This is a genomic window from Microbulbifer hainanensis, from assembly GCF_014904735.1.
In the GTDB taxonomy this organism is placed as follows: Bacteria; Pseudomonadota; Gammaproteobacteria; order Pseudomonadales; family Cellvibrionaceae; genus Microbulbifer; species Microbulbifer hainanensis.
The window spans coordinates 1-45,095 of sequence record NZ_JACZCR010000030.1 but is presented as its reverse complement, the minus strand read 5'-3'; the positions used below and the strand labels follow the sequence as shown (position 1 = coordinate 45,095).

The 45,095-nt window shown below is 59.0% G+C and carries 43 protein-coding genes; 27 read left to right on the top strand and 16 right to left on the bottom strand.

Going from position 1 to position 45,095, the window contains the following annotated elements; genetic code table 11:
• From IG168_RS12110 to ybaK, 5 genes are all read left to right on the top strand, one after another.
• A partial coding sequence (locus IG168_RS12110) for a hypothetical protein (RefSeq protein WP_193164664.1) occupies nucleotides 1-302 on the top strand: 302 nt, incomplete at its 5' end.
• Nucleotides 303-483: 181 nt separating this feature from the next.
• Nucleotides 484-864, top strand: a complete 381-nt coding sequence (locus IG168_RS12105; protein WP_193164663.1) for a VOC family protein — start codon at nucleotides 484-486, stop codon at nucleotides 862-864.
• 226 nt (nucleotides 865-1,090) lie between these two features.
• Nucleotides 1,091-3,175, top strand: a complete 2,085-nt coding sequence (locus IG168_RS12100) for a M13 family metallopeptidase (RefSeq protein WP_226876918.1) — start codon at nucleotides 1,091-1,093, stop codon at nucleotides 3,173-3,175.
• Nucleotides 3,176-3,392: 217 nt separating this feature from the next.
• The gene (locus IG168_RS12095; RefSeq protein ID WP_193164662.1) at nucleotides 3,393-3,707 is read left to right on the top strand and encodes a YceK/YidQ family lipoprotein; all 315 of its coding nucleotides are present in this window, start codon (nucleotides 3,393-3,395) and stop codon (nucleotides 3,705-3,707) included.
• A gap of 207 nt (nucleotides 3,708-3,914) precedes the next feature.
• A complete protein-coding gene (gene ybaK, locus IG168_RS12090) occupies nucleotides 3,915-4,388 on the top strand; it encodes a Cys-tRNA(Pro) deacylase (RefSeq protein ID WP_193164661.1) in 474 nt (157 codons plus the stop codon).
• A gap of 102 nt (nucleotides 4,389-4,490) precedes the next feature.
• Here the strand turns inward: ybaK and IG168_RS12085 are convergent, their stop codons facing one another.
• From IG168_RS12085 to IG168_RS12065, 5 genes are all read right to left on the bottom strand, one after another.
• The gene (locus IG168_RS12085) at nucleotides 4,491-4,931 is read right to left on the bottom strand and encodes a DUF805 domain-containing protein (RefSeq protein WP_193164660.1); all 441 of its coding nucleotides are present in this window, start codon (nucleotides 4,929-4,931) and stop codon (nucleotides 4,491-4,493) included.
• 249 nt (nucleotides 4,932-5,180) lie between these two features.
• On the bottom strand, nucleotides 5,181-6,140 hold the full coding sequence (locus IG168_RS12080) for a DUF4340 domain-containing protein (RefSeq protein ID WP_193164659.1): 960 nt from the start codon (nucleotides 6,138-6,140) through the stop codon (nucleotides 5,181-5,183).
• Nucleotides 6,141-6,155: 15 nt separating this feature from the next.
• On the bottom strand, nucleotides 6,156-9,077 hold the full coding sequence (locus IG168_RS12075; RefSeq protein WP_193164658.1) for a Gldg family protein: 2,922 nt from the start codon (nucleotides 9,075-9,077) through the stop codon (nucleotides 6,156-6,158).
• Nucleotides 9,067-10,014, bottom strand: coding sequence for an ABC transporter ATP-binding protein (locus IG168_RS12070; protein ID WP_193164657.1), 948 nt, complete (start codon nucleotides 10,012-10,014; stop codon nucleotides 9,067-9,069). Before IG168_RS12070 ends, IG168_RS12075 begins: the two co-directional genes overlap by 11 nt.
• 474 nt (nucleotides 10,015-10,488) lie before the next feature.
• Nucleotides 10,489-11,511 carry a WD40/YVTN/BNR-like repeat-containing protein gene (locus IG168_RS12065; RefSeq protein WP_193164656.1) on the bottom strand — a complete coding sequence of 341 codons (1,023 nt, stop codon included), beginning with the start codon at nucleotides 11,509-11,511 and terminating at the stop codon, nucleotides 10,489-10,491.
• 262 nt (nucleotides 11,512-11,773) lie between these two features.
• Between IG168_RS12065 and IG168_RS12060 the strand changes: the two genes are divergently transcribed.
• Together IG168_RS12060 and IG168_RS12055 are read left to right on the top strand one after the other, a co-directional pair.
• The gene (locus tag IG168_RS12060; RefSeq protein WP_319024700.1) at nucleotides 11,774-14,131 is read left to right on the top strand and encodes a TonB-dependent receptor domain-containing protein; all 2,358 of its coding nucleotides are present in this window, start codon (nucleotides 11,774-11,776) and stop codon (nucleotides 14,129-14,131) included.
• Nucleotides 14,132-14,194: 63 nt separating this feature from the next.
• On the top strand, nucleotides 14,195-15,322 hold the full coding sequence (locus tag IG168_RS12055; RefSeq protein WP_193164655.1) for an alkaline phosphatase family protein: 1,128 nt from the start codon (nucleotides 14,195-14,197) through the stop codon (nucleotides 15,320-15,322).
• Nucleotides 15,323-15,395: 73 nt separating this feature from the next.
• Here IG168_RS12055 and IG168_RS12050 read toward each other — a convergent pair whose 3' ends face one another.
• Entirely contained in the window at nucleotides 15,396-17,447 is a 2,052-nt protein-coding gene (locus IG168_RS12050; RefSeq protein WP_193164654.1) for a glycoside hydrolase family 97 protein, read from the bottom strand.
• Between the two features lie 178 nt (nucleotides 17,448-17,625).
• Here IG168_RS12050 and IG168_RS12045 point away from each other — a divergent pair, with 178 nt between their 5' ends.
• From IG168_RS12045 to IG168_RS12030, 4 genes are all read left to right on the top strand, one after another.
• Nucleotides 17,626-18,285 (top strand): HAD family hydrolase, encoded by a 660-nt coding sequence (locus IG168_RS12045; protein ID WP_193164653.1) that lies wholly within the window; start codon nucleotides 17,626-17,628, stop codon nucleotides 18,283-18,285.
• Between the two features lie 141 nt (nucleotides 18,286-18,426).
• Nucleotides 18,427-19,419 carry a recombination-associated protein RdgC gene (gene rdgC, locus IG168_RS12040; protein WP_193164652.1) on the top strand — a complete coding sequence of 331 codons (993 nt, stop codon included), beginning with the start codon at nucleotides 18,427-18,429 and terminating at the stop codon, nucleotides 19,417-19,419.
• A gap of 75 nt (nucleotides 19,420-19,494) precedes the next feature.
• On the top strand, nucleotides 19,495-19,959 hold the full coding sequence (locus tag IG168_RS12035; protein WP_193164651.1) for a GNAT family N-acetyltransferase: 465 nt from the start codon (nucleotides 19,495-19,497) through the stop codon (nucleotides 19,957-19,959).
• A 113-nt stretch (nucleotides 19,960-20,072) separates the two neighbouring features.
• Entirely contained in the window at nucleotides 20,073-20,639 is a 567-nt protein-coding gene (locus tag IG168_RS12030; protein ID WP_193164650.1) for a DUF4136 domain-containing protein, read from the top strand.
• Between the two features lie 66 nt (nucleotides 20,640-20,705).
• Here the strand turns inward: IG168_RS12030 and gndA are convergent, their stop codons facing one another.
• Nucleotides 20,706-22,226 (bottom strand): NADP-dependent phosphogluconate dehydrogenase, encoded by a 1,521-nt coding sequence (gene gndA / locus IG168_RS12025; RefSeq protein ID WP_193164649.1) that lies wholly within the window; start codon nucleotides 22,224-22,226, stop codon nucleotides 20,706-20,708.
• A gap of 312 nt (nucleotides 22,227-22,538) precedes the next feature.
• Here gndA and IG168_RS12020 point away from each other — a divergent pair, with 312 nt between their 5' ends.
• The 7 genes from IG168_RS12020 to IG168_RS11990 all read left to right on the top strand — a co-directional run bounded on the left by IG168_RS12020 (nucleotide 22,539) and on the right by IG168_RS11990 (nucleotide 28,739).
• Nucleotides 22,539-23,609 (top strand): alpha/beta fold hydrolase, encoded by a 1,071-nt coding sequence (locus tag IG168_RS12020; RefSeq protein ID WP_193164648.1) that lies wholly within the window; start codon nucleotides 22,539-22,541, stop codon nucleotides 23,607-23,609.
• Nucleotides 23,610-23,663: 54 nt separating this feature from the next.
• On the top strand, nucleotides 23,664-25,139 hold the full coding sequence (locus IG168_RS12015; protein WP_193164647.1) for an alpha/beta hydrolase: 1,476 nt from the start codon (nucleotides 23,664-23,666) through the stop codon (nucleotides 25,137-25,139).
• A complete protein-coding gene (locus tag IG168_RS12010; protein WP_193164646.1) occupies nucleotides 25,139-25,780 on the top strand; it encodes an HAD family hydrolase in 642 nt (213 codons plus the stop codon). Before IG168_RS12015 ends, IG168_RS12010 begins: the two co-directional genes overlap by 1 nt.
• Before the next feature lie 136 nt (nucleotides 25,781-25,916).
• A complete protein-coding gene (locus IG168_RS12005; RefSeq protein WP_193164645.1) occupies nucleotides 25,917-27,011 on the top strand; it encodes a PaaI family thioesterase in 1,095 nt (364 codons plus the stop codon).
• 103 nt (nucleotides 27,012-27,114) lie between these two features.
• On the top strand, nucleotides 27,115-27,651 hold the full coding sequence (locus tag IG168_RS12000; protein WP_193164644.1) for a DUF2058 domain-containing protein: 537 nt from the start codon (nucleotides 27,115-27,117) through the stop codon (nucleotides 27,649-27,651).
• A 14-nt stretch (nucleotides 27,652-27,665) separates the two neighbouring features.
• The gene (locus tag IG168_RS11995) at nucleotides 27,666-28,211 is read left to right on the top strand and encodes a DUF1415 domain-containing protein (RefSeq protein ID WP_193164643.1); all 546 of its coding nucleotides are present in this window, start codon (nucleotides 27,666-27,668) and stop codon (nucleotides 28,209-28,211) included.
• Between the two features lie 102 nt (nucleotides 28,212-28,313).
• Nucleotides 28,314-28,739: an MAPEG family protein gene (locus IG168_RS11990; RefSeq protein WP_193164642.1), complete on the top strand. Its 426-nt coding sequence runs from the start codon at nucleotides 28,314-28,316 to the stop codon at nucleotides 28,737-28,739.
• A 19-nt stretch (nucleotides 28,740-28,758) separates the two neighbouring features.
• Here IG168_RS11990 and IG168_RS11985 read toward each other — a convergent pair whose 3' ends face one another.
• Nucleotides 28,759-29,616, bottom strand: a complete 858-nt coding sequence (locus tag IG168_RS11985; protein ID WP_193164641.1) for a patatin-like phospholipase family protein — start codon at nucleotides 29,614-29,616, stop codon at nucleotides 28,759-28,761.
• A gap of 207 nt (nucleotides 29,617-29,823) precedes the next feature.
• Between IG168_RS11985 and dbpA the strand changes: the two genes are divergently transcribed.
• From dbpA to IG168_RS11955, 6 genes are all read left to right on the top strand, one after another.
• Nucleotides 29,824-31,251: an ATP-dependent RNA helicase DbpA gene (gene dbpA / locus IG168_RS11980; protein ID WP_193164640.1), complete on the top strand. Its 1,428-nt coding sequence runs from the start codon at nucleotides 29,824-29,826 to the stop codon at nucleotides 31,249-31,251.
• A gap of 99 nt (nucleotides 31,252-31,350) precedes the next feature.
• The gene (locus IG168_RS11975; protein ID WP_193164639.1) at nucleotides 31,351-31,854 is read left to right on the top strand and encodes a PH domain-containing protein; all 504 of its coding nucleotides are present in this window, start codon (nucleotides 31,351-31,353) and stop codon (nucleotides 31,852-31,854) included.
• 109 nt (nucleotides 31,855-31,963) lie between these two features.
• The gene (locus IG168_RS11970; RefSeq protein WP_193164638.1) at nucleotides 31,964-32,395 is read left to right on the top strand and encodes a hypothetical protein; all 432 of its coding nucleotides are present in this window, start codon (nucleotides 31,964-31,966) and stop codon (nucleotides 32,393-32,395) included.
• A 105-nt stretch (nucleotides 32,396-32,500) separates the two neighbouring features.
• Nucleotides 32,501-32,968 (top strand): DNA breaking-rejoining protein, encoded by a 468-nt coding sequence (locus IG168_RS11965; protein WP_193164637.1) that lies wholly within the window; start codon nucleotides 32,501-32,503, stop codon nucleotides 32,966-32,968.
• A gap of 6 nt (nucleotides 32,969-32,974) precedes the next feature.
• The gene (locus IG168_RS11960) at nucleotides 32,975-34,303 is read left to right on the top strand and encodes a tetratricopeptide repeat protein (RefSeq protein WP_193164636.1); all 1,329 of its coding nucleotides are present in this window, start codon (nucleotides 32,975-32,977) and stop codon (nucleotides 34,301-34,303) included.
• A 99-nt stretch (nucleotides 34,304-34,402) separates the two neighbouring features.
• Nucleotides 34,403-34,921 (top strand): BLUF domain-containing protein, encoded by a 519-nt coding sequence (locus IG168_RS11955; protein WP_193164635.1) that lies wholly within the window; start codon nucleotides 34,403-34,405, stop codon nucleotides 34,919-34,921.
• A 101-nt stretch (nucleotides 34,922-35,022) separates the two neighbouring features.
• Here IG168_RS11955 and IG168_RS11950 read toward each other — a convergent pair whose 3' ends face one another.
• Entirely contained in the window at nucleotides 35,023-36,339 is a 1,317-nt protein-coding gene (locus tag IG168_RS11950; RefSeq protein WP_193164634.1) for a hypothetical protein, read from the bottom strand.
• A 216-nt stretch (nucleotides 36,340-36,555) separates the two neighbouring features.
• On the opposite strand from IG168_RS11950, the gene IG168_RS11945 reads away from it, so the two are divergent.
• The 3 genes from IG168_RS11945 (at nucleotide 36,556) to IG168_RS11935 (ending at nucleotide 38,931) form a co-directional block, all read left to right on the top strand.
• On the top strand, nucleotides 36,556-37,326 hold the full coding sequence (locus IG168_RS11945) for an esterase/lipase family protein (RefSeq protein WP_226876914.1): 771 nt from the start codon (nucleotides 36,556-36,558) through the stop codon (nucleotides 37,324-37,326).
• Between the two features lie 65 nt (nucleotides 37,327-37,391).
• Entirely contained in the window at nucleotides 37,392-38,387 is a 996-nt protein-coding gene (locus tag IG168_RS11940; protein WP_193164633.1) for a mechanosensitive ion channel family protein, read from the top strand.
• A gap of 73 nt (nucleotides 38,388-38,460) precedes the next feature.
• Entirely contained in the window at nucleotides 38,461-38,931 is a 471-nt protein-coding gene (locus IG168_RS11935) for a GNAT family N-acetyltransferase (RefSeq protein ID WP_193164632.1), read from the top strand.
• Here the strand turns inward: IG168_RS11935 and IG168_RS11930 are convergent.
• The 7 genes from IG168_RS11930 to tsaB all read right to left on the bottom strand — a co-directional run bounded on the left by IG168_RS11930 (nucleotide 38,922) and on the right by tsaB (nucleotide 44,923).
• A complete protein-coding gene (locus tag IG168_RS11930) occupies nucleotides 38,922-39,488 on the bottom strand; it encodes a hypothetical protein (protein ID WP_193164631.1) in 567 nt (188 codons plus the stop codon). The two genes, IG168_RS11935 and IG168_RS11930, sit on opposite strands and share 10 nt — an antisense overlap.
• A gap of 105 nt (nucleotides 39,489-39,593) precedes the next feature.
• A complete protein-coding gene (locus IG168_RS11925; protein ID WP_193164630.1) occupies nucleotides 39,594-39,929 on the bottom strand; it encodes a DMT family transporter in 336 nt (111 codons plus the stop codon).
• Between the two features lie 84 nt (nucleotides 39,930-40,013).
• The gene (locus IG168_RS11920; protein WP_193164629.1) at nucleotides 40,014-41,021 is read right to left on the bottom strand and encodes a tryptophan--tRNA ligase; all 1,008 of its coding nucleotides are present in this window, start codon (nucleotides 41,019-41,021) and stop codon (nucleotides 40,014-40,016) included.
• 211 nt (nucleotides 41,022-41,232) lie between these two features.
• Nucleotides 41,233-42,333 (bottom strand): tRNA-queuosine alpha-mannosyltransferase domain-containing protein, encoded by a 1,101-nt coding sequence (locus IG168_RS11915; protein ID WP_193164628.1) that lies wholly within the window; start codon nucleotides 42,331-42,333, stop codon nucleotides 41,233-41,235.
• 192 nt (nucleotides 42,334-42,525) lie between these two features.
• On the bottom strand, nucleotides 42,526-43,407 hold the full coding sequence (locus IG168_RS11910) for an NAD(P)-dependent oxidoreductase (protein WP_193164627.1): 882 nt from the start codon (nucleotides 43,405-43,407) through the stop codon (nucleotides 42,526-42,528).
• A 6-nt stretch (nucleotides 43,408-43,413) separates the two neighbouring features.
• Nucleotides 43,414-44,214 carry an undecaprenyl-diphosphate phosphatase gene (locus tag IG168_RS11905; protein ID WP_193164626.1) on the bottom strand — a complete coding sequence of 267 codons (801 nt, stop codon included), beginning with the start codon at nucleotides 44,212-44,214 and terminating at the stop codon, nucleotides 43,414-43,416.
• 10 nt (nucleotides 44,215-44,224) lie between these two features.
• The gene (tsaB, locus tag IG168_RS11900) at nucleotides 44,225-44,923 is read right to left on the bottom strand and encodes a tRNA (adenosine(37)-N6)-threonylcarbamoyltransferase complex dimerization subunit type 1 TsaB (RefSeq protein ID WP_193164625.1); all 699 of its coding nucleotides are present in this window, start codon (nucleotides 44,921-44,923) and stop codon (nucleotides 44,225-44,227) included.
• Between the last annotated feature and the right edge of the window lie 172 nt (nucleotides 44,924-45,095).

Sequence of the window (45,095 nt, the reverse complement as noted above, 5' to 3'; positions counted from 1 at the left end):
CAACCTGCATGAAGAAATATAGAAAGCTGATCCATTCATTCGCCGTATTTATCAGCACGCTTTATGTACTGATCATCGCGGGAGCTACCGGGCATCAGAACCAATTTGAAGCGATGGTGGTACGCAAAATCACCGCGCTTCTCCCGGCCAATAGCCCAATACTCGAATACGAAATCTATATCGCTATACTTCCCCTGCTACTTCTCTGGATCCTCGTATGGCGGCTGACGCATATGAGCAGGGAAGAAAAGGACATCGAATACTACAAGCGCGAAAAGGCCCTTAAAAAGCCACGGCAGTAAGGCTTTCAAATTAGCGAAAGAAATTTCAATATACCGCAATCAGGTACACCATTCGCAATCTGACGATACTGAAAACCCGCAATCACGTTACCTTCGCTAGCGCCTAGAAATTTTCCCATCCGCGCGACACGAGATCGTATCTATCTTATAGTTTCCGCTCGTTTCAACGAGGAGCATATCAATGTTCAGTCACATCATGATCGGCGCGAACGATATTCAGGAATCCAAGGCGTTTTACGATGCCGTACTGGGTGCCATGGGCCACGAGCCAGGTACGATCGATGAAAAAGGCCGCTGCTTTTACTTCACCAAAAGCGGCGTCTTCGCGATCAGCAAACCCATCGACGGCGAGCCGGCGTGTCACGGCAACGGCAGCACTATCGGCTTTGCGGCTGAGAGCCCCGAGATGGCAGACGCCTGGCACGCCGCCGGTCTCGCCAATGGCGGTACTGAATGTGAAGATCCGCCCGGCGTGCGCCAGGGCGCTATAGGCAAGCTCTACCTGGCCTACCTGCGCGATCCGTCCGGCAACAAGATCTGTGCCCTGCACCGGATCGGCTGACCGGAAACCGCCGCCGGGGTCACCAGAATACTCTATTCCCCCGGCGGTATTGGCAACGCAGCCAAGCGGCCCGGCTGGAACCGGGCTCTGTACGATCAGAGCGTCAGCAGAACTTGCTGAGACAACCGTACACCGCGAACACTCTCCCACTCTATTGCCCGCCAATTCCTTTCAGCGTTACAGTGAAGCCGAATATTTTGGCCCCTCACCACTTAAGGTAAGCCCTATGTTGAAACGAATGGCTACCGTCCTCGTTACGGGTGCGACGGTACTGGGAGGCTTGAGTGTCTGCCAGATCAGTGTGGCTGCTGCAGCCAGTGCCACACAGGAAAAAGCGGATATCGGTATCGATGTCAAGGCGATGGACAAATCGGTCAAGCCCGGCGATGACTTCTACGGTTATGCCAATGGCAACTGGATGAAGACCACCAAGATTCCCGACGACCGTTCCTCCACGGGCTCTTTCCTCGAGGCCTTCAACGCGACGGAAAAGCACAGAGCTGAACTGATCGACAAGCTGGTCAGGGAAAAGCATCCCGCCGGCTCGGACGATGCCCGCATCGCGAACTTTTACCACGCTTATATGGACACGGCCGCTATCGATGCCGCTGGCATGAAGCCGATCCAGGCCGACCTTGCCCGCTATGCCGCCATCAAAAATAAAGACCAGCTGTCTGCCGTGCTGGGTGCCAACCTGCGCGCCGACGTCGATCCCCTCAACGCCACCGATTTCTCTACCGAAAACCTGTTCGGTCTCTTCGTGACCCAGGGCCTGGCGACGCCGGGTGAGGTGCTGCCCTACATACTGCAGGGCGGCCTGGGATTGCCGGAGCGCGAGTATTACCTCTCCGACGATCCGAAGATGCAGGAACTCCGCAAAGCCTATCGCGCCTATATCGAGACGCTGCTGAAGAAGGCCGGCATCGACCACGCCGCCGAGCGCGCCGACCGTATCTTTGCCCTGGAGACCAAGATCGCCAAGGCCCATGCCAGCCGCGCCGACAGCGAGGACTTTGCCAAGTCTTCCGGTGTCTGGAACCGCAGCGACTTTGCCAAAAAGGCTCCTGGAATCGACTGGCAGGCCTTTTTCAAAGCCGCCGACCTCGGCCAGCAGCAGCGCTTTGCTGCCTACCATGCCGGCTCTATTCCCGGCCTGGCGGCCCTGGTGGCTTCCGAGCCGCTGCAGTCCTGGAAAGACTGGCTAGTATTTCACCAGATAAACAGCCACGCCGACGTGCTGCCCTCTGCCATCGATCGGGCCCATTTCGCCTTCTACGGCACCACCCTGTCCGGTACTCCCAAACAGCGCAGCCGGGACAAGCGGGCCCTGAGTGCCCTGGATGAGTATCTGGGAGATGCCGTGGGCAAGGCCTATGTAGCCGAGTACTTCCCGGCTTCCGCCAAGGCCAAGGTCCAGAACATGACCGACCAGATCATCGACGCCTTCGGTCGCCGCGTCAAAGCGCTGGACTGGATGGCCCCGTCCACCAAGAAGGAGGCCCTGGCCAAAGTGAACTCCCTGGTGGTGGGTGTCGGCTACCCCGACAAGTGGCGCGACTACAGCAGCTACAAGGTGGATGCCGACAATGCCTATGCCAATGAAGTCAACGGCGAGAAGGTGAAAACGGCCCAGCAGCTGGCCAAGATCGGCAAGCCCCAAGACAAGGGCGAATGGTGGATGAACGCGCAGATCGTCAACGCCGTCAACTTGCCGGTACAGAACGCCCTGAACTTTCCGGCAGGGATACTGCAACCGCCCTTCTTCGACCCGGCGGCCGACGACGCTTACAACTATGGTGCCATCGGTGCCGTCATCGGCCATGAGATCAGCCACAGCTTCGACAACAACGGGGCCGCTTTCGACTCCACCGGCGCCATGCGGAACTGGTGGACCAAGGCCGACTTCGCCCGTTTCGGCAAGCAGGGGGATGCCCTGGCAAAACAGTTCGACCGTTACCAGCCCTTCCCGGACCTGCACGTGAACGGCAAGCTGACCCTGGGCGAGAACATTGCCGACGTGGCCGGCCTGGCCGCTGCCTACGATGCCTACAAAGCTTCCCTGCACGGTAAACAGGCGCCCGTCATCGACGGTCTTACCGGTGATCAGCGTTTCTTTATCGCTTTTGCCCAGACCTGGGCCACCAAGATGCGCGACAAGGCACTGCGCCAGCGTATCGCTACCGACGGCCATGCCCCGGGCATGTATCGCGCTCTGACCGTGCGCAATCTGGACCCCTGGTACAAGGCATTCAACATCAACCCCGGCGACACCCTGTACCTGCCCCCAGAGCAGCGGGTCAAAGTCTGGTAACAGGTCGCGATGATCGAAAAGGCAGCCCTTTGGCTGCCTTTTTTGTGCCCGTATCGATTAACGCATCCCGGCCGTTTGCATTGCGCCCATATGACTAGCCCCCCAAAATCACAACCGGGTGGTAGTATTGTTCCCACTCATCGGGCCGGCCGGATCCGGGGTGGCCAAAAGTAACTGAATGCCACAAAACCCAATTGCACCAAGGAGAATTGCTGATATGAAACTGTTCTGGACCCTGCTAGCGATTTTGCCGCTCACCGCCTGCGGCACTGTGACTACCCTGTCCCACTCGGATCGCGAAATTGCCGACAACCTGAAAAAGGACAAGACCAACTGCCAGGTCATGCCGAGGATTTACAGCGGAGTCTCCTACAACGTGTGCAAACTGAATTCCAACAGCGATTCCATCAACTTCGACTGGCTGCTTGGCTATTACGTGTTCGACGGTGTTGCATCGGCAATAACCGATACCGTCGCACTGCCGGTCACCGTTTACAGCCAAAATAAAAACGGCAACCTGGAAATTAATTAAATCGAAACTCCAGCGGTGATTATGTCGCCACTGGAGCGTTGACTCGAAGCCAGTATCCGCCATTCGTTCACTGCACTGCCTCTGCATTAACCAACTTCCGGATCTGCCCTGCGGACTGCTTATCCCACTGCGAGTTTTCGCCAACCGCGGAATAGCGATGACATAAACCACACCACTGCCAGCCGGCCCCAAACGCGGAAGCTTACAATGACTCCAGGAATCAATGCGGCCAGGCAAGCCAAAATTGCGCACAAGGTCCACGAATACGCCCATGACCCGGCGAGTGATTCGTTCGGTCTGGAAGCCGCGGAAAAACTGGGCATTGCGGAGTCACGGGTTTTTAAGACGCTGGTGGTGCGCCTCGATAGCGGCAACCTCGTCGTTGCTGTAGTCCCGGTTTCATCCATGTTGAGCATGAAACAGGTGGCCAAGGCGGCCGGCGCAAAGAAAGCCACTATGGCTGAACGGGCAGATGTCGAGCGTTCCACCGGCTATGTACTGGGCGGAGTCAGCCCACTCGGGCAGAAAAAACGCCTGAATACCTTTATCGACAGTTCGGCTATAGAGTATGCGACCATATTTGTCAGCGCGGGCCGCCGCGGACTGGAAATTGAACTCGCGCCGGCTGACCTGAAAGCACTGACCAATGGCGCTTATTTTGATTTGAAGCAGGGTCGTTAGGTCCAGGAACCTTCCACCGAAACCACGTCACTGAAATCCCGCAACTGGACTCCGGGTTGTGGTGCCCGTCGATCGGTCAGTAATAAAGCTTGGTGTCCGCCATTATCCTGGACGGCTTCCTTTCGGATCAGGTCCGTACTTGTTCGGGCCTTTATTACCCGGCATGGATATAAAAATCAGCAAAAAAAGAACACCCACATACGGGAAGATACTCAAAAGACAATACCAGCCGCTCTTGCCGAAATCGTGAATACGCTTGATCAGCGTTACGACCGAAATCCAGCCCGCCACTACGGTAAAGACCAAATATAAAATCACCATCTGATCCAGCCTTTCCGGGAAAAACCCTAAAAAGATACCCATCAGAAAATACACTGAAAGCAGCGGCAAAATGATAAACAGAAGATAGACTTTTCTCGACATGCGTCCTCTGGTCGAAAAAAAGATCTGGAACACTGAGCCTCCAGCCTTATTACCCGTGGCGGACTCCGGCGTATCGCCATGCAAGCTAGATTGAGGTGGAGTGTAAGGATTGCCTTCCATAGAAACCCATCATTGTTGTTAGAGTAATGTATTCATTGAATCGTTAAAGCCGCCCAGCCGCGCCCAGGTGGCGCGATATCCTACCAGCAGGATGCAGCGCAACTTACTCTACATTAGTAGAAATTATTCGATCTGCAATTTCGGATTTTTGCACCCAGATTCCAATACCGTTCTCCGGCTATCATCTCCACAAAAAAGGGTGGCCCTGGGGCCGCCCTTCGTATTTTGACAGTGTTACCTGACGAAGTCTCAGCTATGTGCGGAGGCCTTCTCCTTGGTTGCGGTCTCGACTTTCTTGCCAGCAGTCTGTTCCGCATTATCCACGACCTTTCGCACCAGCTGCTGGTTGCGAATAGCGGCAATTCGATCGTACTCCTGCCGCGACACCTCAAACGTCTGCGGCTGGTCGGCACGGCTTACGTAGAAGTGATCCTTGTCCTTGCTGAAAAGGTAGTTTAGATCGCCCTTGTCGCTAGTCACCGCCAGCTTGATGCCCTCGCCTTCCGGCAGTTTATCCGCAGGCTTGATTACCTTCAGGTTGGCCAGCGCACCGGCCAGGTCTGCGGCCTTGGCGCTATCGACACTGGTATCGCCGGAGCCAAATTGCCACTTGCCACCCGCCTTGGACAGCTGGTAGTCCGGCCCTTTGATCGCCTTCACCGGCCCCGCCGCCAGTAGCTGCTTGTCCATCCAGCTATCGGCACCGTCAGGGATCTCAAAACTACTCAAAGTGACGGCATAGATGGCATCCTCGCCGGCACGGCGCAAGTGCACTTTGCGGAAACCCGGTGAGGTACCGATATAGAGTTCCTGCAATGGCTTGCTGTCCTTGCCGGCACCATAGAGCCGCACGCGTTTCTGAAACTTTTCCTCTGCCACGGCAAAGCGCTCCTGCGCCGAACTGGTGGTTGCCACCGGCCAGTTGGCTTTCAAATTTTCTAGCCTGTCGAGCAGGACGTTCAGCTTGGTGACGTCAACCGGCAAGCTGTTCAGGTCTGGCAACAGCCATTTCCCATCACGCTTGACCAAGGTAACGGCTTTATCGCCGCTACTGATTTCCAGCCGCTGCACCTTGTCCGGCGCAACGGTCAGTAGTATCTCACTTTTTTGCTGCGCGGCCCGCTGGTGCAGCTGGCTCCAGAACAGCCCCATAGCCAGCAGTACCTGCAGGGCGAGAAATCCGCTGAGGTATGTTTGCAGTTTCTTCATCAGTCGATTCCTCCCTCAATTGGCCAGCAGCTGCTGGTAGCGACGCTGGCGCGCACGTTTGCGCATTATCTGAACCAGGGCCACCAGACCGAGAGCCAGCAGCGCGCAGATATAGTTCATGTACTCCCAGAACAATTGTGCGCTGTGCTTCATGGCCGGCAGGGTGCGATTGAAGTGGCTGCGTGAGCGGATCGACATCAACCCGGAATCCTCCAGTGCCCAATCCACGCTGTTGGCCGCCAGCTGCAGCGTGTTCAGGTAGTCGCTGCCGGCGGCGGAGCCGCTCATGCGCAGAACCTGGTCATTCAGGAAATCATTGGAGGAGAACAGGATGATCCGCGCCGACTCCGGCGAACGGGTGATTTCCGTGGACAGGGCATCGAGTTTATCCGGGCCCTTATCACCTGACTCGCCACTGCCATCCGCGCCTTTGTTGCCGCCGCTCTTGCCGGCATCGGCGGCCGCGAGCGGTGACGGCTTGCCGGCAAAGTAGGAGTCAAAGCGTCCGGCACTGATCACTCCAAGCAACTGCCTGCCGGTTTGACCTTCCGGCTGGAATGCGCTGACAGATCCATTCTGCATTCGCGGCATCACATCAGTGCTGCTTGACAGCCAGGCGCCCGGCGAACTCTGCAGCAGTGGGGTTAACTTGTGTCCCGAAGACTTTTCTTTGTCGACGACAATAGGCGAAGCCCAGCTCATGGTCGCCTGTGGCAGGTCCGCAGTAATGGGATTGCTCTCATTCAGGCCCTCCCCACGCACATCGACAAAATACGGGTAGTCGAGCATGCGCAGTTCCTGCATCTGGAATCCGCCAATATTGCGGGTCACCGGTACCGGGAAAGCGCTGTTCTGCGGATCGAGTACCAGGCTACCCCCAATCTTCAGGCCCATATGTGCAAGCCACTGGTCGATGCCACTGTGGACCGGCTCGACCGCCAGGTTGCGGTTTTTGACGGAGGCACTGTAAGGGGACGTCGCGATCATCACGGTGCCGCCCTTCATCAGGAACTGGTCAACGGCAAACAGCTGCTTCTGGTCGAGATTGCGCGGCGATGTCAGCACCAGGATATCCGCTTCGCCGGACACGCGCCCATCGCTGAGGTCCTCGTGCTCCACATTCAACTCACCACCCAGCAGCTTTTCCAGCTCGGAAAAGCGCGGGCCGTTGGCGTAGCCCTGGCTGTAATCCATCGGCGGTGTCACCAGGGCAACGGTCTTGGTGAAGCCGCTGGCAAAGCGCTTGATACCGGCCTCGAAATTCCGTTTCAGAGTCGCCTTCTGCAGATCATCCATCGGGATCTGTACTATCTGGTCGCCACTGGAAAGAGTCAGATAAAAATAGAAAGGTCGTCCGACCAGCCCGACCGCCATCGGCTCCAGACCGTAATCTGCGGCAATCTGCTTGGCGACCTTGCCTCCGTTTGCGTCGGGATCGACGAATTCCACCGCGAGGCGGCCGTCGGCGTCTTTCTGCAGATCAGCGGCCACCTGGTGCACAGTCTGTTTGAAGTCCACCAGCTGTTGCGGCAAACGGTTGTCGGCGGATACATAGGCCGTCAGTTTCAGCTTACCTTTCACCGTATCGAAGAGGTTGCCGCCGGCCTGGTAGCTCTGCATCACTTTCTTGATGGCCCGGGTCACGTCGTGCTCGGGGTTGCGCAACTGCACATCCACATCGGTTTCCGTATTGGCCTTCATTTCGATCAGGTCGCGAAACGACAGCACCTTGTATTCATCGCCATATTTCACCAGTACATCAAAATAGGAACTGACGATCGAAGACTGGTAGCGATCTGCCACCTGGAAGGGCACCGGCTCAATGCCATACTTCTTGTTGGCCTCCTCTTCCAGTTTTGGCGCTTTTTCAGGGTCGACAAACTCGACCCGCACATTGCCCTTGCCAGCCACCTGGTATTCCCGCAGCAGGTCACGCATCTGGGGGACCAGCGGCGCCAGCAGCGGGTGCGTCTTGCTGCTGAAATAACCCCGGATCAACAGTGGCTCGCGCAACTGCCCGAGAACATGTTTCGTCGCCGGCGAAATGGAGTAAATGCGCCCTTCCGTCATATCCGCGCGCAGGCTGTGGATCTGGCCGAGCCAAAGGTTAGCCCCGAGTGCATTGAGGACCAGCAGTGCGGTCACGACGCGCCAGCGCTGGCGATTGGTGCCGTCGCCGCCGCTGGCCCAGCGCTCGCGCTCGAGCACCAGCGTGTTCAGGGCGAGGAAAACGGCCACCAGGCTCAGGTAGTAATAGAGGTCACGCAGATCGATCACCCCCCGGGTAATGGCGTCAAAGCGCGAGCCAGTGCCCAGGTCCCGCAGGATATCGGCGACGCTATTACTGAACAGGTCAGTGAGTATCGGCGCACCGAGCAGGTAGAAGAAACCACACAGCGCACAGGAGACTATCAGGCTGACAATCTGGTTGCTGGCACGCGCAGAGACAAACAGGCCAATACTCAGGTAGGCCGCGCCCAGCAGGAATGTCGCCACATAGCCGGCCACGACCGGCCCCCAGTCCAGGTCGCCGATCATTGACACGGTAATGGGCAACGGCAGGGTAATCGCCAGTGCGATTCCCAACAGTGCCAGGCAAGCCGCGAACTTACCGAGGACAAACTGCCACAGGGGCGCGGGCTGGGTGAGTACATGCTCCAGTGTGCCGTTGCGGCGCTCTTCACTCCACAGGCGCATGGTCAGCGCGCTGCACAGGAAGATCAGCAATAGCGGCATCCATTCAAACAGCGGCCGCACATCGGCGATATTGCGGGCAAAAAAAGCCTCGCCCCAGAAGAATACAAACAAGCTCACCGCCGCGAAGCTGGCGAGGAACAGATAGGCTACCGGCGATGCAAAGAACAGGCTGGTCTCCTTGGCCGCGACACGCCCGATCAGGCTTCTACCGCTGGCATTGTTGAAGGCTTCAGGCTGCATCAGTGATCTCCTCCCCCGCGGTCATGCTGCGTTCGTTTACCTGGCGGAACAGGCTTTCCAGGTCGCGCTGCTCCGGCTGCAAGCGGTAGAGCTGGTCACCGCTCTCCACTATCGACTGTGCTGCCGCCGCAGCGAGAATGCGCAGGTCTGCGCCCTCTTTGACGATCAGGCGATACTGGCCAGACTGTGGCAATACCTCCACGTTGATGACACCGATCAGGGCTTTGAGCCGCGAGGCGGCGCCGGTCGCTGACGTATCCAGTAGCAGGCTGTTGGCGCTGCGCAAGCGGTCGAGCCGCTCATCCACGGCCATCCGGCCGGCATTGATGATCAGCACGCGGTTACACTGCGCATCCACCTCCTGCAGGATGTGGGTGGAAAGAATCACCGTCGCTTCGCGAGCGATCTCGCGGATCAGCCCGCGCATCTGTTGCGTCTGGGTGGGATCCAGCCCGTTGGTGGGTTCATCGAGAATCAGTAGCCGTGGCCGGCCGAGAATCGCCTGGGCAACTCCCACGCGCTGTTTGAATCCGCGGGACAGGGTGTTGATCGGTGAACCGATCTTGTCCGCCAGTTCTGTCGCACCGATCGCGCGGCGGATCTCCGCCGTTTTTTCGTCGCCGTCCAGGCCCTTCAGTTCGGCGGCGTAATCGAGGTAGTCCGCCACCGTCATCTCACCGTATAGCGGGAGGTTTTCCGGCAGGTAACCCAGATGCCGCTGCAGCCGCTTGGTGTGCTCAGCCATATCGACACCGTCGATACGCACACAACCGGCATCCGGTTCCAGATAACCGGATAGCATTTTCATGATGGTGGTTTTACCGGCGCCATTGTGTCCCAACAGCCCGACGATTTCGCCTTTGTCGATGGCAAAGCTGACGTTGTCCACGGCCTTGAAACTGCCATAGCAACGGCTCAGGTGACTGACTTCCAGCACCTTGTCCTCCTTATGTTCACAGAGTTTTGTGTTTGTTTTGGAACAGTAAGGATTAGCGGGGCGGCGGACGCGCGGCCAGACGGCGTTTACAGCGGTGGGGATAAAGTGTGGGCGCAAACAGCACGCCGCCGAGCCGCGGCCGACGAAGCGCAATCCGGGCGATACGGTAGCAGCGAAAAATTTCCGCAGCACCGACATAGAGCCCGTAGAAGGGAAAAAGCCTTGTTCGCGCAGCAGACATAATTGGCGCCCGTCAAGACAAACTGATCGTTAATAGATGGCCGGTTAGATAAATGGGTTTTGTAAAAGTTCACGAACGCGGGAAAAAATTCCCAACGGGAACTGCACTTTCACTGCAGAAAATAAGGGATTTCCGTCGATGCGAAGGTTAAGAATGGTAAAGAGTGTCAGCGGGCCGAAAAGCCCGCCACGAAATTTAACCGACGATCAGGGAATACGGAAGTCGAAAAATAATTAAGGCTGATGCGCCGCCGGAAGAATCATTACACCGACGCGGCCATTGGCGCCAGCACCGAGAATCCGGTCTTTTCCAGCCGCCAGTGTGTAGAACCCCTCCCCCGGCAGTGGCTGCCAGCTGTGCCCGTCATTAAAGGAAATATCGCTGGCGGTTTTGCCGCTGGCGACGCAGACGCGCTCCACACAGGCCATGGCGGTACGCAATCCCCGCTGGCCGTTATCCGCCGCTCTCCAGCGGTCGCCCTGCAGCATGGACAGGTTGTTGTAGCGGCTCGGCCGGTCCTGGAAATCGCCACCCATGACAAAGATCTCTCCACCGCGATTCAGTGCCAGCGCATAGCCACCGGAGGTCTGCGTATCGCGGTGCAGTGGCACTGCGCTGCGCTGCCACGTCCGGCCATAGTCGTCGCTGCTGTAAACCGAGGCGGCAAAGCCACCGGTGGTAAACCAGGCGCGACCCTCCGCACCGGTGATCAGGGTATTGCCACTGGCAGCAAACGCCGCCTCCTTGGGCAGAACGGCCGGCAGTTTGTCCTTACCAATGCGCGACCAGCTGCGGCCGCCGTCCTCAGTCATCATGACCACGTAATAACCATCCACCGGATCGCCCAGCATCAGACCGTGATTCCGGTCCCAGAAAGCGATCGAGTCAAAAAAGCCGGCCGCATCCGGATTTTCATACAGCAACTCCCAGTTGCTGCCGCCATCCTCGGTGAGATACAGGCGAGACTGGGTACCGGTTCCGACGCCCATCACGATGGCTGTTTTATCGTCAAACAGGGCAATGTCGCGAAAGTCGGTAACCGGCTGCTGGTGTACCGAAACATCCTCCCAGCTTTTCCCTCCGTCGGTGCTCTTGAAAACGGTATTGTCTGTGCCGCTCACCCACAGGCTCTTCGGGCCGACGGCGCTGCCGCGGAGGGAAGCCGGCTTGGCTAGCTGCGCAGCTTGCCAGTTCGGCAATTCCGCAGCATGTGCCGTGAAAGCCACGAAGAAAAGACAGTAGAAAAAACGGATCATGGGTAGGCACTCCCGTGCTGCTATTTTTTATATTTTCATCGGCTGGCGGAATTATTTTGGATTAAATCCAGAAAGGAGTTCGTCCGCTAACGGCCCTAACAATTTAGTCATCATAAATTCACCTGAGTGTCAGGAACAAGTCATCACTTACGGTCACTGTACCCGCGCGAAAAGCGAATACGCGCCGCACCTATAAAGGGATCACCCAATTCATCGCAGCGGCGCAGCATAAACATATGACTATCCTATAGGGGACAATGGAGTGAACACACTCAGAAAACCATTGGTTTCGGCCATCTCTCTGACCACAGCAATGATGGCCAGCGGTGTTTCCGCTCAGGAACAGCGCGCAACAGATATTGAAGAAGTCGTCGTCGTGGGATCCGGCGAGACCTATAACAGCAGCGCCGTCACCGACGCCATGCGCAAGCAACAGTCCAGTATCACCAGCGTCAACGCATTGATCGACAACCTCCCCGGTGTGTCCGTTAATGAAGGGGATACCTACGGATTCGATGACTGGTCCACCAACATTACCGTGCGCGGTTTCACCACCAGCCTGGACCAGCAGCAGATCGGTACCACCATCGACGGCATTCCCAACGGGGGCTCCAACTACGGTGGTGGCTCCAAGGCCAACCGTTTTGTCGATCCCGACAATATCGCCGGCGTCGAGGTATCTCAGGGCACGGCGGATATCGCCTCGCGCTCCCACGAGGCCCTCGGCGGCACCATTGACTACCGCACCGACGACCCCACGGATAGTCGCCGCATGCGCGCCTCCCTCGCAGCGGGTGACTTTGATGCACAGCGTGTTTTCCTGCGTTACGACACCGGCACCTTTGCCGGCAACAGCCGGGCCTGGCTGTCCTACTCCAATCAGGAAGCCACGGACTGGATTACCGAAACCGCCCAGAATGAGCGCGAACACTTTGCCGCTAAGCTGGTGACCTCGCTGGAAAATGGTTCGATTAAGGCATATCTTTCCAGTGACGACGTACAGGAAGACAACTACCAGCGCACCTATTCGCAGGCTCAATACGAGCAGTATCCGAACACGGACTTCCTGACCGGTGACTGGACGGGTATTCCCTATATCGACCAGCTCTACCGCCGCAGCTGGTCCACCCTACGCGAAAACCAGCTGGCCTACGCCCAGTTTGATTTTGACCTGACTGAAAGCTTCAACCTCAAAGGCGGTGCCTACTATCACCACAATGAGGGGCGTGGAGACTGGGTTCCTCCCTACCTGGTGGACATCACGCCCGACGGCGACTCGGGTCAGTCGGAATATCTCGGCGGCACTACCGCGGAAGCTGGCGACAGCCTGGGGCTCATTTACTATGTCGATGCCGACGGCACCGCGCTGTCACCCGCTGACGGCTGTGTTTCCGAAATCGTCACCGTTTATGGACAGGCTGCTCCGGCATACGACCCGAGCTGTTACCCGGCCGGCGCCATTCCGGTGATGTCCTACCGCCACACCCACTACGAAAAGGATCGCGCAGGCCTGACTCTGGACTTCACGCTGGAAAACAGCATCGCCGGCCAACAAAACCAGCTGCGCGGCGGCCTCTGGTACGAGGACGGCACACGCGACGAATACCGGGACTGGCATAAGATCAACGACGCCAGTCGCGGACCGGGTTTTGCTTCCACCCCCTACTGGGTGCAGTACAGCCGCAGCTACCCACAGGAGTCCACCAAGTGGTACCTGCAGGACGCGCTCACTATCGACACCCTGACCTTGACTCTGGGAGCGAAACAGTTCCTGGTGGACGTGGAGCGGGAAGACCTGTTCAACGCATCGCCGGATGCCGCCATCAATTCCGACTCCGACATACTGCTGTCGGCCGGACTGGCGTGGCAAACCGGTATCGAAGGTACCGAACTCTTTGCCGGCTACGCGGAGAATTTCAAGGCTATCGGTGACAGTGTCCTGGAGCGACCGGAGTCCGACCTGGACAATCTCGAACCGGAAACTTCCGAATCGACCGAGTTGGGCCTGCGTTACTCTGGCGATACGCTGGCCGCCACCGCTACCTATTTCCGCAATACCTTCGACAACCGCATTATCTTCCTCGACAACAATACCGAGACCGGCCCCTCCTACCTGATCGGCACCAACGGCTCCTACTTCAATGCCGGCGGCATCGATTCAGATGGCCTGGAGCTGCTGTTGAACATTGATCTCAATGACAATTTCGATCTGTACGCATCCTACACATTGATCGACGCCACCTATATCGGCACGGGTGATGCCGCCGTGGATGCCGAACAGGGCCTGGTAGCCGGCAACGATGTAGTCGGCATCGCGGACCAGATGCTAGCGCTGGGTCTGGACTGGCATTCCGGCCCTGTCTATGGCGGCCTTTCCACCAAGTACACCGGAGACCGCCCGGTGGATCCCGCCAACACCTGGACCGCCGATGCCTATCTGGTGACCGATGCCTATCTGGGACTCACGCTGGGTAATACTGGCAACGCCCTGAGCGGAATCGACCTGAAGCTGGTGGTCAACAACCTCTTCGATGAGCAATACCTCGGCACCGTCGTTGCCGGTGGCGCCTGGATCGGTGCCCCGCGCACAGCGTCGCTCGCGGCTACAATGGACTTCTAGGACACGACATAACACTGCGGGTGGGCGGATTCGTTCCGCCCACTGTGCTTTGGGGACCACACAATGCAAAAACTCCTTTCCGGCCTGGCAATGGTGCTGCTGCTCTGCACCAGCTGCCACGCCGCCGACAACCTTGTCCTGATCACGATCGATGGCCTGCGCTGGCAAGATGTCTTCGAGGGCTACGACCAGTCGATCGTGCAGGAAAAGTCACTGACCAGACATCCCGAGAATATTGAAAAAAAATACGGTGGGGACAACGCGACCGACAGGCGCGGTAAACTGATGCCGTTCCTGTGGCAGACCATTGCCAAACAGGGCGCGCTGCTCGGAAATCGCGACAAGGGATCCAGAATGGAAGTCACCAACCCCTGGTGGTTCTCCTACCCCGGTTACAACGAAATTCTCACCGGAAAAGCGGACCCGGCGATCGACTCCAATGACTCCGTGCCCAACCGCAATACCACATTTCTGGAATGGCTGAATGGCAAGGCGGCCTACCGCGGCAAAGTCGCGTCCTTCGGCAGCTGGGACGCTTTCCCGGCCATCATCAACCGGGGCCGCAGCGGTGTCTATGTCAACGCCGGCTTCGAACCCGCAAACTGGCCAGGGCTTTCCGGGCGCGCGCAGCTACTCAACGAACTACTGGGGGAGACACCGACGCCCTGGGACAACGTGCGCTTCGATGCCTATACCTATGATCTCGCCAGGGATTATCTGCAGCAGAACAAGCCCCGGGTGCTCTATATTGCCCTCGGCGAGACCGACGATTTCGCCCACGACAAGAAGTACGGCCAGTATCTGGATGCCGCGCACCGGGCCGACCGGTTTATCGGCAACCTGTGGCGCACGCTGCAGTCCATGGATGGCTACCGGAACAACACCAACCTGATCATCACTGTCGATCATGGCCGCGGCCGCGACGCTGCCACCTGGCCACATCACGCGAGTCCGAAGGCGATCCAGAAAAATCGCCCCGATCAGAAACAGCTGCTGGAAACCGGTATTCCGGGTTCCAACGAAATCTGGCTGGCCGCCCTCGGACCCGACATCAAAGCGCGCGGTGAGTATTCCGGCGGCGACACCGTCTATCAGAACCAGGTCGCGGCAACGGCACTGCTTCTACTCAATGAACAGCCGGGGAATTACGCAGCGGATATCGGCAGCCCACTACGAGTCCTGTTGAAGTAAACCTGCTGAAATTTTCCCGATCATGAAAAAAGGGCGCCGCAGGCGCCCTTTTTTCATCGAGTAATGCGCGGCACTAATCCAACGCACGGAAGCGTATGGCAGCACCGCCACTGCGCGCCAGCTTCAGCGTCAGGGTATCCCCACTGCCGACATTTTTCTGCTCGATTACCATGTTGTAGGGGTTGGTCTGCCAATCCGCCTCAGCGCCGTCACGATAAATCTGCGCTTCGTATTGCCGGCCCGGCTCGAGGAAATCCAGTGGCAGTTCCAGCGTGCGGGGCTTCTCATCGGTCAGGGCGCCGAGATACCAGTCCTTGCCGCCCCGCTCCTGTCGGGCGAAGGCAACGTAGTCGCCCACTTCACCGGCAATCGCACGGCTCTTTTCCCAATCCGTGGGGACATCGACGATAAACTGGAAGGCATCCCTTTTTGCTTCGTAGTTTTTCGGCAGGTCCGCGGCCATCTGGATCGGGCTGTACAGTACTACGTAAAGCGCCAGCTGTTTGGCCAGTGTGGTCCGCGGACGGTTCTGCGCATCCAGGCCATTGAAGCCCAGGTCGAAGATACCGGGAGTGAAATCCATCGGGCCGGACAGCATACGCGTATACGGCAGAATCGCGGTGTGTTCGGGCGGGTTGGGAGGCGAGCCCCAGGCGTTGAATTCCTGCCCCCGCGCCCCTTCACGGGCAATCCAGTTGGGATAGGTGCGGCGCAGGCCGGTATCCTTGATCGGCTCGTGGGTGTTGATACTGATCTTGCGCTTGGCCGCTTCGGTGACACTGCGCAGGTATTCGCCGACCATAAACTGGCCATCGTGCCACTCGTTGCGAACAATGCCGTTTTCATCGACGCGCTTTATCTTGCCACCATCGGCAACGTAGCCCGTCTTTACCTGGGTGACGCCCATTTTCTGGTAGAGGTCATAGGCGTCGTCCATCTGGTTTTTATAGTTGGTCACGCTGCCGGAAGTCTCGTGGTGGCCGATCAGGCGCACACCTTTTTTGCGTCCGTAATCGGTAATCGCCTTGAGATCGAAGTCCGGATAGGGCTGGGTAAAGCTGAAGACATCGCCGTTCGCGGCCCAGTTGCCGTCCCAACCGATATTCCAACCCTCGACCAACACGCCGTCGAAACCGTATTTCGCGGCGAAATCCATATAGCGTTCCGTCTCGGCGGTGGTGGCTCCGTGCTTTTTACCGGATCCCCAGGTTTTGTCTTTGATATGCATCGCCCACCAGATACCCACGTATTTGCCGGGCTTGACCCAGGAAACGTCGCCGAGCTTGTTGGGCTCATTGAGGTTCAGGATCAGGTCAGAATTCAGCAGGCCCACCGCGTTGGGAGTGATCTCCAGCGTGCGCCACGGCGTCTTGAACGGGGCGGTAGTCTTGACCAGGGTGCCATCGTACCAGGGCACCAGCGACGCTTTCAGGGTGCCGAGGCGGCGCTGGTCCAGGGTCATTGAGGCATAGTCCACCAGCGCTGCCTCGTGAATACTTACGTGGGTTCCCGAGGGCATTTTGAAGGTGAAAGGCGTCTGTGCGCGATCCACCTTTTGCAGTGGCGTGGTGTTGTACAGGTATTCGTAGCGGTTCCAGCCACGGGCCGGAATCCACCAGGCTGTGGACTGGCCGCTGTCGGCGATACGGAACTCGGTCAGTTCGTCGACAATCTCCACCTTGTCGAGTCCCGCCTGCTTGGGCACTTCGTAGCGGAAGCCGATACCGTCGTTGAACACGCGGAAACGGACTTTAATGGCACCGGCAGAGCGGTCGGCGCGGGCAAAGTCGACGCTCAGTTCCCGGTGGTTGTCGCGCACCGTGCGGCGCTCTCCCCAGGGCTGTTCCCAGCTGCTGTCGCTGGCGTCGCGCGTGCTGCCGGAAATCACCAGGCCATCGGCGAATGGCTTGCCGTTCCGGAACACCATCCCCAGATGCGACGGTTCGACCACGGTTTCTCCCCGGTACTGGACGCTGTAGCGCGGAATCCCCTTGTAATCGCTTACCGTGACCAGAATGTCGCCGTCCGGAGAAGTGACCTTCACTGCTTTAGCCGCCGCCGGAACTGTAACTACGAGCAGCCAGAGCCCCAAACCGTAAACAAATTGCCTGAGATGCCTATCCATTATTCTCTCTCCCCTTATTGGCCGATCCGCAGACGGGCCCGCTCTTTTAACAGAAAACCGTGTATACCACGGTACAGCCACTCGCCGCCTCCGCCCTCCCCTACGCCCCATCTAAAGGCCCCGCCCGCTCGAATTCGGTAGAATGGATTTTTCAGTATTTGTCCGCGCAGGAGGCCCCATGTCCATCAAAGTCATTCTCTTCGATCACGATGGTACCCTGGTGGATTCGGAGCCCACCCATTTCAGGATCTGGCAAGGTGTGCTCGCGCCCTACGGCGCCGAATTGAGCGAAGCGGTTTACCGGGAGCACCACGCCGGCCTGCCCGCACTGGCCAACGCCGAGGATATGATCGCCAGGTTTTCGCTGGCCGTGGAACCGACGCTTCTCGCCCGCCAGAAGGCCGCGGCCACGCGCGAATTTCTCAGCCAATCGGCTTTCCCCCTGATGCCCGGTGTACTGCAAGTGGTTCGCCACTTTCACACGCTCGGCCTGCGCCAGGCCATTGTCACCGGCTCCGGGCACGCCGTTGTGACCGCGACCGCCCGAACCCATGGTCTCGAGCCGATGCTCGCAACCACTGTCTCCAGCGACGATGTCGAGCGCAACAAGCCGCATCCGGACGGCTACCTGCTGGCGATGCAGCGCCTCGGCGTCTCCGCAGAGGAATGTGTAGCCGTAGAGGACACCGAACACGGCCTGGCAGCTGCGGTCGGAGCGGGGATCACCTGCCTCGCCGTGCCCAACGATATGTCCCAACACCAGGATTTCTCCCGGGCCGCCGACCGTTTCGGGGGGCTTGCGGATATCGTGGAATGGGTCGAGGCCCGACGCCGTTAACTGTCCGGGGACCCGGCCTGGTCATCTGGCATACAGCTGACAGTGCCTACCCTGAATTTTGCGGGCCTATTCCTAGATGTCTCCGCCCACATTCCCCATAATTGCCCACCGCCCCAACCGATAGAACAATGGCCTGCTGTAATGTGGTTTAAAAATCTGCGCGTTTACCGCCTCACCAAAGAATTCGCCCTCACTGCTGAAAAATTGAACGAACTGCTCGAGCCCGCGGCCTTTGTGCCCTGCGGCAGCCAGGACATGGCCCGCTATGGCTGGGTCCCGCCACTCGGGCGCCACGGCAGCGAACTGGTACACAGCACCAACGGCTACCTGATGGTCTGTGCCAAGAAGCAGGAAAAAGTCATTCCCGCGGCCGTCGTCAACGAAATGGTGGAAGAAAAGGCACTGGCCATCTCCGAGAAGGAAGCCCGCACCGTGGGGCGCAAGGAACGCCAGAACCTCAAGGACGAAGTCCTGCTGGAGATGCGCCCGCGGGCCTTCAGCCGCTCGCGTCTGCAGTATGCCTATATCGCCCCTAGGGAGGGCTGGGTCGTGGTCAACGCCTCATCGGCGAAGGCTGCAGAGGAACTGCTGGAAAACCTGCGCGAGGCTATTAGTAGCCTGGCTCTGGTTCCGCTGGCATCCAAAAACCTGCCCCAGCAGACGATGACGCACTGGCTGACGGCTCCGGAAGCGCCGGCGGGCTTTGAATTCGGCCACGAGTGTGAACTGCGCGACCCGAAAGACAGCGGCAGCGTCATTCGTTGCAAGAATCAGGACCTGTACGCCGAGGAAATCCACAACCACCTGGTGGCCGGCCTGCAGGTGCACAAGCTGGGCCTGGTGTGGAAGGAAAGCGTCGAGCTGATGGTGGATGATCAACTCTCCATCAAGAAACTGAAGTTCGGCGATGAAGTGATGGAAAAGGCCGACACCCGCGAGGCGGAAGACGCGGCCCAGCGCTTCGACAACGACTTTGCCGTGATGAGCCTGGAGATTTCCGCGCTGATCCAGGATCTGCTGGCTGCCTTCGGTGGCGCCAACACCGAATCTGCCAGCGTCGAGGAAATCGTCGCTCGCGCGACCCGCGCCGACGCGGCGCAGGAAGCCAGCGAAGTCGACGAAGTCGTCTTCTGACCGGCCCCTCTCGCACTGCTCCCCTCACTGTCAGCGAGGGGAGCGCCGATTACCGATTCCTTGGAAATTTCCCAGGTGCGTGTCGAAAACCTTATTGAACACCCACAGGCGCTCGATCAGCTCGCTCACTGGCACTACGCCGAGTGGCATTACCTCTATCCGGAGCAGAGCCTGCAGGACTTCGCCGACGACCTCGAGCGCTCTCTGCGCGGCGCGCCGGTACCGGCCACCTGGGTGCTGGTCGATGAGGAGGGCATCTGGGGATCCGCTTCTGTCATCGAACAGGATATGTCCACCAATCAGCACCTGGGGCCATGGCTGGCCAGCGTGTACGTGCATCCTGACAAACGCGGTCGCGGCCTCGGCCGACAGCTGATCTCCACCATCGCGCAGCAATGCCGGCAAAGCGGCCTGACCGATCTCTACCTGTTCACGCCAGGTCAGGAAAAGTTCTACCTGGGGCTGGGTTGGAAGCAAATACAACGCGAAACCTATCAGGGCGAGGCGGTCACCATCATGCACTTGGGTTTGCAAGCCTGACAGCTGTCATTTCCACTAAGGCGCAGCGGAGCGATGTGGACTAGGCTCAATAAAAGAGACTGTCGTCAAATTTCACCTGCGGCGACCATCATCTTTGTTGTGGAGCCCAGCCTATGAGCAGTAAGGCCTCTCTCTCCCGGCTAATTGCCACCCTGCTGGCAACAACCCTGCTGCTGGCCTGCGCCGGATCCGGCGCTCCATCCGACAGCCGCACGGCTTCCGGCAGTTCCTGGCAGCAGTACCGGACTTTCGGTTTCGTGCCGGACACCGGCAAAAACAGCAGCGTAAAATCGGCGTTGAAAGCGGAGATTTCCCGGGAACTCACCGCCCGCGGCCTGTCACCCAGCAACAATCCCGACCTCCTGGTCAGCCTGTCGGTGGCAACCGAGCGCAAATTGCAGCCCAGGACCGGATATACGAAAGGGTTCGCGGCGGCGCGCTACCCGTTTCTCGAGGTGTACTACAAGGACCGGCCCGCGAATCAGGACCCGTCGATCGATCGGTACACCGAAGGTTACCTGACCGTCGACGTGCTGGATGTACACCAGCGCAAACTGGTCTGGCGAGGCAAGACCCACGAGCGCGTCACGCAAAAAATGCTGGCGCGACCCGAGCAGACAGCGTCGCAGGCCGTGGATGAAGTGTTCAGGACTTTCCCGCTAACGCAGCGGTACCACTGAAACATCGCTAGAGAGGGAAGCGGAGATCGCGGCCACGCCAAATGACGTGGCCGCGCATTCGCACAATCAGATTTCCACGATGGGGCGCCCCGGCTCGCTCCACTGCACGTGATACTTCTGCTGCTCCGGGCGATCCACCCGCGAGAAAGTGTGCGCGCCGAAGAAGTCGCGCTGGCCCTGCAGCAGGTTTGCCGGCAGGGATTCCATGCGGAAGGCGTCGTAGTAGCTGAGGGCGGAAGACAGCGCCGGAACCGGGATGCCGCTCATCGTGGCATCGGCCACGGCGCGGCGCCAGTTACCCTGGTGCTCGGCAATCTGTTCGACAAAGAAATCGTCCAGCAGCAGGTTGGACAGTTTGACGTCGCGCTCGTAGGCGTCGCTGATCGATTGCAGGAACACGGCGCGGATGATGCAGCCGGCGCGCCAGATACGCGCGATTTCGGCAAAATTCAATTGCCAGCCCTGCTCCCGCGCCGCCAGCTTCATCAGGTCAAAGCCCTGGGCGTAGACACAGATCTTGGCGCAGTAGAGAGCATCGTGCAGCTGGGCAATCGCTTCGGTGCGCTTCGCCGGCTCGATCGGTTCCACCGCCGGCCCCTGCAGCTTTTTCGCCGCGCGGGTGCGCAGAACCTTGCGCGTAGACAATGAGCGCGCGTAAACCGCCTCGGCAATGCTCGGGGCCGGACACCCCACTTCCAGGCTGCTGACTGCGGTCCAGAGGCCGGTGCCCTTCTGGCCAGCGCGGTCGAGAATCACATCCACCAGCGGCTGGTTTGTCTCGGTATCGATAGTCGCCAGCACTTCGGCGCTGATATTGATCAGGTAACTGTTCAGCGGGCCCGTGTTCCATTCGCGGAACACCGCGGCGATCTCCGCCGGGGACATACCCAGCGAACTGCGCATGACATGGTAGGCCTCGCAGATCATCTGCATATCGGCGTACTCGATGCCGTTGTGCACCATCTTCACATAGTGGCCGGAACCGATGGGCCCGATATAGGCGGCACAGGGCTCACCCTCTTTTACCGGATTGCCCGGCTCAAACCGCTCGATCGGCTGCCCCGTAACGGGATCCACCTTCGCGGCAATCGCATGCCAGACCGGTTCGATGCGGTTCCACGCATAGGGGTCGCCGCTGGGCATCAGGGATGGTCCGAAGCGCGCGCCCACTTCACCGCCGGAAACCGCCGTGGTGAAGAAGATCAGCTTGCCCTCGTAGCGCTTGCAGCGCTCGACGGAATCGGTCCAAAGGCTGTTGCCGGTATCCACGACGATATCGTCGGCTTTGAGGCCCGCGTCGAGCAGCTTGGTACAGACGTCGTCCACCGGTGCACCGGCGGGAACGGAGAGAATGATCAGGTGCGGCGCCTTCACTTTGGACAGCAGCTCGGTGTAGGAGCTGCAGGTGATCACGCGTTGCGGCTGGTCGCCGCGCTCTTTCTCGTCCTGTGCCAATAAGGCATTGAGGCGGCTCTGATCCAGGTCAAAGGCGCAGACTTTGTAGCCGTTGTCCGCCAGGTTCAGGATCAGGTTCTTGCCCATCACCCCGGCGCCAATAAAGCCGATATCGCACAGTGAATCTGACATGGATCTCTCCGGAAAATCTTGGTGCTGCTGTTTGGGGGCGCGGAGTATAGCAATTGCGACGCAATGCCGGGAGGGCGGAGATCCATCCTAAGAGCCGCGCCCATCTATTATCACTGAGCACTGCGGCCAACCGGGATAAGATCCCGCAAAATAGATCTCGGACCCTATTTAATCTGGCAGAATTTGCCAACGCCAGTCATCTACCAGCCCCCGGCCCCGCCCTATCCCCGGCAATCAAACTTCGCTAAGCTGGCCATAAATGCGAATCGCCGGTCATATTCAACGCCGCCGGCACTGCAGGAAACAATAACAATGTATAGAAGAGATCTCCTGAAGCTCGCCAGCCTGGCCCTGGCGCCACTGACACTGCCCGCTTTCCCCGGCGCCGTCACGGCACAGGCACCCGGCTTTCCCTCGCCAAAGTTTATCGAGACCAATGGCATCCGCTTGGCAGTCTACGAAAAGGGGCGCGGGATGCCTGTGATCTTCTGTCACGGCTTTCCCGAACTGGCCTACTCCTGGCGCCACCAACTGGACAGCGTGGCCGCCGCCGGTTTCCGCGCCATTGCGCCGGACCTGCGCGGCTTTGGTCTCAGCGACAAACCGCAGGGTATCGGCGCCTATGCGGCCACGGAGATTTGCGACGACCTGATCGGCATGATGGACAGCATGGGGCTGGAGCAAGCAGTGTTCTGTGGCCACGACTGGGGCCAGTTTATTGCCGACACTATGTTGCTGCTCTATCCAGAGCGCTGCGCCGGCCTGGTCGATATTGGTGGGCCGCACAACTACCGCCCCGACGAATTGCCAGCGCCACACTGGCAGGGCGAAGCACTGGCGGACAAGGCGGCCTATAACGCCTTTATGCAGCGGCCCGAGGTGCCGGAAAAGCTCCTGAACAGCCACGTGCGCGGCTTTTTCGCCACTTTTTTCCGGCGCGACTATTTCACTTCGGACAATCTCCGGCAACTGCCCGCGACCTCGCCAGAGCGGCGCCTCGACCTGCCGAGCATGCTACGACGCAGCAACAGCAAAGATCCTCTGTTCGTCTCTGCAAAAGATCTCGGCGTCTATGTCAGCACCTATGAAAAAACCGGGTTCGATGGTGGCATTAACTGGTACCGGGCAATGAACCGGACCTGGGAGGAACTCAACAAGCGCAAACTGCATTGGGGAGTTGACGTACCCTACCTGTATCTCTGGCCAGCACAGGATCCGATCAATACCTTTGGGTTGAAGCTGGGACTCGAGGACTATATCGCCAACCTGGAAATGCATGCACTCAGCGGAAGTGGGCACTTCGCACTGGAGGCATCACCGGAAGCCGTTTCCGGCTACCTCGTCCAATGGCTACATAACAATTTCACGGAAAAAGCGAGCTGACAGATTCAGAATCCCATTTTCACGACATTTACCCACTCAAGGACGAGCACAGCCATGCACACATCAACAAAACTACTGCGCCTCGTAACCATCATCGCAGCCTGCACCCAGTTTGTGACGGCGCAGGCTGCGGATAAGCCACTGCCGGACGAGGAGGCCTTCACCTTCATTACCTGGAGCAAAGAAAAAGCGGAGGGCTACCGCGGTACCTTTACCGTACCGGAGAATCGACAGCGCGAGGATAGCCGGGATATTACCCTGCACTATGTGCGCTTCCCGGCCACCGCTAACCCCGACGGGCCACCCATCGTATACCTGGCCGGGGGTCCGGGGGGCTCCGGCATTAGCGCAGTGAATTATCGCTACGGCATGTTTATGGCGTTGCGCCAATTCGGCGATGTCATCGCCCTCGACCAGCGCGGTACCGGAAAGTCCAATGACCTGCCGGAATGTCAGTCAAAGGAAACCGTCCCTCCGCTGAAGCCCGTATCTGACAGTGATTACATTGCCTATCACCGCCGTGCACTGCGCGAATGCCTTTCGTTCTGGCGCGCGCAGGGCGTAGACCTCGCCGGCTATAACACAGAGGAAAATGCCCGCGATTTGCAGGCCCTGCGCCGGCACCTGGGTGCAGAAAAAATCGCCCTATGGGGAACGTCCTACGGCAGCCACCTCGCGCTGGCAGCGCTGAAGCAAATGCCGAATAACATTGACCGCGTAGTGCTCTCCAGCGTCGAGGGACTCGACCAGACCATCAAGCTTCCCACTCGCACAGACACCTACTTCCAGCGTCTGCAGGCTGCTGTCGATCAACAGCCCACCGCCAAAGCAGCTTATCCGGATATTGATGCGCTGGTACGCAGGGTGCACCGCAAGCTGGAGCAGAATCCCGTGCGAATTCAGATTCCCCAGCGAGATGGCCATATGGCAGAAACCCTGCTGCGGCGGCGGGATATGCAGTTGGTTGCCTCTGGCCTGATTACTGATCCCAAAAGTGCTGCGGGCCTGCTGAAAATCTACCGCGACCTCGACCGCGGCGAGTCTCCCACGCTCGATGCCGTTCCCCGACGCTATTATCCCGATGAGTTCCTTCACCCAGGCTCTCCCATCACTCTGTACCCCATGCCGACGGCCATGGATATTGCATCCGGTATCAGCGACGAACGCAGGGCTCGGGTCGCCCGGGAGGCAGGGACAGCGCTGCTGAAGGACTTCCTCAACTTCTCCTACTTCTACGACGGTATGGCACCGGAGCTGGACCTGGGAGACGATTTTCGCAACCGTCCGCACGGCAATGTGCCGCTACTGCTGCTGAGCGGCACCCTTGATGGCAGAACCTATCTCGAAAGCCAGCGCGAAGCTGTTGCCGATCTCGAAAATGTCACGGCCATTACCGTGGAAAATGCCGGTCACAACCTGTTTATGGCCTCGTCGGAAATCCAGGATGTCATTGACCAATTTATGCAGGGCCGCCCCATTCGCAAGAAAGTAATTCGCATCGAGTTGCCGAATATGGCTCCTGCGGGCTGATGAAAAGTGAATGGGGAACATGCCGCAACATGGATCAACAGATCGACCTGATACTCTTCGATCTCGGCGGCGTGCTGGTCGATCTACGGCCAACACCCCTGCCCGAAGCATGGCTACCCGATGGCCAGACATTTGACAGTATCGATTGGTTCAGATCCGACACTGCGCTCCAATTCGAATGCGGTTCTCTCTCGCCGGAAGCTTTCGCCGGTGCACTGCAATGCGAGCTGGAACTGGACGTCGCGGTCCCTGACATCATTGCAGAATTCACCCGTTGGCCCATAGGCCTGCGCGCCGGCGCACGCGAGCTGCTCACTCGACTGCGACGAGACTGTAGCCTCGCCGCACTGACGAATACCAACGCACTACACTGGCCACGCCTGATCCATGAATTCCGCCTGCCCGATTACTTCAGCCAAATCTTTGCCTCGCACCTGCTGCACTTGGCGAAGCCCGATCCGCGTATTTTTCACCACGTGATGGATGCCCTGTCGGTCGCCCCCGAGCACATTCTTTTCTTCGATGACAATCCGGAAAATGTCGCCACCGCGGCGACGCTGGGCATTCACAGCTGCAGGGTCAACTCAATCGACCAAATCCGATGCAAACTGCGCGATTTCGCTTTTCCTGCCGGGCACTGAACACGAGCCTCACCACTGAGCGCGCCGGCAATAACACACCGTCGTCGGTGCCACCCGGCAACCCTATTATTGCCGGGGGCCCCCGAAGCCGCCCTCTCCGCACGGCTCTCGGCGGGTCCAGCAGCCGGAGACAGCGATGGACAATATCACCGACGAGCCGCACCGCGGCGCCATCGGCGACCTGCGCGCGCTGCAGCAGCCGGGTCTCGAAACTTTCCGCCGTTTTACCCATGGCCAGTTGCCCGCGCCACCGATCTGGCGACTAACCGGCATGCGCCCGACTGAGGTCGGACTCGGCCGGGCCACCTTTTCCATGCCAGTCACTCCCTGGCTCGCCGATGGCACCGGCATCTACTGGGGCGGCCTGTACGCTCTGTTTGCGGACTCACCGCTGGCTTCCGCCATCTGGACCACCCTGCCGGCAGGCAAGATTCTCACCACATCCGAACTCAACATGTGCTTTGTGCGCCCCCTGACCGCCTCCACCCGCAATATGGTGGGACGTGCGGAAACCGTACATTCCGGCAGCCAGGTCGGGCTGTCGACCATCCAGATCACCGATCAGGATGGGCGTATGCTGGCCTTCGGCAGCACCCGCTGCCTGATCGCCGACCTGCCGGTGGATCCGGATGAGAAACTACCGGCACCAGATCTGGGCCCCAGCGAGCCGCCGGATCCCTATTTGCGCGATCCCCCGGCTGCCAACTTCTGCGATCTGAAAAAATTCGGAGAGATGACACCGATCGACCTCCAGCAGACCACCATCACCGGCGGCCGCACCCACCCGATCTGGCACCTGACCGGCTACCGGCCGCTGGTTATCGAGGACGGATACTGCATGTCGGTCATTCCGTCCTCACCGTGGTTTTCCAACGGCAGCTACTCGATATATGGCGGCCTGCTGGCCTGGGCAGCCGAGTTCACTATGGGCGCAGCGGTCTACTCAACCCTGCCCGCCGGTGACATATTTGCCACCCTGGATATGCATATCCGCTTCACCCGCCCCGCCGCTATCGACAGCGGAGACCTGATTCTGAAGGGCGCAGTGCAGCACCGCGGCCGGCAACTGCGCGTCAGCTCCTGCAATATCGACAACGCCGAGGGCAAGCGTGTGGCCATGGCGACCGCTTCCGCACTGCTGGTGCCCGGCGGCGCAAGGCAGCTCAGCGAAGGGCTACGGCCCGAGGACATTATCGCGAGAGCCACCGCCAGGGGGCACAAAACCGGCTGATTGCCCCCGAACAGTAAACAGCCCGGCGAAGTTCCGATAAAATGGCCCCCTTACGGCTCGGTCGCAGCGCCGAACCCACGCCCAACAGATTGCAGGTATTCCCATGAGCTCACTGCAGGATCAACTGCTGAAAGCCGGTCTGGTCGACAACAAGAAAGCCAAGGCCATCAGCAAGGAAAAGCGCAAGCAGAACAAGGTTGCCAAGAAGTCGTCGCAGCCAGTGGTCGACGAGACCAAGGCCGCGGCCGAGCGCGCCCGTGCCGAGAAGGTAGCCCGCGACCGCGCCCTGAACGCGGAACGCGAAGCGGCGGCCCAGCAGAAAGCCATCGCCGCGCAGATCAAACAGATGGTCGCCAACAACAAGCAGCCCAAGGGCAATGGCGATGTCGCCTACAACTTTACCTTCGACAAGAAAATCAAAAGCATCTACGTCACTGAAGCCGTGCGTAACCACCTGGCGGCCGGCCGCCTGATGATTGTTGGCCTCGACGAGCAGTTTGAACTGGTACCGCGGGTCATTGCCGAGAAGATCAGCGAGCGCAACCCCGCTGCAGTCGTACAGCCCCCCGCCGACAGCGCCGCCCCGGACGAGGACGATCCCTACGCGGACTTCCAGATCCCCGACGACCTGATGTGGTAAAGCATTCCCTCACCATGGATCAGCAGGTAGTTGAAGACGTACAACAGTGGCTGGCGGATGTTGTGGTAGGCCTGAACCTCTGCCCCTTTGCCCGCAAACCCATGCGCGCCGGCCAGATCCGCTACCGCGTCAGTGCGGCGAAGGACGATGAGACCCTGATGGCGGAGCTGCTGGAAGAGATGCAGTTGCTGGACGAAAAGCCCGCCGAGGAGATCGAGACTACCCTGCTGATCATTCCCGCATACCTGCAGGATTTCGCTGACTACAACCAGTTTCTCGAGCTGGCGGAATGGCTGATCGAGCGGCAGGACTATACCGGCATTTACCAGCTGGCCACCTTCCATCCGCACTACCAGTTCGCCGGCACCCATCCCGAAGATGCAGAGAACCTGACCAATCGTGCGCCCTACCCGATTCTGCACCTGCTGCGCGAAGCCAGTCTCGAGCGGGTATTGAGAAATTATCCGGATCCGGATGCGATTCCGGAAAATAATATCCGTCGGGTACAGGCGCTGGACGAGGAACAAAAGCGCCGGCTTTTTCCCTACCTATTTTCATAAACTGCCTGTAGCGAAAGAGTTTATAACCTCCCTGATTGGCGGGACTCTCCGGCACCCGCTAACGAAACAACAAACACAACAATAAAAAAGGAACTGAACAAGATGCAGACTGCCAGCCCGATCCTCGCCCCGATTGTCGCACTCGTCACCTGGTCAATGTTTATTTGGGCCTGGATGTACGCGACCCGCCTGCCGGCAATCCGCAAAGCCAAACTGCAACTCGATCCAGCCGCACCGCGCGGCGAACAGATGAACACCCTGCCCGCCTCCGTACGCTGGAAGGCCGACAACTACAATCACCTGATGGAACAGCCGACGCTGTTCTATGCCATTACTTTTGCACTGGCGCTGATGGGGCAAGGTGATGGAGTCAATCTTGTACTCGCCTGGGCTTATGTTGGCCTGCGGATTGTTCACAGCCTGTTTCAGGCGCTGATCAATAAAATTGAAATCCGCTTTGTATTCTTCATGCTCTCGTCGCTGATGCTGGTGGGGCTTACTATCAGTGCCATTGCGCAACTGCTGTAGCGGCAGCGCGGGGTATCCCTCATTGACCCTGCGCGGGCTCAAGATACGAAAGCCCGGCCTCGCGACCATCCTGATAGCCGCGTTCCAGCAGCGACTCCTCCCGAGTAAAGCGCCCCACCGGGAAGTTGTCCGGGGGCGCAACCACGGATACCCGGCAATCGTCCGGTGGTGATTGGATAAAATCCAATGCCCGGTTATAGCGTTCGCCCCGCTCCAGCACCGCTTCAAACAGGCGGGCGTGATCGTGAAAGAACTCTTTCATCAACTTCGGGGTCGGGCGCGGGCGCTTGCGGTAACCCAGTGGCCGCGACAGGATCACGGTGATATCCCGTGCGCCCTGCTCGTAGGCGCGGATGACGGGGATGGAATCCGCCAGCCCCCCATCGGTCATCTGCTCGCCGTTGACCCGGGGAAAATCGCGATAGAACAGTGGAATGGCACAGGAGGCCGGAAATACCTCGTGCATGTTTTCCGCGGTCACCTCCAGATAACAGGCTTCACCGGTATTGATATTGGTCGTCACTGCGTACAGGGGAACGGCATTATCGTAATAGCGCTGGATGTTCAGCGGGACTTCGTCAAAAGACGCGTGCCACAACCAGCCCACATCGCAGAAGTGGCCGCCTTTGAGGGCGCGGCGCCAGTTGATGAAATCCTCGCGCCGGGCGTGATCCAGCAGTATCCGGCGACTGCGGCCGTGATCACCGGTCAGGTAGCCGATCAGGTTGGTTGAACCGGCGGAGACACCGATGGCGAAGTCGAAGGGCTCGTAGTCCGCTTCCAGAAAAGCATCCAGAACCCCCGCGGCAAAAATACCGCGCATCGCACCACCTTCCACAACCAGCGCGCGCTTGCTGTCCTGTCCGGAAGCCCCCATACAATCTCTCCGACTCAATCCAAGGTTACAGTCACCCTCTGGTAAGGATTGTATAACTTGCGTTCGAACATTTGCGATCAAGTTGCTTTGCAATCCCCACCGCCCGGAAAGCGGCCGGCGAGTCAGTGTGCCGAACCTGACCCGCAGTTCAGGCATAATCTCGCCTCTCAAGAGTAATTTGTGCCGATTGCGGGCAATTCAACTAGAATGCGCATCCAACCTCCCAACCCAGAGTCTCCCTTGTCCAAGCCAGCCAGCCACGCCTTCGCCGCCCTGCCGATTTCCACCGCCCTGCGCGACAACCTTGCCGATCTCGGTTTCCGCGAACTTACCCCGATCCAGTCGCAGGCCCTGCCCGCCCTGTTGGAAGGCCGCGATGTCATCGGGCAGGCCAAAACCGGATCGGGCAAGACCGTGGCCTTTGGCCTCGGCGTGCTGAACAAGCTGCAGGCCGAGCGCTTCTGCGTTCAGGCACTGGTCCTCTGCCCCACCCGGGAGCTGGCAGACCAGGTGGCGCAGGAGCTGCGCAAACTGGCGCGCGCCATTCACAATGTGAAAATCCTGACTCTGTGCGGTGGTATGCCCTTCGGTCCGCAACTGGCATCGCTCAAACACGGTGCGCACATCGTCGTGGGGACACCCGGTCGCATTGAGGAGCATGTGCGCAAGGGCAAACTGTCCCTCGAACGGGTGCAGACACTCGTGCTGGACGAAGCGGATCGGATGCTGGACATGGGCTTCCAGGCCACGCTGGATGCGATCGTGGACGAGCTACCCACTGATCGCCAGACCCTGCTGTTCTCCGCGACCTATCCCGACAGTATCGAAGCCCTGGCTGCGCGGGTGCAGCGCGACCCGGTGATGGTGCAAGTGGGCGAACAACACACCCAGAGCAGCATCGAGCAACACTTTTACCAGGTCGGCGACAACGCGGATCGCGCGCGGGCGCTGCAACAGGTACTAGCCTATTTCCAGCCCGAATCCACCGTGGTGTTCTGCAACACCAAACGGGAAACCGACGAAGCGGCCGATGCACTGCGCGCGGCCAGTTTTGCTGCCCTGGCCCTGCACGGCGACATGGAACAGCGCGAGCGCGACCAGACACTCGTGTGTTTCGCCAATGGCAGCGCCTCCGTTCTGGTGGCCACGGATGTCGCCGCGCGCGGGCTGGATATCGAGGAATTGGGCCTGGTGATCAACTATCACCTGTCGCGGGATCCGGAAGTGCATGTCCACCGGGTGGGCCGCACCGGCCGGGCCGGCCAGCGCGGAATCGCCGCCAGTCTGGTCAGTAGCAAAGAGCAGTATAAAGTCGAACGGCTGGCACAACTGCTAGACCAGCCGGTTCGTACCGAGCCCCTGCCTGAACCCGTACGCGGCTTTCAGCCACTCCGTCCGGCCATGGTCACACTGCAGATCGACGGCGGAAAGAAACAGAAAGTCCGCCCCGGTGATATCGTCGGGGCACTGACCGGCGACAACGGTATATCGGGTGAGGATGTGGGCAAGATCCGCGTATTCGATTTCTGCGCCTATGTGGCTGTGAAACGGGAAGTTTCCCGCGCGGCGCTGGCCAAACTCACGAAAGGCAAACTGAAAGGGCGCAAATTCCGCGTGCGTGTGGTGGGCGTTTAGCCACACTCTCTACAATCGCACTTTTTGCCGGTATCCGGGCCCGCGCGATAAGCTGGGCCATGCTCTAATGGATAATGAACAGGCGGGCACCTATTACCTATGCACGGTAAAATGCACTTTGAGGCTCCGTGGAGTCGTCAGCTCAAATGGATTACCGCACTCACCACGCTGTTACTGCTGGGTATTCCCCTGATTCTGCTCAGCCGCGCACCGGCGGAGCACTCCGCTGTGTATAGTGCAGCTACAATGCTGCCGGTGGTCATACTGGCCGTGACCGCCCTGTTTGCCGTCCGCGGCTACACCATCGAAGATGCGGCACTACTGGTCGTCCGCCCGGGCTGGAACACCCGTATCCCGCTAACGGGCCTGCAATCGGTCGAGATCAAACCGGACGCCATGCGCGGCTCCATTCGCCTGTTCGGCAACGGCGGACTCTTCGGTTTTATCGGCCTGTTCCGCAACAGCGCCCTGGGGCGCTATCGCGCCTTTGTCACCGACGCCGCCAACTGCGTGGTACTGCGCTTTGCCGATCGCACGCTGGTCGTCACGCCGGACCGGCCGCAGCAGTTTGCCGCGATCCTGAAAGATTCAATCGAACCCTGACGGGAAACTGACTGCGGGGTTTTCGTACAGCGAACCTCTCCCACCGCCGAGCCGCCTGGCGGACTTCATGTGCTTTACTCTCTGGTAAGCACCGAAGAGGTCCGTGCCGATGAATGACGTCATGCCCCCCGATCTGGCGGCCGCCGCTGCGCTGGAACCCGATTGGCTGCGCTGGTGGTTCCGTGCACTGATCGCATCCAACCTGTTTGCCATCTTCTTTATTCTGCAACGATGCGATGGCAGGCTCCGTGTGCGCAAGGAGTCCCTGGCGATACTCGTGAGCTTTGTCGCGGTCGGCGTCATGATGAACTGGATGTACGGCAAAGTGGGCTATGTGCGCCTGCTTGGGTTACCCCATCTGATTTTCTGGACTCCGATCTATTTCTGGATACTCGGCAAGTTCCGGCACGACGCCTATTCTGGGCCGTTCAAGTACTATGCTTTCCTTTATCTGGTGATTGTCGGCACATCGCTGGTCATCGACACCTCAGACCTGATCCGCTACCTGCTCGGTGACCACCAGCCGCTGCACCTGAATTAACAGCGCAGCATCTCCGTGCGGAAACCACACGCACCACGCTGCGCTATGTACCGTGCCCCTTATGGCTCACAGAGTGACATTGAGCGAATTCAGAGGTTCTCTTCCATGACACTACTACAGCCCCTGGCCTGTGCAGTACTACTCTGTCTCAGCACCCAGCTGCTCGCTGACGAATCGCGCACGGAGAACATTCAATTCAAAGCCGGCAGCACGGGTACCAAAGTACAGGGTTCGATTACCGGCTACGAAACCGTCAACTACAAGCTGCGTGCCAACGCGGGCCAGAAAATGCACGTGGCACTGACGACCGACAGCGGCGCCAACTATTTCAATATTTACGCTCCCGGCAAGGGACCGGGTGATATGGCCATGTTTATCGGCTCGACCAGCGGACAGAAGTTCGCTGGAAAATTACCGGCCGACGGTGTCTATACGATTCAGGTATTCCAGATGCGCAGCGCCGCGCGGCGCAAGGAAACGGCCAAATACACCCTGAAAGTGAAAATCGACCCGGACGATGCCGCGCGCACACGCAAATCCAAGGCGCAGGCGCTGGCCAGTACCAGGCCCTGAAACCCCGTGATTACCGACTGCCAGGGCAACTCCCTTACCGGCGCCTCACCGGAAGCGGCGGCGCTGTATGATCGCGCTGCCGATGCCTTCCTGCGCTATTCCGGCGATCCGTTTGCGTTGCTGGACAAGGCAATTGAACGGGAGCCGGCATTTGCGATGGCGCATATTCTCAGGGCCTACCTGTTTGGTGTGTCGACAGAGCCAGCCGGCGTATTGCAGGTGCAGAAAACCATTACCACCCTGAATCAGCTACCACTGAATAATCGCGAAGCCGCGCACTGTAAGGCACTGTCATTGTTGAGCGCCGGCAACTGGACCGCGGCGGCTACGGCGCTCGACTACCTCTGTGCGGAATACCCTCACGACCTGGTCGCCCTGCAATGCGGGCACCTGATGGATTTCTATCGCGCGAACGCGCGCGAGCTGCGTGACCGGATCGCCCGCGCCCTGCCCCAGTGGTCTGCGGAAATCCCCGGTTATTCGTACCTGCTCGGTATGTATGCCTTCGGCCTGGAGGAGTGCGGCGATTACGGACGCGCGGAGAAGTTTGGCCACGGCGCCATCGAGCTGGAACCGTTTGACTGCTGGGCGCACCATGCTGTCGCACATGTATTGGAAATGCAGGACCGCGCCGACGAGGGAATTCGCTGGATGACAGAGCGGGAACCATTCTGGGCTGCCAGCGATAACTTTTTCCGGGTACACAACTGGTGGCACTGTGCGCTCTATTTCCTGGATCGCGCAAACAACGAACAGGCTCTGGCACTCTATGACGATGCCATTCGCTCTGAACGCAGTGATGTGGCGCTGGACCTTATCGACGCGTCAGCCCTGCTGTGGCGGCTCGCGCTGCTCGATTGCGATATCGGTGAACGCTGGCAGGAACTCGCCGCAGCCTGGCGCCAGCACGCCGACGGCCGCACCTACCCGTTCAACGACTGGCACGCGGTAATGGCACTGCTGGGTGCGGGACACGATGCGGATGTCGAGACAATCTGCAATACGATACGCGCGACCCGCGATAATGAAGAGGAGACATCGCGCTGGGCTTGGCACACCGGGCTGCCACTGATCGAGGGATTTGTCTATTTCTGGCGCGGTGACTACCAGCAGTGTATCGATCACCTGCACCCGGCACGGTATATCGCCAACACTTTCGGCGGGAGTCACGCACAGCGGGATATCATTGACTGGACGCTGGCCGAAGCCGCCCAACGCGCGGGACAGCGCCATCTGGCCGAGGCATTGGCCAGCGAGCGCCTCGCACTCAAGGCACACAGCATCGTCAACCAGCGACTGCTGCAGCGCGCCACCGGACCAGCGCCAGATCACTGACTGCAGCCTCCGCTGGGCCCCCGGCAAAATCCAACCTGGATTGATCCAATTGCTTTCAGCCCACGTACACATTTGCCTGACTAATTCGGGGGATATCGAATGAACCAACTCATCCGGCTGATCTACGCGAGTAAAGCAAATTTCGCGTCGCGCCCACCGGAGAACGGCGTAGAACCGACCGTGGCCCGTATCCTGATGCAGAGCCGGCAGAACAATACCAGGTCCGATATCGGTGGCGTGCTGTATTTCGGTGACGGGCACTTCTTCCAGGCACTCGAAGGCGATCGCGATGGAATCAACGCGACATACCGGAAAATCCAGCGGGATCCCCGTCATACCGATGTGACAATGCTCTCACTGAAAAGCATTCAGCAGCGGGTATTCGGTGGCTGGTCAATGAAATATGTACCCGCAGAACAGGAAGTGCGCGGTTTTTTAATTAGCCGGGGTTATATTCGATTTTCCCCTCTGGAATTCAATGAGGATACCGCAAACGCCCTGATCCAGTTCTTTGGTCAGCAGCATGGCGTGATGGAAGGTGAAACGCGGTCAGCAGTAAAATTGCTCTGGAGAAAACTCTTCAGACGAAATCGCATTACTGAGAATAGCGAGCACTGAGGGTTACTGCTTTAAACCGGTAAATTAGCGAAGTCCCGGTCACAACTAATCATCCTGCTACGGCTACTGCAGCGCATCGCTGGCAACATGTCGGAGCAGCCCTAAAAAGCGACATCAAAGCCCACCAGGAAGTAGGGTTCCTTGTCCAGGTGTCCGGTGTAGTATTCGCCGCGTTGATCCTGTTCGCCGAGAAAGTCGATATTGATCTCTGCCACGCCCTTGACATTGCGCATAAAAAAGTAAGATGCGGTCAGCGTGAGAGTATTTGCATCTATCCCCTCGTAGATGGTGTCGGTATTATCCAGGTCATCTGCATTGTCATAGTTATAGAGCAACGAAAACGCCCAGCGATCACTGGCTATATAATCGACGCCGGCGAAGCCACCGTTCCAGTCGTAATTGCCAAAGCCCGACTCTCCATTATCGAATTCCTCGAGCTGGAGAAAGTCGTTCCAGCTGTTCCAGAGATACTGGAAATACCAGTGTGCCTTGTCACCGATGCTACCGGACAAATCGATCCCGATAACATTCACGTCGGCGTCACTTTCACCATCGAACAGTCCCGCCGGACCAGTAGCGCTGCGGCGCTTGCCCGTGAGTCCGAACAATCCCGCCGACACGGGACCAATGTCAGCCCCGAGACGCCCAAAGACGCTTTTGTTGCTGTTGTCATCGAACAGGTGATCGGGGCGCCGATAGCCGGGGCTGTTGATGGTAAAACTCTCGTCAATACCATTGCCGTTGACGACGCCGAGCGCAATGCTGACCGGCCCGAATTGGCGGTCCAGCACCATGCCGCGGTCATAGGTGATTCCCGCCATTCGATAGGCCAGGAAATCCTGGAAGGTCAGCCGCAATTCGCGGGGAAACATCAGGTCAGAGACCTGGAACTGACCCAGCTGCAAGCCGATTTCGGTGCAGAAAAGGTCGTCGTAGCGTATCCAGGCATCCTCAATGACTACCGTGCCGTTTTCACCCTTTTCGGCAAAAATGCCATAAAAGTAATAGGTCAGGTGTTCACTGAGAGGCGCACTGGACAACAGCTTCAGCAGATACGGTGTCTGAAAGTCCGCATTTGCGTTGATGCGATCGCCACTGAGCGGATCAATGGCCCCTGCGTTGCGCACCTGGAAGTAGGTCTGGGCCCGGATCGCCAGCGGAACATGGTCCGGTAGCGCGAGCATGTTGTCTCCGGTATCCAGAGTGTTGTCGCGCCAATTCGGCAGACGATAATTGTTGGCCGCAAATTGCTCGCCAAAAGCATTTAATCGTGGGAAGGCCGCGTGGCACGCAGCACAGCTCATCTGGTATTTGCGCGCGAATTCAGGAATGGCCCGCGCTGACTCTGCCCACCCAAGCAATAACAGCATGATCAATGCAGTGGCGCCGTAATAGCGGCGAAAAATGCTTTTCATCATTACCGGGATCCCATCCCTTGTTAGCGTCCTTGTTTTATCTGAATAATTTAGTTCAGCCGTCAAACCTGTAAAGCCGTGATAAAAATACCGTCACCTGTCAGGACATAACTGCGAATATGGCGACAACCGGCACCACAACGCTTTGATTGGCGCTGGCTGTTGATTTGTCGCGCGTTTTTTCAGATTATCGGAGACCCTGGCAGAATCATATGCCTCATGGATACTAAGCTGGAAAATAAGCTACGCGAACACCCTCGCTCGATGGCCTCCCTGATGAAATCTATTGCCACACTGTTATTGCTGTTACTGCCCTTCACTGCCAGTGCCCAGTCGGCCTGCGTGATATTGCTGCACGGATTGGCCAAATCCGATGCCTCCATGCAAAAGCTGGACGATGCCATTGCCGATGCTGGCTTTGCCACCGTCAATGTTAACTATCCATCCACGGATTACTCCATCGAGAGACTCGCCGGCCCGACCATCGCACCGGCACTCGACCGCTGCAAGGATTACGACGAGGTGAATTTTGTCACTCACTCCATGGGTGGCATTCTGGTGCGCCAATACCTTAGCCGCGTGCCAATCGATAACCTCAATCACGTGGTGATGCTGGGTCCGCCTAACAAAGGCAGTGAGGTCGTAGACAAGCTGGGCGAGTTTCCGGGATTCCATTTTATGTTCGGTGATGCGGGCCTGCAGCTCGGCACCGGTGACGTCAGCCTGCCCAACCGCCTCGGCGCCGCCAATTTCGATGTGGGTATCATTGCCGGCACCCGCAGTATCAACCTGATTCTGTCGCAACTGATTCCGGACACCGACGACGGCAAGGTATCGGTGGAAAGCACCCGTCTAGACGGAATGCACGACCACCTGCAGATGCCCGTTACCCATGTCTTTATGATGAAAAATGACAAGGTCATCGCCCAGGTAATCTACTACCTGCAGCACGGCCAGTTCGACCACAGCACAGTGGCGGACGACGCGTAAAGCCCACAGGACACCGAATTGCCGTGCTCGTCTAGACTGCTGGTAAATCCCAGGAGGCAGACCGCATGGCGGGGCAGGATGACGCAGGCTCTTCTTCGGCGGCACCGGCGCAAATGGACTTGGATTTCAGCGTGGCGGTGGAGCGCGTCGACAGCTGGATCGACGGCGCCGTGCGCCTGCTGCCCAACCTCATCATCGCCCTGCTGCTGTTTGCGCTGTTCTACGTTTTCGGGAGCCTGGCACGACGCCTAATTCAGCGCCATCTGAGCCACCGCCAAAGAGAAAACCTCGGCGAAGTCCTCGGGAGCCTGGTGAAGTGGACGCTGGTGCTGATCGGTTTCCTGCTGGCGGCCACCATTGTCATGCCCACATTGAAGCCCGGCGACCTGATTGCCGGCCTGGGGGTCAGTTCCGTCGCTATCGGCTTTGCCTTCAAGGACATACTGCAGAACTGGCTCGCCGGCCTGTTGATATTGCTGCGCCAGCCTTTTGAAGTGGACGACCAGATAGTGGTCGGCGAACACGAAGGCAACGTGGAGCGTATCGAAACCCGCGCAACCATTATCCGCACTTACGACGGCCAGCGGGTGGTCATCCCCAACAGTGATATCTATACCAATGCAGTACTGGTCAAAACCGCCTACTCCCTCAGGCGCAGTGAATACGATGTGGGCATCGGCTACGGCGATGATCTCGACAACGCCTGCAAGGTGATCGTCAACGCCGTTACCGGTGTTGACGGCGTCGCCAGCACGCCCACTCCTGAAGCCCTGCCCTGGGATCTGGCAGCCAGCTGGGTCACCGTACGAGCACGCTGGTGGAGTGACAGCCGCCAGACGGAAGTGCGGCATATCCGCTCCGACGTTATCCGCGCAATCAAGCTCGCGCTGGATGAGGCCAATATCGATATGCCATTCGAAACCTGCGTGCAGTTGTTGCACGACCAGACCGAAGAAGTGGACGGTGATCGCGGTGCACAGCGGGAGGGGTGGCCCGCCGCCGACGGCAAGGCACCGCGACCGCGCTGGAAGGCTCAATCCGACAGCCAGCCGGAGCCGTGATCTGGCAAGGTGGGCTTCAAGCCAAGCGCCAATCGCTTTATCCTGAGCTTCCAGCAATCAGTGGAAGCAGCGCATGGTGCACTGGCAGTGGGGAAAATTTAGTGACTTTTCCCCGGATCAACTCTACGAGGTCCTGCGTGTCCGCCAGGCCGTCTTCACGGTGGAGCAGGACTGCGCCTACCAGGACGCCGACGGCAAGGACCAGTCTGCCTGGCACCTGACCGCCTGGAGAACGGCCAGTCCCACGCCCGAGGCACTGGCCTACCTACGCGTGGTATTCCCCGGCAAAAAATATCCGGAACCCTCCATCGGCCGTGTACTCACCGCCGAGGGTGCCCGGGGTACGGGCTTGGGGAGAGAACTGATGCGGCGGGCAGTCGAGCAAATCGAGCGGGAATATCCCCAATCTCCGATTCGCATATCCGCGCAGCAATATCTGGAATCGTTTTATCGGGACTTCGGGTTTGTGCGGGTCTCAGAGCCCTATGACGAAGACGGGATACCTCATATCGAAATGCTGCGGCCGGAACCGTATCAATCGTAATAGCGCGGTGACAGGTTGGCGATCGCAACGATAGAAGCCAGGGCAAACAGGATTGTCGTCACTTTCCATGTCGATCTTTTTTTGCGAAAAACGGCAATCAGCAGGGCAAGTCCCAACACGGGATCTTCCAGGTTGAGTAGTGAAAACCACTCCAGCTTAAACAGTACGACGTTGACGACATAGGCGAGGAAGAAAAACACCGATAGCACCAGCAGTGTCCAGCGGCCGTCCTGATGGAACTGTTCGTAAGCATCGGATGAATCGTCGGTTGCCCGCGGTACTACGAGGCTTCCCGCAATAAACAACAGCAGCGCGAGTATGAGGAGAATCGCAAACTCAAAGGCAGTCCAGTCCGGCTGCAGCGCCTCTAATTCCAATATCGCCCAGAGGAACTGCATCTGCCAGGCAAAGACAATTGCGGCCCAGGTCATGGGAATCCACTGCAGGCGGTAAATCTGGCGGCTGCGAAAAGCGTCAACCACGTCACTCAATAACTGGGTAATACCTATTCCCATTATCAACATGATCGTCGCAGTCACATAGCTGAACACATCCATGTTTGTCGCCGCGCTCTCCACATCGCTAGCCAATGGCGCAAGTGTAGATATGTTGGCGCCACTCTGCCGCGAATGTAGACGAGTTGCGGGGGGAGACGCCGCCCTCTAATGGGCGACAGTGCGCGAGAACACGTTGATCACCAGCACACCGGCAATGATCAGCCCCATGCCGATAATTGCCGGCCAGTCTGGCACCTGCTTGTAGACCACTGCGCCGGCGATGGCCACCAGGACAATCCCCATGCCCGACCAGATTGCGTAGGAAACCCCTACCGGGATGGTGCGCAATACCAGGGTCAGCATATAAAAGGCGATACCGTAGCCGATAACGACAATGAGCGTCGGCCCGGTGCGGGAAAATTGTTCGGATGCCTTGAGCGCCGTGGTTGCGGCGACTTCCGCCACAATGGCAATGGCGAGGTAGAGGTAGAGGTAAGCCATAGTCACGCTGAATGTGGGATCTATCTGGTTTTGCAAGGCAAAAGACGGAACACTGCGCGGCATGCAGCCGCGCAGACAAGCGGATTACCCGATTTTGCGGATACCTACCGCGTGGCGGAGCTTCTCGATAAAGGGCGCTGCATAGGCGCGGGCCTTTTCCGCCCCTTTTTCCAGCTCCACCTCGATTTGCGCGGGATTCGCCAACAGGTCGTTGTAGCGCTCGCGGGCATCGCCAATCTCGCCGTTGACCAGTTCGAACAACTGCTTCTTGGCCTCACCCCAGGCAATGCCCTCTTCGAACGCCTTGCGCATCTCCGCGGTCTGCTCTTGCGTCGCGAAGGCCTGCCAGATCTGGAATACGGTAGAGGTATCCGGGTCTTTCGGCTCGCCCGGCTCCAGCAGATTGGTCTTGATCTTGTTGATATGTTTCTTGAGCTGCTTCTCGGTCAGGAACAGCGGGATGGTATTGCCGTAGCTCTTGCTCATCTTGCGGCCATCCAGTCCCTGCAATACCGCTACATGCTCATCCACCACGGCTTCCGGCAAGGCGAAGTGCTCGCCGTAATGGTGGTTGAAGCGCCCGGCGATGTCCCGCGCCATTTCGATATGCTGCACCTGATCCCTACCCACCGGCACCTTGTTGGCATTGAACATCAGGATGTCCGCCGCCATCAGGATCGGGTAGCTGTACAGGCCCATGTTGACACCGAAGTCCGAGTCCTCGCCGTCGGCGCGGTTGGCGTCCACCGCCGCCTTGTAGGCGTGGGCGCGATTCATCAGGCCCTTGGCGGTCATGCAGGTCAGCAGCCAGGTGAGCTCCGGGATTTCGTGGATATCCGACTGGCGGTAGAAAACGGCGTTGTCGGTATCCAGCCCCAGCGCCATCCAGGTGGCGGCAATCTCGCGGGTGGACTGGTGCACCATATCCGGATCCTGGCACTTGATCAGCGCGTGGTAGTCCGCCAGGAAGTAGAACGGCTGGTTGTTCTCGTCCTGGCTGGCGGCGATCGCCGGGCGAATAGCGCCGACGTAGTTGCCGAGGTGGGGAGTGCCGGTGGTGGTGATGCCGGTCAGTACGCGCTGCTTAGTCATAAATCCTTGTTATTCCGTGCTGTCTTCTCGGGAATCGGGGGCGAATAATACCCTGTTCACGACACGGATTGTATGGGGCCGGCCACGCCCTCTCCGCAGACCAATCCTGTAGCCAGAATCCAGAGCATGCAACCAGCACTGTCGCCGGATAGCCGCCGGCGACAGCACCGCACTCCTATCGGCCAATACGGGTCCCAGCCAACATTCGCCGCTAGCGTCCCACGAGCTGCCCGAGCAGTACACGGTATTCCGGGACGAGCGCCGACCAGCAGAGCCCGGATACATCCGGTACCGAAAGCGGCTCTCCGCGCGCGATCTGTCCGGCGCAGTCGTGCATGACTGTGTAGAGGTTGTCCGCGCAGATCTCCGGATTCTCATCAAACCGGTAGCCGCCTGCGCCGAACCATTCCGGGTAGGCCAGGCTATCCGGCACCAGCGGCCGGCATCCCGCCGCCACCGCCTCCAGCACCGCCAGGCCCTGAAAATCATGGCGCGCGGTGGAGAGCACTGCATGGCTGCCCTGCAGCAGCTGCCGGTATTCCGCCACACTCTGCTGGTACCCCCAGGCGCCCAGTGCGCCCGCTGACTCCAGGAGCTGCCTGATCTGCGCGAATTCGGGAGGCTGGCGGCGGAACTGCTGGCCGACCAGGTGAAAAGTGAAGGGAATATCAAACTCACAGAACCGGCGCAGCGCGGCCAGCAGGATATCCGGCCCCTTGTCGTACTCCCAGCGGTGATTCCAGATAAATACCGGTCTACCGGCTGGCTTCGCCGGGGCGATGAACAGGTCGTTTTCCAGCGGCACGGGCAATACACGCGATTTCTGTTCGATTTCAGCGCACAGGCCCGGCGGCACACTATCGGGGAATCGCTTCAACAGCTCGGCAGCCCCTTCCAGCAAAGTTCGGCGGTTGTATTCGGAGTTGAATAGCAGCAGGTCACCACAGAGTGCCGTGTAGATATTCAGCAACTGCGGCTCGATCGACTGGAAGGCATCATCACTGCGTGGGTAGGCAAACTGATTCTCGTGAAAATAGACCGCTGTGGGCACCGCGGCTATTTCCGGTACCAGGCCGCGCAGGGCCGACAGATCGGTCATGGATGTGGTGACAATCAGGTCCCAGGGCTGTCGCAGAACCTGTGCCGCCTCTCCCCGGCCCCAGCTCAGGCTATTACCCCGAATGCGCCAACTGAAGTAGCGCGGTGGCAGGGTCAGAACTGTCCACTGCCATTTCGGCAACGCCGCCACCAGACCGCGCCGCCAGCGCTTGTGGCTGTCGGCATCGTAGGCGGAAAGGAGCAGAACCTTCATGGGTAATCACTCTGCTTGGGAATGGTCAGGGCCGCAATCGATATTGAGATCAGCCAAGCGGGAGGCCCTGTCGCCGGTGGCTATTCGGCAAACGATTGCCGATAAGGCTGTTTACCGAATAGTTACCGGCGGCAGGGCCGGTGTCGAATCGATGTCAGAATTAAGGCCGGGGACGGTTTTGCTGGTCCAGACTCAGTCAAAATCACGCACATTGGTCAGGCGCGCCAACAGACTGGACGTATCCCAGCGGCTGCCGCCCAGCGCCTGAACCTCGCTGTAGAACTGGTCCACCAGGGCTGTGACCGGCACCAGGGCGCCGTTGCGCTGCGCTTCATTGAGGACAATGGCTAGGTCCTTGCGCATCCAGTCCACGGCAAAACCGTGCTCGTATTCACCGGCCAACATCGTCTTGTAGCGGTTTTCCATCTGCCAGCTCTGGGCGGCGCCCTTGGAGATAACGTCGACGACCTGCTCCGCATCCAGACCTGCGGCCTTGGCAAAATGCAGCCCTTCCGCCAGTCCCTGGACCACGCCGGCAATACAGATCTGGTTGACCATTTTGCACAGCTGGCCACTGCCCACAGGGCCGAGCCGGTTGACGGCGCGGGCATAACAGTCGATCAGCGGCAGCGCCCGCTGGTAATCCGCCTCATCACCACCCACCATCACGGTCAGCGCACCGTTTTCAGCACCCGCCTGACCGCCGGAAATCGGCGCATCCAGAAAACCGATACCCTGCTCACGGCCGATAGCTGCCAGCTCCCTGGCGACATCTGCAGACGCCGTGGTGTGATCCACAAACAGGCCGCCTTCGGCCATGCCGGCAAAAGCGCCGTGCTCGCCCTTGACCACTTCGCGCAGGTCGTGATCATTGCCCACACAGGCGAATACCAGGTCCGCGCCGCGCGCCGCTTCCGCTGGCGTCGACTTGGCCTCGCCGGCGTAATCCCCCAGCCACTGTTCGGCGCGGCTGGCGGTGCGATTGTAGACGCGCACAGTGTGCCCGGCTTTGGACAGGTATCCGGCCATCGGGTAGCCCATTACGCCGAGACCGAGAAATGCAACAGTTGCCATAGTGGATTACCCCCAGATCATCCAGATTAACGCCGCCCCCAATAGCAGGCGGTAGATCGCGAACGGCGCCATGCCGATGCGACTGATAAATTGCAGGAAAAAGCGAATGCATAGGTAGGCACTGATACCGGACAAGGTCGTACCAATCAGGATATCGTGCCAGTGGACTGGCTCTTTCTGCTCGAGCAATTCCACAATGAGCAGCAATGCACTGAGAGCAATGACTGGAATCGACATAAGGAAGGAGAAGCGCGCCGCATCTTCCCGCTTCATCCCCAGCATCAGGCCGGCCGTCATGGTAATACCGGAGCGGGAAGTCCCGGGAATCAGTGCAATCGCCTGGGCAGCGCCGATCGCTAGCGCCTTGCGCCAGTTGAGCTGAGCCAGTGTCTGGGTTCGCACGCCGCGCACATCCGCCCACCACAACACGATACCGAAACCAATGGTCGTAGCGGCGATCACCGCAGCCGAACGCAGTTTCGTCTCGATAACATCCTGGAACAGCAGACCGGCCAGGCCGGCGGGAATTGTCGCCAGCACGATCAGCCACGCGAGGCGCCCCTCATCGGTAAATTTGCCGGTAGCGAAACCGCCCAACCCGTCCCGAATCAGCGCCCAGACATCCTTGCGGAAATACACCACGACGGCGATCAGTGAGCCGAAATGTACCGCCACATCAAATGCGAGCCCCTGATCGGGCCAGCCCAACACCTGGTTGGGCAAAATCAGGTGGGCGGAGCTGGAAATCGGCAGAAATTCGGTAAACCCCTGGATCAGTGCCAGAGCCACAATATGTAATATGTCCATGAATAACGTCTTAGGAGCGGATTTTCTGCCGTTTCTGCCAAGTTACTTCATTACGCAGATACAGCGGTTCAAGTGCTTCGGCACTGACAGCTGCGCCATTTTGCCACAGGGACACAGCCAGATCGGCAATGTCGCGAGCGTGAATGGCCGCTTCCAGGTCGATCTCTGCCAAAGGCGCGGAGGCGAAACCGTCGTAATGCCAGCCGGGGCCGACACCATAGAACGGCGCGGGGAGATCGCTTGCTTCGAGTTCACGCACGACTGCGGCAGGATCCTGGACAGCCTCGGGCAGCAGGCTGTCATGGGGCGCATCTGCCGAGTACACCCCCCAGTAGACCTGTTGCATACGAGCGTCCAGTGCCGCGGCAATGGTCGCCGACTGCCACTGCGGGTGCGCGCGGCGGCTGCCGGCCGCCAGCGCAGCGAGACTGGAAACGGGTATTACGGGCCGGTCAGCTGCAAATGCCAACCCCTGGGTGCAGCTGATGGCGATGCGCAGGCCGGTAAAGGAACCGGGGCCACGGCTGACCGCAAACGCATCCAGCTGCGGAAGGCTCACCCCCGCATCGGCCAGTACCGCATCGACCATCGGCAACAAACGGCGGGTGTGATCCCGCTCTGCTTCAACAAACTGCTCCGAAGTATGGCCATCGCAGTGCAGGGCCACCGAGCAGGCTCCGGAAGTGGTGTCCAGGGCAAGAATCTTCACAAATATACTCGATCTTCATATCGGCGCGGCGGCTCCCCCGCGCCATGAAACTGGTTGGTTTGACCGGCGGGCAGGCAAATGGTGCCACTACCCCCGATTCCGGGCTCTGGCAGCCCGCGGGGGCGAATTGTGTCACGGCGGGCGATTTACGTCATGTGCGATGCGCCCCCCC

What these genes read in the sequence shown, in the direction of transcription:
- IG168_RS12105 (WP_193164663.1), top strand. Translation starts at nt 484, where the DNA reads ATGTTCAGTCACATCATGATCGGCGCGAACGATATTCAGGAATCCAAG.
- IG168_RS12100 (WP_226876918.1), top strand. Translation starts at nt 1,091, where the DNA reads ATGTTGAAACGAATGGCTACCGTCCTCGTTACGGGTGCGACGGTACTG.
- IG168_RS12095 (WP_193164662.1), top strand. Translation starts at nt 3,393, where the DNA reads ATGAAACTGTTCTGGACCCTGCTAGCGATTTTGCCGCTCACCGCCTGC.
- ybaK (WP_193164661.1), top strand. Translation starts at nt 3,915, where the DNA reads ATGACTCCAGGAATCAATGCGGCCAGGCAAGCCAAAATTGCGCACAAG.
- IG168_RS12085 (WP_193164660.1), bottom strand. Translation starts at nt 4,931, where the DNA reads ATGGAAGGCAATCCTTACACTCCACCTCAATCTAGCTTGCATGGCGAT.
- IG168_RS12080 (WP_193164659.1), bottom strand. Translation starts at nt 6,140, where the DNA reads ATGAAGAAACTGCAAACATACCTCAGCGGATTTCTCGCCCTGCAGGTA.
- IG168_RS12075 (WP_193164658.1), bottom strand. Translation starts at nt 9,077, where the DNA reads ATGCAGCCTGAAGCCTTCAACAATGCCAGCGGTAGAAGCCTGATCGGG.
- IG168_RS12065 (WP_193164656.1), bottom strand. Translation starts at nt 11,511, where the DNA reads ATGATCCGTTTTTTCTACTGTCTTTTCTTCGTGGCTTTCACGGCACAT.
- IG168_RS12055 (WP_193164655.1), top strand. Translation starts at nt 14,195, where the DNA reads ATGCAAAAACTCCTTTCCGGCCTGGCAATGGTGCTGCTGCTCTGCACC.
- IG168_RS12050 (WP_193164654.1), bottom strand. Translation starts at nt 17,447, where the DNA reads ATGGATAGGCATCTCAGGCAATTTGTTTACGGTTTGGGGCTCTGGCTG.
- IG168_RS12045 (WP_193164653.1), top strand. Translation starts at nt 17,626, where the DNA reads ATGTCCATCAAAGTCATTCTCTTCGATCACGATGGTACCCTGGTGGAT.
- rdgC (WP_193164652.1), top strand. Translation starts at nt 18,427, where the DNA reads ATGTGGTTTAAAAATCTGCGCGTTTACCGCCTCACCAAAGAATTCGCC.
- IG168_RS12030 (WP_193164650.1), top strand. Translation starts at nt 20,073, where the DNA reads ATGAGCAGTAAGGCCTCTCTCTCCCGGCTAATTGCCACCCTGCTGGCA.
- gndA (WP_193164649.1), bottom strand. Translation starts at nt 22,226, where the DNA reads ATGTCAGATTCACTGTGCGATATCGGCTTTATTGGCGCCGGGGTGATG.
- IG168_RS12020 (WP_193164648.1), top strand. Translation starts at nt 22,539, where the DNA reads ATGTATAGAAGAGATCTCCTGAAGCTCGCCAGCCTGGCCCTGGCGCCA.
- IG168_RS12015 (WP_193164647.1), top strand. Translation starts at nt 23,664, where the DNA reads ATGCACACATCAACAAAACTACTGCGCCTCGTAACCATCATCGCAGCC.
- IG168_RS12010 (WP_193164646.1), top strand. Translation starts at nt 25,139, where the DNA reads ATGAAAAGTGAATGGGGAACATGCCGCAACATGGATCAACAGATCGAC.
- IG168_RS12005 (WP_193164645.1), top strand. Translation starts at nt 25,917, where the DNA reads ATGGACAATATCACCGACGAGCCGCACCGCGGCGCCATCGGCGACCTG.
- IG168_RS12000 (WP_193164644.1), top strand. Translation starts at nt 27,115, where the DNA reads ATGAGCTCACTGCAGGATCAACTGCTGAAAGCCGGTCTGGTCGACAAC.
- IG168_RS11995 (WP_193164643.1), top strand. Translation starts at nt 27,666, where the DNA reads ATGGATCAGCAGGTAGTTGAAGACGTACAACAGTGGCTGGCGGATGTT.
- IG168_RS11990 (WP_193164642.1), top strand. Translation starts at nt 28,314, where the DNA reads ATGCAGACTGCCAGCCCGATCCTCGCCCCGATTGTCGCACTCGTCACC.
- IG168_RS11985 (WP_193164641.1), bottom strand. Translation starts at nt 29,616, where the DNA reads ATGGGGGCTTCCGGACAGGACAGCAAGCGCGCGCTGGTTGTGGAAGGT.
- dbpA (WP_193164640.1), top strand. Translation starts at nt 29,824, where the DNA reads ATGCGCATCCAACCTCCCAACCCAGAGTCTCCCTTGTCCAAGCCAGCC.
- IG168_RS11975 (WP_193164639.1), top strand. Translation starts at nt 31,351, where the DNA reads ATGCACGGTAAAATGCACTTTGAGGCTCCGTGGAGTCGTCAGCTCAAA.
- IG168_RS11970 (WP_193164638.1), top strand. Translation starts at nt 31,964, where the DNA reads ATGAATGACGTCATGCCCCCCGATCTGGCGGCCGCCGCTGCGCTGGAA.
- IG168_RS11965 (WP_193164637.1), top strand. Translation starts at nt 32,501, where the DNA reads ATGACACTACTACAGCCCCTGGCCTGTGCAGTACTACTCTGTCTCAGC.
- IG168_RS11955 (WP_193164635.1), top strand. Translation starts at nt 34,403, where the DNA reads ATGAACCAACTCATCCGGCTGATCTACGCGAGTAAAGCAAATTTCGCG.
- IG168_RS11950 (WP_193164634.1), bottom strand. Translation starts at nt 36,339, where the DNA reads ATGATGAAAAGCATTTTTCGCCGCTATTACGGCGCCACTGCATTGATC.
- IG168_RS11945 (WP_226876914.1), top strand. Translation starts at nt 36,556, where the DNA reads ATGGATACTAAGCTGGAAAATAAGCTACGCGAACACCCTCGCTCGATG.
- IG168_RS11940 (WP_193164633.1), top strand. Translation starts at nt 37,392, where the DNA reads ATGGCGGGGCAGGATGACGCAGGCTCTTCTTCGGCGGCACCGGCGCAA.
- IG168_RS11935 (WP_193164632.1), top strand. Translation starts at nt 38,461, where the DNA reads ATGGTGCACTGGCAGTGGGGAAAATTTAGTGACTTTTCCCCGGATCAA.
- IG168_RS11930 (WP_193164631.1), bottom strand. Translation starts at nt 39,488, where the DNA reads ATGGATGTGTTCAGCTATGTGACTGCGACGATCATGTTGATAATGGGA.
- IG168_RS11925 (WP_193164630.1), bottom strand. Translation starts at nt 39,929, where the DNA reads ATGGCTTACCTCTACCTCTACCTCGCCATTGCCATTGTGGCGGAAGTC.
- IG168_RS11920 (WP_193164629.1), bottom strand. Translation starts at nt 41,021, where the DNA reads ATGACTAAGCAGCGCGTACTGACCGGCATCACCACCACCGGCACTCCC.
- IG168_RS11915 (WP_193164628.1), bottom strand. Translation starts at nt 42,333, where the DNA reads ATGAAGGTTCTGCTCCTTTCCGCCTACGATGCCGACAGCCACAAGCGC.
- IG168_RS11910 (WP_193164627.1), bottom strand. Translation starts at nt 43,407, where the DNA reads ATGGCAACTGTTGCATTTCTCGGTCTCGGCGTAATGGGCTACCCGATG.
- IG168_RS11905 (WP_193164626.1), bottom strand. Translation starts at nt 44,214, where the DNA reads ATGGACATATTACATATTGTGGCTCTGGCACTGATCCAGGGGTTTACC.